Annotated in this window: 51 protein-coding genes, 6 pseudogenes and 1 other annotated feature; of the genes and pseudogenes, 15 read left to right on the forward strand and 42 right to left on the reverse strand. The window is 65.7% G+C overall.

The genetic code is table 11. The annotated features are described in order from the left end of the window. The first annotated feature begins 81 nt into the window (after nucleotides 1-81). Entirely contained in the window at nucleotides 82-972 is an 891-nt protein-coding gene (locus tag EV691_RS17570; RefSeq protein WP_131298701.1) for a GGDEF domain-containing protein, read from the forward strand. Nucleotides 973-1,085: 113 nt separating this feature from the next. On the opposite strand, the gene EV691_RS17575 is transcribed toward EV691_RS17570, so the two are convergent. Next, complete coding sequence (locus EV691_RS17575; RefSeq protein WP_131298702.1) at nucleotides 1,086-1,292, reverse strand: hypothetical protein; 207 nt, start codon at nucleotides 1,290-1,292, stop codon at nucleotides 1,086-1,088. A gap of 205 nt (nucleotides 1,293-1,497) precedes the next feature. Here EV691_RS17575 and cbpA point away from each other — a divergent pair, with 205 nt between their 5' ends. Next, nucleotides 1,498-2,439, forward strand: a complete 942-nt coding sequence (gene cbpA, locus EV691_RS17580) for a curved DNA-binding protein (RefSeq protein WP_131298703.1) — start codon at nucleotides 1,498-1,500, stop codon at nucleotides 2,437-2,439. Further along, nucleotides 2,436-2,741, forward strand: a complete 306-nt coding sequence (locus tag EV691_RS17585) for a chaperone modulator CbpM (RefSeq protein WP_207390203.1) — start codon at nucleotides 2,436-2,438, stop codon at nucleotides 2,739-2,741. The genes cbpA and EV691_RS17585 overlap by 4 nt, the downstream gene beginning before the upstream one ends. A gap of 112 nt (nucleotides 2,742-2,853) precedes the next feature. Here the strand turns inward: EV691_RS17585 and EV691_RS17590 are convergent, their stop codons facing one another. Then, nucleotides 2,854-3,150, reverse strand: coding sequence for a type II toxin-antitoxin system RelE family toxin (locus tag EV691_RS17590; protein ID WP_242672547.1), 297 nt, complete (start codon nucleotides 3,148-3,150; stop codon nucleotides 2,854-2,856). Continuing rightward, complete coding sequence (locus EV691_RS17595) at nucleotides 3,143-3,424, reverse strand: type II toxin-antitoxin system Phd/YefM family antitoxin (RefSeq protein ID WP_131298706.1); 282 nt, start codon at nucleotides 3,422-3,424, stop codon at nucleotides 3,143-3,145. The genes EV691_RS17590 and EV691_RS17595 overlap by 8 nt, the downstream gene beginning before the upstream one ends. 292 nt (nucleotides 3,425-3,716) lie before the next feature. On the opposite strand from EV691_RS17595, the gene EV691_RS17600 reads away from it, so the two are divergent. Further along, the gene (locus tag EV691_RS17600; protein ID WP_131298707.1) at nucleotides 3,717-4,682 is read left to right on the forward strand and encodes a class I SAM-dependent methyltransferase; all 966 of its coding nucleotides are present in this window, start codon (nucleotides 3,717-3,719) and stop codon (nucleotides 4,680-4,682) included. Nucleotides 4,683-4,717: 35 nt separating this feature from the next. After that, nucleotides 4,718-5,674: a hypothetical protein gene (locus tag EV691_RS17605; protein ID WP_242672548.1), complete on the forward strand. Its 957-nt coding sequence runs from the start codon at nucleotides 4,718-4,720 to the stop codon at nucleotides 5,672-5,674. A 32-nt stretch (nucleotides 5,675-5,706) separates the two neighbouring features. On the opposite strand, the gene EV691_RS17610 is transcribed toward EV691_RS17605, so the two are convergent. Then, nucleotides 5,707-6,237 (reverse strand): CAP domain-containing protein, encoded by a 531-nt coding sequence (locus EV691_RS17610; RefSeq protein WP_131298708.1) that lies wholly within the window; start codon nucleotides 6,235-6,237, stop codon nucleotides 5,707-5,709. Between the two features lie 55 nt (nucleotides 6,238-6,292). Then, nucleotides 6,293-7,096 carry a hypothetical protein gene (locus tag EV691_RS17615; RefSeq protein WP_242672549.1) on the reverse strand — a complete coding sequence of 268 codons (804 nt, stop codon included), beginning with the start codon at nucleotides 7,094-7,096 and terminating at the stop codon, nucleotides 6,293-6,295. A gap of 263 nt (nucleotides 7,097-7,359) precedes the next feature. On the opposite strand from EV691_RS17615, the gene EV691_RS17620 reads away from it, so the two are divergent. Next, complete coding sequence (locus EV691_RS17620) at nucleotides 7,360-7,518, forward strand: hypothetical protein (protein WP_227028780.1); 159 nt, start codon at nucleotides 7,360-7,362, stop codon at nucleotides 7,516-7,518. A 52-nt stretch (nucleotides 7,519-7,570) separates the two neighbouring features. Here EV691_RS17620 and EV691_RS17625 read toward each other — a convergent pair whose 3' ends face one another. After that, complete coding sequence (locus EV691_RS17625) at nucleotides 7,571-8,122, reverse strand: ATP-dependent Clp protease proteolytic subunit (protein ID WP_039801007.1); 552 nt, start codon at nucleotides 8,120-8,122, stop codon at nucleotides 7,571-7,573. A 458-nt stretch (nucleotides 8,123-8,580) separates the two neighbouring features. After that, entirely contained in the window at nucleotides 8,581-9,378 is a 798-nt protein-coding gene (locus EV691_RS17630; protein WP_131298709.1) for an endonuclease, read from the reverse strand. 206 nt (nucleotides 9,379-9,584) lie between these two features. Between EV691_RS17630 and EV691_RS17635 the strand changes: the two genes are divergently transcribed. Together EV691_RS17635 and EV691_RS17640 are read left to right on the forward strand one after the other, a co-directional pair. Further along, nucleotides 9,585-9,878: a hypothetical protein gene (locus EV691_RS17635; protein ID WP_207390204.1), complete on the forward strand. Its 294-nt coding sequence runs from the start codon at nucleotides 9,585-9,587 to the stop codon at nucleotides 9,876-9,878. Nucleotides 9,879-9,977: 99 nt separating this feature from the next. After that, a complete protein-coding gene (locus EV691_RS17640) occupies nucleotides 9,978-10,169 on the forward strand; it encodes a CsbD family protein (RefSeq protein WP_039801012.1) in 192 nt (63 codons plus the stop codon). Between the two features lie 114 nt (nucleotides 10,170-10,283). Here the strand turns inward: EV691_RS17640 and EV691_RS17645 are convergent, their stop codons facing one another. Continuing rightward, nucleotides 10,284-11,108: an alpha/beta fold hydrolase gene (locus EV691_RS17645; RefSeq protein WP_131298710.1), complete on the reverse strand. Its 825-nt coding sequence runs from the start codon at nucleotides 11,106-11,108 to the stop codon at nucleotides 10,284-10,286. 204 nt (nucleotides 11,109-11,312) lie between these two features. On the opposite strand from EV691_RS17645, the gene EV691_RS17650 reads away from it, so the two are divergent. After that, nucleotides 11,313-13,355 carry an AsmA family protein gene (locus EV691_RS17650; protein WP_131298711.1) on the forward strand — a complete coding sequence of 681 codons (2,043 nt, stop codon included), beginning with the start codon at nucleotides 11,313-11,315 and terminating at the stop codon, nucleotides 13,353-13,355. 245 nt (nucleotides 13,356-13,600) lie between these two features. On the opposite strand, the gene EV691_RS17655 is transcribed toward EV691_RS17650, so the two are convergent. Genes EV691_RS17655 through EV691_RS17675 form a run of 5 tightly spaced genes read right to left on the reverse strand, consistent with a single transcriptional unit; the run spans nucleotide 13,601 to nucleotide 18,059 of the window. After that, on the reverse strand, nucleotides 13,601-14,731 hold the full coding sequence (locus tag EV691_RS17655; RefSeq protein ID WP_242672550.1) for a glutamate-cysteine ligase family protein: 1,131 nt from the start codon (nucleotides 14,729-14,731) through the stop codon (nucleotides 13,601-13,603). A gap of 4 nt (nucleotides 14,732-14,735) precedes the next feature. After that, nucleotides 14,736-15,320 carry a nitroreductase family protein gene (locus EV691_RS17660; RefSeq protein ID WP_242672551.1) on the reverse strand — a complete coding sequence of 195 codons (585 nt, stop codon included), beginning with the start codon at nucleotides 15,318-15,320 and terminating at the stop codon, nucleotides 14,736-14,738. Continuing rightward, nucleotides 15,308-16,315 (reverse strand): ATP-binding cassette domain-containing protein, encoded by a 1,008-nt coding sequence (locus tag EV691_RS17665; protein ID WP_131298713.1) that lies wholly within the window; start codon nucleotides 16,313-16,315, stop codon nucleotides 15,308-15,310. The genes EV691_RS17660 and EV691_RS17665 overlap by 13 nt, the downstream gene beginning before the upstream one ends. Continuing rightward, complete coding sequence (locus EV691_RS17670) at nucleotides 16,312-17,016, reverse strand: GTP-binding protein (RefSeq protein ID WP_131298714.1); 705 nt, start codon at nucleotides 17,014-17,016, stop codon at nucleotides 16,312-16,314. Before EV691_RS17670 ends, EV691_RS17665 begins: the two co-directional genes overlap by 4 nt. Beyond that, the gene (locus EV691_RS17675; protein WP_131298715.1) at nucleotides 17,007-18,059 is read right to left on the reverse strand and encodes an ABC transporter substrate-binding protein; all 1,053 of its coding nucleotides are present in this window, start codon (nucleotides 18,057-18,059) and stop codon (nucleotides 17,007-17,009) included. Before EV691_RS17675 ends, EV691_RS17670 begins: the two co-directional genes overlap by 10 nt. 281 nt (nucleotides 18,060-18,340) lie before the next feature. On the opposite strand from EV691_RS17675, the gene EV691_RS23940 reads away from it, so the two are divergent. Continuing rightward, complete coding sequence (locus EV691_RS23940) at nucleotides 18,341-18,733, forward strand: hypothetical protein (RefSeq protein ID WP_242672552.1); 393 nt, start codon at nucleotides 18,341-18,343, stop codon at nucleotides 18,731-18,733. Between the two features lie 147 nt (nucleotides 18,734-18,880). On the opposite strand, the gene EV691_RS17690 is transcribed toward EV691_RS23940, so the two are convergent. Further along, entirely contained in the window at nucleotides 18,881-20,098 is a 1,218-nt protein-coding gene (locus tag EV691_RS17690) for an aldose 1-epimerase family protein (protein ID WP_131298716.1), read from the reverse strand. Between the two features lie 55 nt (nucleotides 20,099-20,153). Further along, on the reverse strand, nucleotides 20,154-21,884 hold the full coding sequence (locus EV691_RS17695) for a glycoside hydrolase family 13 protein (protein ID WP_131298717.1): 1,731 nt from the start codon (nucleotides 21,882-21,884) through the stop codon (nucleotides 20,154-20,156). A gap of 634 nt (nucleotides 21,885-22,518) precedes the next feature. On the opposite strand from EV691_RS17695, the pseudogene EV691_RS17700 reads away from it, so the two are divergent. Further along, a pseudogene (locus tag EV691_RS17700) lies at nucleotides 22,519-22,992 on the forward strand (cation transporting ATPase C-terminal domain-containing protein); the annotation flags it as partial. 220 nt (nucleotides 22,993-23,212) lie between these two features. Here EV691_RS17700 and EV691_RS17705 read toward each other — a convergent pair. The 20 genes and pseudogenes from EV691_RS17705 to EV691_RS17795 all read right to left on the reverse strand — a co-directional run bounded on the left by EV691_RS17705 (nucleotide 23,213) and on the right by EV691_RS17795 (nucleotide 40,043). Beyond that, complete coding sequence (locus EV691_RS17705) at nucleotides 23,213-23,968, reverse strand: hypothetical protein (RefSeq protein WP_131298718.1); 756 nt, start codon at nucleotides 23,966-23,968, stop codon at nucleotides 23,213-23,215. A gap of 99 nt (nucleotides 23,969-24,067) precedes the next feature. After that, nucleotides 24,068-24,835: a hypothetical protein gene (locus tag EV691_RS17710; protein ID WP_131298719.1), complete on the reverse strand. Its 768-nt coding sequence runs from the start codon at nucleotides 24,833-24,835 to the stop codon at nucleotides 24,068-24,070. A gap of 319 nt (nucleotides 24,836-25,154) precedes the next feature. After that, nucleotides 25,155-25,205 (reverse strand): annotated as a pseudogene (locus tag EV691_RS24200) (hypothetical protein); the annotation flags it as partial. A gap of 51 nt (nucleotides 25,206-25,256) precedes the next feature. Continuing rightward, nucleotides 25,257-25,679, reverse strand: a pseudogene (locus EV691_RS24295) (nucleotidyltransferase substrate binding protein). A 122-nt stretch (nucleotides 25,680-25,801) separates the two neighbouring features. Further along, a complete protein-coding gene (locus EV691_RS17725; protein ID WP_131298720.1) occupies nucleotides 25,802-26,371 on the reverse strand; it encodes an AAA family ATPase in 570 nt (189 codons plus the stop codon). A gap of 200 nt (nucleotides 26,372-26,571) precedes the next feature. Continuing rightward, nucleotides 26,572-26,769, reverse strand: coding sequence for a Nif11-like leader peptide family natural product precursor (locus EV691_RS17730; RefSeq protein WP_131298721.1), 198 nt, complete (start codon nucleotides 26,767-26,769; stop codon nucleotides 26,572-26,574). 13 nt (nucleotides 26,770-26,782) lie between these two features. Next, complete coding sequence (phnE, locus tag EV691_RS17735) at nucleotides 26,783-27,601, reverse strand: phosphonate ABC transporter, permease protein PhnE (RefSeq protein WP_131298722.1); 819 nt, start codon at nucleotides 27,599-27,601, stop codon at nucleotides 26,783-26,785. Further along, nucleotides 27,598-28,485, reverse strand: a complete 888-nt coding sequence (phnD, locus tag EV691_RS17740; protein ID WP_131298723.1) for a phosphate/phosphite/phosphonate ABC transporter substrate-binding protein — start codon at nucleotides 28,483-28,485, stop codon at nucleotides 27,598-27,600. Before phnD ends, phnE begins: the two co-directional genes overlap by 4 nt. Before the next feature lie 13 nt (nucleotides 28,486-28,498). Further along, the gene (locus tag EV691_RS17745) at nucleotides 28,499-29,350 is read right to left on the reverse strand and encodes a phosphonate ABC transporter ATP-binding protein (RefSeq protein WP_242672554.1); all 852 of its coding nucleotides are present in this window, start codon (nucleotides 29,348-29,350) and stop codon (nucleotides 28,499-28,501) included. Continuing rightward, nucleotides 29,347-29,829 (reverse strand): NifB/NifX family molybdenum-iron cluster-binding protein, encoded by a 483-nt coding sequence (locus tag EV691_RS17750; protein WP_131298724.1) that lies wholly within the window; start codon nucleotides 29,827-29,829, stop codon nucleotides 29,347-29,349. The genes EV691_RS17745 and EV691_RS17750 overlap by 4 nt, the downstream gene beginning before the upstream one ends. A 60-nt stretch (nucleotides 29,830-29,889) precedes the next feature. Then, nucleotides 29,890-30,795: a hypothetical protein gene (locus EV691_RS17755; protein ID WP_131298725.1), complete on the reverse strand. Its 906-nt coding sequence runs from the start codon at nucleotides 30,793-30,795 to the stop codon at nucleotides 29,890-29,892. Nucleotides 30,796-31,045: 250 nt separating this feature from the next. After that, nucleotides 31,046-32,473 carry a V-containing nitrogenase subunit beta gene (vnfK, locus tag EV691_RS17760; protein WP_131298726.1) on the reverse strand — a complete coding sequence of 476 codons (1,428 nt, stop codon included), beginning with the start codon at nucleotides 32,471-32,473 and terminating at the stop codon, nucleotides 31,046-31,048. A gap of 55 nt (nucleotides 32,474-32,528) precedes the next feature. Continuing rightward, nucleotides 32,529-32,870 carry a V-containing nitrogenase subunit delta gene (gene vnfG / locus EV691_RS17765; protein ID WP_089166815.1) on the reverse strand — a complete coding sequence of 114 codons (342 nt, stop codon included), beginning with the start codon at nucleotides 32,868-32,870 and terminating at the stop codon, nucleotides 32,529-32,531. After that, nucleotides 32,870-34,294: a nitrogenase vanadium-iron protein, alpha chain gene (vnfD, locus tag EV691_RS17770; RefSeq protein ID WP_131298727.1), complete on the reverse strand. Its 1,425-nt coding sequence runs from the start codon at nucleotides 34,292-34,294 to the stop codon at nucleotides 32,870-32,872. The genes vnfG and vnfD overlap by 1 nt, the downstream gene beginning before the upstream one ends. A gap of 735 nt (nucleotides 34,295-35,029) precedes the next feature. Further along, nucleotides 35,030-35,227: a 4Fe-4S dicluster domain-containing protein gene (locus EV691_RS17775; protein ID WP_089166816.1), complete on the reverse strand. Its 198-nt coding sequence runs from the start codon at nucleotides 35,225-35,227 to the stop codon at nucleotides 35,030-35,032. A gap of 129 nt (nucleotides 35,228-35,356) precedes the next feature. Then, nucleotides 35,357-36,229 carry a nitrogenase iron protein gene (gene nifH / locus EV691_RS17780; RefSeq protein WP_039801084.1) on the reverse strand — a complete coding sequence of 291 codons (873 nt, stop codon included), beginning with the start codon at nucleotides 36,227-36,229 and terminating at the stop codon, nucleotides 35,357-35,359. A 593-nt stretch (nucleotides 36,230-36,822) separates the two neighbouring features. After that, nucleotides 36,823-37,920 (reverse strand): acyltransferase family protein, encoded by a 1,098-nt coding sequence (locus EV691_RS17785; RefSeq protein ID WP_131298728.1) that lies wholly within the window; start codon nucleotides 37,918-37,920, stop codon nucleotides 36,823-36,825. 212 nt (nucleotides 37,921-38,132) lie between these two features. Further along, nucleotides 38,133-38,261: pseudogene (locus EV691_RS24365) on the reverse strand (IS5/IS1182 family transposase); the annotation flags it as partial. Between the two features lie 311 nt (nucleotides 38,262-38,572). Continuing rightward, entirely contained in the window at nucleotides 38,573-38,977 is a 405-nt protein-coding gene (gene gloA2, locus EV691_RS17790) for an SMU1112c/YaeR family gloxylase I-like metalloprotein (protein ID WP_131298729.1), read from the reverse strand. Nucleotides 38,978-39,113: 136 nt separating this feature from the next. After that, nucleotides 39,114-40,043, reverse strand: a complete 930-nt coding sequence (locus tag EV691_RS17795) for a LysR family transcriptional regulator (protein ID WP_131298730.1) — start codon at nucleotides 40,041-40,043, stop codon at nucleotides 39,114-39,116. 111 nt (nucleotides 40,044-40,154) lie between these two features. On the opposite strand from EV691_RS17795, the gene EV691_RS17800 reads away from it, so the two are divergent. After that, entirely contained in the window at nucleotides 40,155-40,916 is a 762-nt protein-coding gene (locus tag EV691_RS17800) for an SDR family oxidoreductase (protein WP_131298731.1), read from the forward strand. A gap of 31 nt (nucleotides 40,917-40,947) precedes the next feature. Then, nucleotides 40,948-41,550 (forward strand): NADPH-dependent F420 reductase, encoded by a 603-nt coding sequence (locus EV691_RS17805; protein ID WP_131298732.1) that lies wholly within the window; start codon nucleotides 40,948-40,950, stop codon nucleotides 41,548-41,550. On the opposite strand, the gene EV691_RS17810 is transcribed toward EV691_RS17805, so the two are convergent. Beyond that, entirely contained in the window at nucleotides 41,537-41,941 is a 405-nt protein-coding gene (locus tag EV691_RS17810) for a hypothetical protein (RefSeq protein WP_165496556.1), read from the reverse strand. The genes EV691_RS17805 and EV691_RS17810 overlap by 14 nt on opposite strands. 18 nt (nucleotides 41,942-41,959) lie before the next feature. On the opposite strand from EV691_RS17810, the pseudogene EV691_RS17815 reads away from it, so the two are divergent. Continuing rightward, nucleotides 41,960-42,367: pseudogene (locus EV691_RS17815) on the forward strand (carbohydrate porin); the annotation flags it as partial. A 124-nt stretch (nucleotides 42,368-42,491) separates the two neighbouring features. Here EV691_RS17815 and EV691_RS17820 read toward each other — a convergent pair. The 6 genes from EV691_RS17820 to EV691_RS17845 form a co-directional block, all read right to left on the reverse strand. After that, on the reverse strand, nucleotides 42,492-42,863 hold the full coding sequence (locus tag EV691_RS17820; protein WP_131298734.1) for a helix-turn-helix domain-containing protein: 372 nt from the start codon (nucleotides 42,861-42,863) through the stop codon (nucleotides 42,492-42,494). A gap of 5 nt (nucleotides 42,864-42,868) precedes the next feature. Then, the gene (locus EV691_RS17825) at nucleotides 42,869-43,171 is read right to left on the reverse strand and encodes a type II toxin-antitoxin system HigB family toxin (protein WP_131298735.1); all 303 of its coding nucleotides are present in this window, start codon (nucleotides 43,169-43,171) and stop codon (nucleotides 42,869-42,871) included. Between the two features lie 554 nt (nucleotides 43,172-43,725). Then, complete coding sequence (locus tag EV691_RS17830) at nucleotides 43,726-44,832, reverse strand: PIN domain-containing protein (RefSeq protein ID WP_131298736.1); 1,107 nt, start codon at nucleotides 44,830-44,832, stop codon at nucleotides 43,726-43,728. Between the two features lie 41 nt (nucleotides 44,833-44,873). Further along, nucleotides 44,874-45,911, reverse strand: a complete 1,038-nt coding sequence (locus tag EV691_RS17835) for a nucleotide kinase domain-containing protein (RefSeq protein ID WP_165496558.1) — start codon at nucleotides 45,909-45,911, stop codon at nucleotides 44,874-44,876. A 2-nt stretch (nucleotides 45,912-45,913) separates the two neighbouring features. Then, nucleotides 45,914-46,459 (reverse strand): TIR domain-containing protein, encoded by a 546-nt coding sequence (locus EV691_RS17840; RefSeq protein WP_131298737.1) that lies wholly within the window; start codon nucleotides 46,457-46,459, stop codon nucleotides 45,914-45,916. Nucleotides 46,460-46,466: 7 nt separating this feature from the next. After that, complete coding sequence (locus EV691_RS17845; RefSeq protein ID WP_131298738.1) at nucleotides 46,467-47,588, reverse strand: pyrophosphatase; 1,122 nt, start codon at nucleotides 47,586-47,588, stop codon at nucleotides 46,467-46,469. Nucleotides 47,589-47,749: 161 nt separating this feature from the next. On the opposite strand from EV691_RS17845, the pseudogene EV691_RS17850 reads away from it, so the two are divergent. Further along, a pseudogene (locus tag EV691_RS17850) lies at nucleotides 47,750-48,108 on the forward strand (transposase); the annotation flags it as partial. Then, nucleotides 48,028-48,108 (forward strand) — a sequence feature (AL1L pseudoknot). This feature is flagged as partial in the annotation. It overlaps the preceding pseudogene by 81 nt.

Genomic DNA, 48,108 nt, shown 5'->3' on the forward strand with positions numbered 1-48,108 from the left:
TGCTTCTCGAACCGCGCCAGAACCGCATCCCACATCGTCTTGTTCTCCCGATCGATTATCGGGGGAGTTTACGCAAACACCTTGAAAGGGCTGGTACTCAGTGCGCCACGCCGCCTGAGCCTGGTGGGCCGGCGCCCGGTGCCGGCCGACGCCTGGCCGTTGCTGGGCCTGGCGCTGGCGTTGGTCGCCGTGCTGCTCGTTGGCGGTCCCGGTGCCATCGCCTTTCCGATGCTGGCGCTGCTCTGGTGCGCGCTGCGCTTCCGGCCGTTCAGCGTGGCCCTGCTCGGCCTGCTCAGCGGGGCGGTGGAGATCGTCATGGTGGCGGAGAATCTCGCCCACTTCGGCCCGCTGCATAACAGTGCCGGCGTCGACACCCTGGCCTCCGCCCGCCTGGGCATCGCCGTGCTGACCCTGGGTCCGCTCAGCGTGGCCGCTGTCGGCGCCCTCGACCGGCGCCTGCTGCGCCGCCTCGCCCGGCGCGCCAATCACGACTCCTTGACCGGCGCGCTGGTCCGCCGCGCGCTGACCCAGGGCGTCGAGAGGCTGCTCGAGCGGCGCCGGCACTGCGGCGATCTGCCCATCTCGCTGCTGATGATCGACCTCGACCACTTCAAGACGATCAACGACCGCCACGGTCATGCCGCCGGCGACCAGGTGCTGCGCCAGCTCGCCCGGCTGCTGGGCAGCCTGTTGCGCCGCGAAGATCTGTTCGGCCGGCTGGGTGGCGAGGAGTTCGTCATGGTGCTGCCCGGGGTTCGGACCGACGAGGCGATGCTGGTTGCCGAGCGGCTGCGGCAAGGGGTCGAGCGGATGGAGTGGCCGGAAGGGATGCGGGTCACCGTCAGCGTCGGGGTCGGCGCCCTGGATGACGGGACGGCCGGCCAGCCACTCGAGCAGCGCCTGGCGCGGGTCGACGAGGCGCTCTACCAGGCCAAGGCGCAGGGTCGCAACCGCGTGGTGCGCGCGGCTTGAGCCTGAATCCGGGCGTGCCCACGCTCCCTGTGCAGGGAAGGGGCCGACAGGGTGAACAACGCTCTGCTTGTCCAGCGCTCCCCTTCAGGCCCGCTGCCCGAAGCGGGCTGGCCTCAGATGCACAAACTCCGCTTGCCCCGATACAGCACCGGGAGCTTGGCGCACTCGTCCCGGCCGGGCGGGTTCGTTTCGACGAGCGGCATGTCGTTTTCGGGGATATCCGGGCCGGATGCGGGACGACGCGGCCCGGTGGCCAGGTATACGGAAAAGGCGAGAAGAACCACGACCAAGGCGCTGGAAACAATCGGATCGGCGATCATCGTTACCTCCGGAAGGCATGGGCTTTTCAATAGGTGCCTACATATGAGCTTGCGTCACTATGCCGCAGCAGGGGCATTGCAGGCAATCGACTTACGTCGGGTAGGGATATGGCGGTGCGCTTCATCCACCTGTAACCGTCTTCTGCTCGATCCTGTCCCTCAGTGGTGCGCCTAGACTGAGAGCGAGCGAATCAGGGGAGCCTCCATGGAGTTCAAGGACTATTACGCGATGCTCGGCGTGGAGCCCACGGCCGACGAGAAGACCATCAAGACGGCCTACCGCCGGCTGGCGCGCAAGTACCATCCGGACATGAACAAGGAGGCCGGCGCGGAGAACCGCTTCAAGGAGGTGGCCGAGGCCTACGAGGTGCTGGGCAACGCGGAGAAGCGCGCCGAATACGATCAGCTGCGCCAGTACGGCCGTGCCGGCGAGCAGTTCGAGGTGCCGCCCGGCTGGCAGCGGGCGCACGGTTTCGGCGGGGCGCACGAGCATTTCGGCGGCGATTTTTCCGACTTCTTCGAGTCGATCTTCGGCGGCCGGCCGGGTAGCCATCCGCACGCCCAGGCGCCCCGGCGGGGCCGGGACATCGAGCTGGAGCTGCCGGTGTTCCTCGAGGAAACCCTTGGCGAGCACAGCAAGCCGATCGACTACAGGGTGCCCAGCTTCGACGAACACGGCCAGCGAACCGATCGGCACAAGAGCCTCAACGTCAAGATTCCCGCCGGCGTCACCGATGGCGAGCGCATCCGCCTCAAGGGCCAGGGCGCGCCGGGCGTCAACGGCGGACCGAGCGGCGATCTGTACCTGTTCATCCGCCTGGTTCCCCACCCGCTCTTCGATGTCGATGGCCACGACCTCATCCTCACCGTGCCCCTGGCGCCCTGGGAGGCCGCACTGGGCGCGCGGATCGAAGTGCCGACGCTGTCCGGGCGCATCCACCTGAGCATCCCGCCGGGCAGCCAGAGCGGCCAGCGCCTGCGCATCAAGGGCAAGGGACTGAAGGACAAGCACGGCGTCGGCAATCTCTATGCCGTACTGAAGGTGGTGATGCCGCCGCACAGCGACGAACACGTCCACAAGCTCTGGACCCAGCTGCGCGACGCGGCGGGCTTCGACCCGCGCAGTCAATGGAGCAACCCCGAATGAGCACAACCCTGACCGTGCAACTGACCCTGGAAGAGTGCTGCCAGCTGGTCGAGGTGCCCGCCGAGAGCCTGATCGAGATCGTCGAACACGGCATCGTCGAAGCGGGCGGTGGCAGCCCCCGGGACTGGCGCTTCGAGCCCGCCGCCCTGGACCGGCTGCGTCAGGCGCTGCGCCTGCAACGCCAACTGGAGCTCGACTGGCCGGCGGTGGCCGTGGCGCTGGACCTGCTCGACGAAGTGGCGCGCCTGCGCGCCGAGAACGAGAGCCTGCGACGGCGGCTGTTGCGCTTCATGGAGCCGTAGCCTGCTTTGCGCCCGAGAAAGCTGCTGCTTCGGAAAGAGGGGCGGCTTCCGGGGGGCAGTCCGGGTCGGGGTGACTGGCATGAACGCCTATCGAAGCTGACGCCAAACCCTGTCAGTCCAGGCGTTTGCCAGCCTGGCCGTAGACTGCCTCATCGTCGCGCCTGCCGACGGAAATCACGTAGACCACAAGACGCTGGTCGATCACCTGGTAGACCAGCCGGTAGCCCACCGATCCGAGCTTGATCTTGTAGCAGTCCTTGAGCCCATGCAGCTTGTCGCCCGGCACCCGGGGATCGATCAGACGCTCGCGAAGCTTGCGAGTGAACTGCTTGCGGACATCTTCGCCGAGCTTCTGCCATTCCTTCCTGGCGGCCTTGTCGAACTCGAGGCTGTAGTGAGACTCAGACATCCTCGTCCTCGAACAGGATGTCATCGCCGACGATCCGGGCACGGACCGGAGGCTCGCCGGTGTCGAGGCGCTCCCTGACCTCCCTGGCCAGCTTGAGGTCGTCGATGTAGTCCAGCAGCGCTTCGTAACGCCCGGCCGGAATGCAATAGAAGGCCGGCTCGTTGCGGTTCAGGATGGCGACGGCTTCGCCACCCCCAGCCTCCACGGTACCCATCGGATTTTTCTTCAGGTCCGTGATGGAGGCGACAACGCTGGCGAGCATGGGATGTGGCACGGTGATCTCTCCTGGGTGAGTCTCGCTGGAGCGACTTATGGTAGCACTCTGAAAGGTGCTCTACAGGGTATTGTTCATTGACCTGCATGTCGTCCGGTGCGCTTGCCATGCAGGGTCTGAGCCGCTTTGGGGCGCCGATGATCGTGCCCGGGCTCCTGCGTGGGCACGCCACAAGGGAGGTTCCCGCATCCCCTGGACACGGAGTGTCCACTGGCCCGACTCCCGGCCTTTTGCCGCAGGGGAAACCCCGTCTGCGTTTAAAATGCGGGCAACGCACAACCGACGATGCCCCATGAACTCAGAAGCCCTCGATACCCTGCACCAGCATCTGCTCGCCGCCTTGAGCCCCGCCCCCGAAGAGGCCCGTCGTCTGTTCCACGGGCGGGGGCGCCGCTGGGTGGGGCTCGAGCATGTCACCGTCGACTGGTTGCAGGGCGTGCTGCTGGTGTCGCTGTTCCGGGAACCGGCAGAGCCTGAGGGGGAGGCGTTGCGGCGGATGCTCGTGGCGCTTGCCGGGTCGCCCGCCTGGCGGCACAGCGACGCGCATTCGCTGCTGCTGCACCACCGCTACCGGCCGGACAGCGCGACGGAGGTGCTGCTGGGCGAGGCCGTGGAGGAATGGCCGATCACCGAGAATGGCCTGCGCTACCGGCTGGAGCTGGGCAGGAAGCAGAACAGTGGCCTGTTCCTGGACATGCGCTACGGGCGCCGCTGGGTGCAGGCCCAGGCCCGCGGCAAGCGCGTGCTGAATCTGTTCGCCTACACCTGCGGGTTTTCCGTCGCCGCGATTGCCGGTGGCGCCGAGCATGTGGTGAACCTGGACATGGCCAGGGCGGCCCTGAGCCGCGGACGGGACAATCACCGCCTGAACGGCCATGACCTGGCGCGGGTGACCTTTCTGGGCCATGAGTTGTTCAAGTCGTGGGGCAAGGTGAAGAAGTACGGCCCCTACGATCTGGTCATCGTCGACCCGCCTTCCTTCCAGAAGGGCAGCTTCGCCCTCGCCACGGACTATCAGAAGATCCTGCGCCGCCTGCCCGAGTTGCTCAGCGGGCAAAGCTGCGTCCTGGCCTGCATCAACGACCCGGGCATCGGCCCGGACTTCCTCATCGAACAGGCGGCCCGCGAGGCGCCGGGCCTGCGCTTCGAGCAGCGCCTGGAAAATCCGCCGGAGTTCGCCGACATCCAGTCCGACGGCGGCCTGAAGGCCCTGGTGTTCAGCCAGGCCGGCGCCGCCCCGGCAAGCCGGACGGCATAGTCGACTTCGGCTGGGGAGTGGCTGCCGGCTGCCGGTTGATCGACCCGGACGCCACGCGGCATCATCATCCGGGCGCCGCGGCGCCCGTGCCCATGACCGGAGGTTTTTCAGTGCGTTTGAATCCAGCGGGAAAAGCGACAAGAAAGCGCAACAAGCTCGTCAAGAAGATCGAAAGGACCTGGCTCGCCTTCAGGTATTTCCTGAGAAACCGGTTTTCTTCGGACCCCGTCTGTGCGCCCGGGGGCGTGACCGTCTCGCTCACCAGCCATTCGACGCGAACCGAACGGGTCTACCTGGCAATCGAGTCGATCGCGGCGGGGCTCGAAAAGCCCGGGCGGCTGATTCTCTGGCTCGACGATGCCGGGATCTTCGACCACCTGCCGGCGTCGCTGCAAAGGCTGCAGAACAGGGGGCTGGAGATTCGCCTGTGCCGCAACTATGGCCCGCACACCAAGTACTATCCGTTCCTCGAGCATGAGGAGATAGAGGGTGTCCTGGTGACGGCCGACGACGACAGCTTCTATCCGCCGACCTGGCTGAAAAGGCTGCACGAGTCGCACCGGGCCACGCCGGAAACCGTCGTCGCCTACAAGGCCCTGCGCGTGCGGATCGCCGACGGGCGGATCGAGCCCTATCTGAACTGGCGTTTCTGCCTGGAGGAAGAGGCCAGTTTCCGGAACTTCGCCCTCGGCGTCGGCGGGGTCATCTATCCCGCCGATTTGCTGCGGCGCCTGAAGGCGGCGGGGACGGCCTTCACCGCCTGCTGTCCCAGGCACGATGACGTCTGGCTGCACGCCACTGCCGTGCGGCAGGGCTACCGGGTCCGGCAGATCTCCAACGATGTGAACCACTTTCCGCTGGTGCCCGGCACGCAGAGGATCGGCCTGAAGAATGTCAACAAGATCGGCGGCAACGACCTGGCCATCTCCCAGACCTACCGCACGGCGGACATCCTGAAGATGCAGGGCGGCGACGCGCCCGCCCGGGCCTGAGTGTCCGGGCCGGCCCCTTCCCGTGCACGGCCTCAGTACGGCGCCTTGCCCAGGTAGTTGCCCGCCGGCTCGTAGTTGCACACCACGATGACCCGGTTGCTGCACTGGCTGCGGGCGCAGCCGAGGCGGCGGGTGTCGCGCCAGACCATCTGCGTGTAGTGGCCGATGCCTTGGGTCTTGCCCACCTTCAGCACGCCGCCCCTGTAGAGCCTTTTCTCCTGTTCCCAGGCGAGGGCGGCGTCTTTCACGCCGTAATGGCCGGCCGTGCCGATGAACAGGTTTTCACCGTAGCCCGAGCCCCGGCTGTGCTGCATGCGGCAACTGCTGGAGGCGAGGTGGTCGGCCCAGCGCTGGGCGGTTTTGGCCACCGGCGCCGACCATTGCAGGGGCGCGACGCCGACCGCCGACCGCGCCCGGTTGTGCTCGCGCAGCAGGGTCTGTATCTCGGCCGTGGCGAGGCGCGAGCCGGGCGCCTTGGCTTGCGGGGTTTGCTGGGCGGATGCGCTGGCGCAGGCGGACAGCAGCAGGACGGCAAGGCAGTGCGGGAGGGAGCGGGTAGGCATGGGGGCGGTTTCGTGCTGGAGGATCGTGCCGGATTGGCGGGTGGCAATTCTGCCATTATCCGGCCGTCGCGCCTTCCCGCAGGTATCCCCCCGCATAGCCGCGCAGCGGACTGCCATAGACATCCGCCAGATCGAGCACGTCGCGGGCGAACGCCATCCAGGCTTCCAGCATCTCCGGGCTGCCGTTCAGCGCGCCGACCTTGGTCCGCCCGGAGCGCGGCTCGGCCAGGCTGTACATCACGGCCACGCCGAGAATCGCGGAGGCCTCCGCGACCTCCGGGATCTGCCGGTCCAGCGCATCGGCGAATTCGAAGCCGCCGATACGCAGCCGCCCGAGCGTCCGCAGCTGCGCGATGCCGGCCTCGATCCGCTCGGCCAGCACCTCGGGGCTGATCTTCTGCCAGGCGGCGCGGGATGCCAGGCGCCAGGCGCGCATCTGCTGCGCCGTGATGCCGGGGCAGCGGCCGAGATAGGCCGCGTTCAGGCAATGGTCGGCCGCCGCCGCCAGGCGCAGCTCCTGGGTGGGCTCGATGCCGAGCAGCGTGCAGACCTGGCCGAGCGAGGCGCCTTCCCAGAAACGCTCGGCGGGCATGCTGAAACCGGGATCGCCCGCGTGATGATGATCCACGACGAGGTCCCGCGGGACGGCGCGGTCGGCCAGGGCGCATTCGACCCAGACGACCGGGCCGCGCTGCTGGCCCGGCCGCGCCGAGGTCCGCTCGGCGGCATAGGCGTTGCCGGCGTATACCCGCCGCTCTCCGGCCATGGCATAGGCCACCTTGTGTCCGGCGTTGCGGACCAGCCCCTCGATGATCACCATCTCGGGGTCGCGAGCCCCGAGGACGAACAGGTACTGCACGATCGACCTCCCGGACGTCGCCGAAAGGGGCGACGGATGCGTTCATGGGCGCCCGGTGGCAGACGCGCCCCTGTGCCGATGCCCGGGCATGATGCCGCAGATGCCCGCCCGGCGTCTTGACGGACGGTCGTGCCGCCGCCCGAACGCTTCGATCCCGCGGCCGCTCCAATGGATCAGGGCCCCGCGTGTGGCGGGCCTGCCGGGAGGTAGTCATGAGTCATGGTCGAGGCAGAGAAACGTCGTATCCGGGACCGTGCGATCCGGTGAGCAGGGGACGCGACCTGAATCCGGACGACGATGAGGCGAGTGTCGACGAGGGCGAGATTCCGCCGGGCTTCTACGACGAGGCGGTGGTGGTGGAGCAGGACAGGAAGGACATGGAGCCGGAGCACGAGGAGGGGGACAATCTGAACCCCTGCTGATTGTCGGCGGCCGCTGCGCGCACGGCGCCGCGAATCGCTTCGCGGCGCCGTGTCAGGAGTGGATGCACCAGCTGGTCGTGTCGGCGGGCATGCCGAGGTCTTCCACGGCGTGGATCAACCCCGCGGAAATGGCTTCGTCGGGCGTGATGATCCGCGAGTCGGCGGTCAGGTACTGGGAGACGTCGAGGCGCTCCTTGGCTCCCTGGGTGCGCTCCTCGACGATCCGTGCGTACAGGACGCGGTCGAAATCCAGGCTCATGGCGTATTCGGACATCCTGGCGTGGTCGACCGAACCGTGGATGGTCCAGTGGAAGGGATGAAAGAGAAACTTGCTGTGCTGGCAGGCGGTGCGCCTTTGCCCGGCCAGGAAGATGATATTGCCCATGGACTCGACGGTGCCGAGGTTGTGGGTATTGACCGGGATGGGCAGCGACAGCAGGAAGTTGTAGAGGGAAAAGCCATAGCTGCATTCGCCGCCCATGGTGGCGATCTTGAGGGTGATTTCGGACGCATCCTGCTTCAGCGCCTGCGAGCATTTGTTGATGAGCTGCCCGCAGGTCGAAGAGTTGATCGGCCCCGTGAAGTGAATGACATGATTCGTCATGGATTACTGCCCTTGTGATGTTTGGCTTCACCATGGCTCTTCATGACCTCCGCCATGTTCCCGTCTTCCTGCTCCGGTATCCCTTGCGGCATGTTCAATACCTCGCTGTCGGCACCGTTCCGGGTTGTTCCGCTCGCCGGGAGCCGCCTTTGCCTGGGCCGGGGCTTCCGCTCTGCCTGGAGCGGGCACGGCGGTCGGCGACACTCCCTGTTATGGAGTCGCAGGGGAGCAGGCAGTTCCAGCGTTTCCAGATCGCATCGCGCCCGGCGGGTCTTCTTTCGCTGGCAATGTCCGGCGCAGCGGCCGATGGCCAGGCGCCGAAGGGGCGGTTGCATTTCTCTCGCAGAATAGCTGCCCGCCATGGGCTCTTCCAATGTCCGCCCATGGGCGTGTCGCCGCTCGCCGCGATGGCGGCCGCCCCGGGGCCGATCCGGCAGGCGCCGCGGACTCTCTTGCGTTCAGCGCTGCTGCAGGGCCTTCAGGGCATCGCGCAGGCCGTCCTGCATCACCCCCCCGGCGCCGTCGAGGAGGCTGGTCATGACCCCGCCGAAGCCGCAGCGCCACAGCCCGACCTCGCCGACGTAGGGGTTGCCCCAGCCCATCTGGCAGGCGACTTCCTGGTTGCGCCGGCGCTCCCGTTCGCTGACCGGGTACTGGCGGTTCCAGGCCTCGTAGAGCTTGCGGTCCTGCGGGGACATGCGCAGCCTGTAGCGGTCGTGCATGTACAGGTAGATGCGCGCCACGGCGCCGCGCACCTCCTCGCGCGGCATCGCCTTGCGCGCCTGGAAGTCGACGACCATCCGGCAGCGGCCGTACTGATCGGGCTTTCGGTTCAGCATGGCGAAGCCGAAGTTGCTGCGGTCGCCGTTGACCTCGCCGATCGCCGGCACCAGGTTGTGCAGGTCGGCTTCGGCCGCGGCGAAGGCCGGGTCGTTGGCCGTGCAGTGCTCGCGTCCGCCCTTCTTCCAGCACTGGCGCTGATGGCCGATGACCCAGGCGGGAACCACGTGCTCCCACTCCAGCCGGCTGGCGCGCTGCGGGCTCTTGCGCGGCTGGTAGCCGCAGCTGGCGAGGTCGACGCGATTGTCCCGGTAGCGGCACCCGCAGTAGAAGGTCAGCGGGTCGTCGGCATGGATCTCGCGGGCGATCTTCTTCGCGGCGCCGAAGGTTTCGGGCGGCTCGATATCGGTGAACAGGCTGCCGGCAACGGCCAGTGCGATGCCGGAAAGCAGTGACACTATCTTCTTTGCAACCATCGACACGGTTCCATCAGTCGAGCGAAAGGAGGGCGATTCTACTGACGCCCCGGCGGCCGCTTCCATCGGCCGGGTCGCAGGCCGGGAGAGGCCTCTGAGCGTCCGCGGCAGGCGCCGAACGGGGGCGCACTTTCGGCGGGGCGGGCTGTCACAGCCACAATCTCGTAACAACCTGTTACGAATCGCCAGGCCAGGGAGGGCTGCCGATGATTCTCGCCATCGTTCTTTTCGTTGGGTTCGCCTGTCTGGGCCTGTTCGTGGCCGGCGTGTGCCTGGGACGCTGGATGCGTTCGCCTTCGCCTCCGCAGGCGGATCTGCAGGCGGCGGACGACGCCAGTCTGTTTCTCGGTTGGGACGGGCTGGCTCCCGAGGAGCGCAAGCGCCGGCTGGCGCTGTATCGGGAGCGGGTGCTGGTGCGCAGCGCCGAGCAGGACCGGGCCTGGCTGAAGCAGTGCCTGGAGGGCAAGGGCGAAGTGCCCCGCACTACCCGGGACTTTTAGGCGCTGCCGCCCCTGTACCGTTCGTCCGGCCTCGGCAAACTATCGCTGCGTTCTGCCAGTCTATTCAGGTGTCACTTACGGAAATTAAGGAGACGACAGATGGGCAGTACTTCCGACAAGATCAAGGGCACCGCCAACGAGGCCGCCGGCAAGATCAAGAAGGGGATCGGCGGAGCCACCGACAACCGGACCCTGGAGGGTGAGGGGCGCGCTCAGGAGTCCCGCGGCAAGGCCCAGAAGGCCAAGGGCGAGGTGAAGGACGCAGTCAAGCGCGGTATCGACCGGGCCTGAGCCTCGGGGCGGCGAAACCGACCGCAACCATCCCCTGCAACGGCGCCCCGACGCCGCCCAGCCTGCCAATGCCCGCTTTCGCGGGCATTGCCTTGTCTGGGGACTCCGTATCCCTCAGCCCTCGATGACGAAGCGCAGCAGATCATGGTTGAAGCGTTCCACCTCGATCTGCGCCAGGCCGTGCGAGCCGCCCGGATAGACGAGCAGGGTGGCGTTCGGCACCAGCTGCACGGCGCGCCGGGCCGAGGCGTCGATCGGCACGATCTGGTCGTCGTCGCCGTGCACGATCAGGGTCGGCACGTCGAACTTCTTCAGGTCCTCGCTGAAGTCGGTTTCGGAGAACTGCGCGATGCAGTCGTAGGCCGGCTTGATGCCGGCGCTCATGCCCTGCAGCCAGAAGGCGTCGCGCAGGCCCTCGGAGACCTGCGCCCCGGGCCGGTTGAAGCCGTAGAAGGTGGTCGGCAGGTCCTTGAAGAACTGCGCGCGGTTCTCCAGCACGCCCTGGCGGATGCCGTCGAACACCTCCTTCGGCAGGCCGCCGGGATTGTTCGGGGTCTTCAGCATCAAGGGCGGCACCGCGCCCAGCAGCACCACCTTGGCCACCCGCGCCGTGCCGTGGCGGCCGACGTAGCGGGCCACCTCGCCGCCGCCGGTGGAGTGGCCGACCAGCACGGCATCCTGCACGTCGAGCACGTCCAGCAGCTGCGCCAGGTCGTCGGCGTACTGGTCCATGTGGTTGCCGTCCCAGGTCTGTTGCGAACGGCCATGGCCGCGGCGGTCGTGGGCGATCACCCGGTAGCCGCGCTGGCCGAGAAACAGCATCTGGGCGTCCCAGGCGTCGGCGCAGAGCGGCCAGCCGTGGGAGAAGACGATCGGCTGGCCCGATCCCCAGTCCTTGTAGAAGAGGGTGGTGCCGTCTTGGAGCGTCAGGATGGACATGCCGGGTTTCCTCGTGTGGGATGCGGCGTCCGCAGGCGTGGCGCCGCAGGGGTTCCCGATTACGACCCTGCCGCCGGGCGATAGTGCTGGCCGCCCGGCGGCCGGGGACCGCTCATCACTGCAGCAGGAGTCATCGCCGCCTTTCGCCAGTCGATACAAAAAAGCTGCTGCCCGCGCAGCGGGTCGGGACAGGCGGAGACAGGCATGGCGCGTAGCGGAAAGATCCTCGTCGGGGTGCTGGGCGGTCTGGCGGTGCTGATCGTCGTCCTGGTTGTGCTCGTCGCGACCTTCGACTGGAATCGGCTCAAGCCACGGATCAACGCGCAGGTTTCCGAAGCCCTGAACCGTCCCTTCGCCATCGAGGGCGACCTGGCGGTGCGCTGGCGGCGCCCGGCGGAGGAGTCCGGCTGGCGCGCCTGGGTGCCCTGGCCGCAGATCAGCGCCGAGGCGTTGCGCCTGGGCAATCCGGACTGGGCCAGGGGCGAGCGCTTCGTCAGCCTCGAGCGGGTCGAGCTGGAACTGGCACCGCTGGCCCTCCTCGGCAAGACCGTGCGCATCCCGCAGGTCCGGCTGACCGGCGCGGACGCCAGTCTCGAGCGCCGGGCCGACGGTCGCGCCAACTGGACCTTCGACCAAGGCGACAAAACCGAGGACGAGGCGCCGTCGCCCTGGACCCTGGACATCGGCACCGTGCAGTTCGACCGGGCGCGCATACGGGTCGACGACCAGGTGCTCAAGGCCGATCTGCAGGCGGACGTCGCGCCCCTCGGTGCGCCGATCCCTTTCGAGCAGGTGGTCGGCAAGGCGCAGGCCGAGCGTGCCATCCGCGAGGGCGCCCGGCCCCAGGACTACGCCTTCGCCTGGACGGCGCAGGGGCGCTACCGCGGCCAGCCGCTGGCCGGCGAGGGCAAGGTCGGCGGGCTGCTGGCCCTGCAGGACACTCGGCTGCCGTTTCCCGTGCAGGTCGACCTGCGCGCCGGGAAAACCCGCCTGCGCGCCGAAGGCGTGCTGGTCGCGCCGCGCCAGCTCAGCGCGCTGGACCTGCGCCTGCGCCTGTCCGGCGACAGCCTGGCCAGCCTGCATTCCTTGATCGGCGTGACCCTGCCGGACACCGCCGCCTATTCCACCCGCGGGCGGCTGACCGCCGACCTGCGCGACCCGGAGGGCGCCGAGTACCGCTATCGGGAGTTCAGCGGCAAGATCGGCGACAGCGACATCCACGGCGACCTGACCTATGTGGCGCGCAAGCCGCGGCCCAAGCTGTCCGGCGCGCTGACCTCCAACCAGCTGCTGTTCCGCGACCTCGGCCCGCTGATCGGCGCCGACACCGAGGCCGAGCGCGAGAAATCCAGACAGCCGCCGAACAAGGCTCTGCCGGTGGAGGAGTTCCGCACCGAACGCTGGCGCGACATGGACGCCGACGTGCGCTTCGAGGGCAAGCGCATCGTCCGGCGCAAGCAGCTGCCGATCACCGACCTGTCCACCCATGTCCTGCTCGAGGACGGCAGGCTGCGCCTCGACCCGCTGCGCCTGGGCGTCGCCGGCGGACGCCTGGACACCAGGGTGTCCCTCGACGGCCGGAAGACGCCGCTGAACGGCCGGGTGCGGATGAGCATCCGCGGCCTCGAACTCAAGCGCCTGTTCCCCACCGTCGAGACCATGCGCGACAGCCTCGGCGAGCTGAACGGCGACGCCAGCCTGCGCGGCACCGGCAACTCGGTGGCCGCCCTGCTCGGCTCGGCCGACGGCGAACTGAAGCTGCTGGTCAACGACGGCACCATCAGCCGGGCGCTGATGGAGCTCGCCGGGCTGAACGTCGGCAGCTACGTCGTCGAGCGCCTGTTCGGCGATGAGGAGGTCCCGATCAACTGCGCGGCGGCGGACATCGGCTTCAAGAACGGCCTGGCGACTCCGCGGCTGTTCGTCTTCGACACGGAAAACGCGGTGGTCACCATCGACGGCTCGGTCAACTTCAAGAGCGAGGCGCTGGACATCGACATCGTGCCCAAGTCCAAGGGCGTGCGGATCATCTCGCTGCGCTCGCCGCTCTACGTGCGCGGCACCTTCAAGAACCCCGATCCGGGCGTGCATGCCGAAGGCCTGATCGCGCGCGGCGCCGGCATGGTGGCGCTCGGCGCCGCCGTCGCCCCGGTGGCCGGCCTGCTCGCGCTCATCGCGCCCAGCGCCGAACAGCCGAACCGCTGCAGACCCATGCTGGAGCAGATAAGGACCAGCCGGGCCGACTGATGCCCACCCCTTTCAAGGTCTTCGGCCGGCTGCTTGCCGGCAAGAAGTGCAACGTGCCCACGCAGGAGCGTGGGCACGATCATCCTCGTCGCTTAGGCTCCCACGCTCCTGCGTGGGAGCCTAGGGCCGGGCGCTCCGGCGCCTCAGGCGCCTCAGGCGCCCCTGCGGCGCGCCCACGCGGAAGCGCGGGCACGATCAAATGCCCGAGCAGATGAGGACCAGCCAGGCCGACTGATGTCCGCTCCTCAGCAGGCCGCCGCCCGCGGCAGACGGTCGGCCAGCCCGCCCGCATGGAACAGCCGGCCGCTGGCGCGCAGGCCGTGGGCCGGCGTGCTGCGGCTCGACAGCAGCCGGGCCAGCGGCGCCAGGCCTTCGATGGCGGCGGAATTGCCGGCGCGGTCGAGGGCTTCGGCGGCGGCGTACAGGGCGGCACGGGCGCCGTTGCGGATCTCGGGATCGTCGAAGGCGTGCAGCGCGGCGCGGCGGTACAGCGCCACGTCCGGGGTCTCGCTGCGCCCGCGCAGGTTGCTCGCCAGGCAGATGCCGGTCAGCAGGTGGCAGCAGGCGGCCAGCAGCTCCACCGAGGGCATCGCATCGAAGGCCTTGAACTCGATGCGCCCGGCTTCCCGCGCCAGCCGCGCCGGGCGCAGCAGCGGCGAGCGCCCGGCCTGCTCGGCGTATTCCTCGAGGCCGAGGAACAGCTTGACCGCCGGGCGCCGGTCGCAGCGCAGCCAGGTGCGTCGCGACCAGCCGTGCCAGGGTCGCCCGGCGCAGTACGGCGAGCTGAAGCTGAAGGGCACGATGTAGGGCGCGTAGTGGTTGAGCTTGCGCGCGGCGTCGAGGTTGCGCTTGGTGCTCCACTCGGGCAGCGAGAGGTTGAGATCCGGGCCGTAGGTCAGCATCGACAGCTCCATGCCCTCGTACTCGCGGTCCTCGGCGCGCAAGCGCTGCTCGAAGGCGTTGAGCGGCGGGTTGTAGCCATACTGGGTGCGCAGCGGGTCGAAGCCGGCGATGGCCAGGCCCAGGCCGTCGCGCTCGAGGCGCGCGGCGAGCTGGCGCTCGATGTCGAGCAGGCTGTCGATGGCGGGCGCGACGCCGGGCAACGGCGGGGTGCGGATCTCCACGCCCTTGGCGACGAAGCCGCAGAAGCGCCCGTCCGGGTCGAAGCGTTCGTCGCCTTCCAGATACCAATAGCCGCTGCGGATGCCCTGGTCGCCCTCGGCCAGCGCCGGATCGCCGAGGCCGGGCTTGTCGGCCAGCAGGTCGGCGAGCCGGGCGACGTCCAGGCTGTGGATGTCGCGCAGGCGGCCGGCCTGCGGGCCGCGGGTGTCGACCAGCAGGTATTCGAATTCGATGCCGTAGTCCACGGCCGGCATCGGCCTAGATCCAGTGGAGGACGTCGTAGGGGTCTGGCACAGCCTCATGGGTTGTCTCCTCGGCGCGTTGCGGCGTTCCCAGGTAGAGAAAGCCGACGATCTGCTCGTCTTCGTCCAGTCCCAGCTCGCGGTGGAAGCCGCGGTCGTACATCAGCCAGCCCGAGCGCCACAGGCCGCCGTAGCCCAGGGCGCGGGCGGCCAGCTGCAGGGTCAGCACGCTGCAGGCGGCGCACAGCTGCTGGTCGAACAGCGGCACCACCTCGCTCGGCCGCGGGCTGGCCACCACGGTGATCACCAGCGGCGCGCGGTGCGGCATGCGCGGGGCGCGGGCGATCTCCGCCTCGCTGCGCCCGGCGGCCACGGCGGCGCGCTGCATGGCCCGGCCCAGGCGGTCCAGGCCCGCGTCGCGGGCGGCGAGAAATCGGTAGGGGCGCAGGTGTTGAAAGTCTGGCACGCGCAGCGCGGCGCGCAGGATCAATGCCAGCTCCGCGTCGTTCGGCCCGGGCGCGCGCAGGCTGTGGCAGGAGCGGCGGTTGAGCAGCAGGCCGAGGGCGGAATCTGCCGCGGGGATCGGGGTCATTCCGCCCATGGCAGCTCCTCCTCAATGCGCAGACCGGCGCGCAGCCGTTCGCGGATGCCCATCAGGCCGGCGTCCAGGCGCTCGATGCGCTGCAGGTTGCGGCGCTCGGCCGGGCTGGTGTCGAGCACCTCGGCGATGCCGCCGTTGCGGATCACCAGCCGCCGCGCGCCGCGCAGCGCGAGCAGCGGGTCGTGGGTGGAGATCAGCACGATCTTGGCGCCGCCGACCAGCAGGTCCAGGGCGCGCTTGCGATCGACCCCGGCGTTCTCGATCTCGTCGATCAGCACCACCGGCGAGGCCGACAGCAGCGCCGCGTCGGCGATCATCAGCGCCCGCGTCTGGCCGCCGGAGAGCTGGGTGACGGCGCTGTCGGCGGCGAACTTCTCGCCGGTCAGGGCGTTGGCGCAGGCGATCACGGTGCGCGCCATGCCTTGCGGGTCGGCGACCATCCGGCAGCGGGCGTGCATCTCGATCAACTCGCGCGCGCTGAGGTCGACGACGAAGTTCATGTTCTGCGAGAGCTGCGCGACCAGCTTGCGGTCCGGCGCGTAGCGGCGCTCGGCCGGCGGCTCGGCGCCGTTGATCAGCACCCGCCGTCCGGTCGGCGTGTCGCCCTGGGCCAGGCACTCGATGTCGGCGAGCAGGCGACTCTTGCCCGAGCCGGTCGGTCCGATGATGCAGACGATCTCCCCGGCGCGAAAGACCAGCTCCAGGTCTTCGGCGCGGCCGCTCTTGTCGCGCCCGCCGAGCAGGGTGAGGCTGTCGACCCGCGCGTCCGGCGCCTCGGCCAGGGCGCGCACCTCGGCGACCAGCCGCTCCAGGTGGTCGAGTAGCTGGCCGCGCTGCATGCCGGCGTCGAACAGCGCCTCGTCGGGCAGTCCGGCCAGCCACTGGGCGAGGCTGGCGCCGGGCGCGGCAGAGGGCAGGGCGAGGGCGGCGACGAATTCGGCCACTTGCGGATGGCGCTCCAACAGCAGGGCGAAGGGCAGCTCGGCGAGGCTCATCGGGACTCCTCCCGGTCGGCGAAGCGCATCTTCTTCACGTTGCCGCGCTGATGGGTCTCGCCGATGGCGGTTTCGCCGACGCAGTAGGGGCAGACCGCCGAAGGCATCGAGAAGCGCAGGCGGCTGCCTTCCAGGCTTGGCGTCGGCGCGGCGGCGCGGATGTGCCGGGCGAGGTCGGCGGCGCCCTGGCCGGTGAGGCCGTTGCAGAACAGCGCCGGCGCGCCGGGGTTGGCCAGACGCACGTGGAAGGCGAATACCTCGCGCTCGACCTGGGAGACGATGTCGCCCTTGGTGATCGCCACCAGGTCGGCCAGGCGCAGCATCGGGCCGATCTTCTTCGGCGTGTGCACGCCGGCCAGGGCGTCGACCACGCAGATCGCCAGCACGCCGCCGATGTGCGGCGAGCAGCGGTTGCACAGCCCGGCGCTCTCGCTGAGCAGCACGTCGAGCCCCTGGCGCTGGCCCCAGGCCAGGCAGTCCTCGATGTTGGAGACGAAATAGTGGTCCGGGCAGAGGGCGCCGGCCAGGCCGACCGCCACCGGGATCTCGTGCTGGGCATAGAGGCGCCCGTCGTCGCTGGACAGGGCGTCGAACTTGGCCACGCCGACGGCGAAGCCGTCCTGTTTCAGCAGCTTGGCGACCTGGAGAATGACCGAGGTCTTGCCGACCGACGGCGAGCCGGCCACGGTGATCAGTTGCATAGGCGCAGGCCCCCTTGGGCGGCGAAGAACAGCTCGGCGGCGCGGCGCTGTTCGGCGGCAAAATCATGGGTGTGGAAGAACGCCCAGCCCGGCCACTTGAGCCGCGCCCCCGGCGGAAAGGCTTGGGGCTGCGCGGCGCCGGTCGGCGGGTAGCAGTTGCGGGCGAGCACCGCGCCGAGCGCCGGGCCGTGCAGGTAGTCGACCAGCGGGGCGAGGCGCTCCTCCGTGCCGGGTTTAAGCAGGTAGCCGATCGGCATGGCCAGCGCGCCGTCCTCCGGCCAGAGCACTGCGGTACGGTCGCGGCGCGGGCAGAGTTCGGCCTGCAGCCAGGGCAGCACGGCGATGGCGCCGACGTCCGGGCTGTTCGAGCCGGCCTGGGTCGCGGTGCGCACGTTGTGCTGCAGGTGGCGCACGTTGCCGGCGAAGGCGGCGAGCCCGCTCTGGCCGAACTCCAGGTACAGCGCCAGCAGCAGGTAGGCGTTGTAGTCCTGGTAGGCCACCTGCGGATTCGGCCGCCAGCCGCCGAAGACGATCTCCCCGGCCCATTGCGGATCGAGCAGGTCGCTCCACACCCGCGGCGGCCGGCGGCCCTTGAGCCGGCGCCGGTCGATCAGCCAGACGAAGGGGATCACCGAGAACACCCGGAAGGCGCCCAGCGGATCGGCCAGACCGGCCGCCGCGCAGGCCGGATGCAGTTCGGGCAGCGGGCGGGCAGCGCGGCCGGGGGCGTAGTGGGCGAGCAGATCGGGCGCCAGGATGTCCTGGTAGACGGTCGACACCAGCAGGCCCGGCAGGCGCGCCGGGTCGCGCTCGCTGGCCAGGCTGTCGAACGGGCTGTACCACTCGCCGCCGCCCAGGCAGCAGCAGTTCAGGGCCGGGCCTCCGGCCGCGCGCTGCGCCGCCAGGGTCTGGTCGAGGCCGGCCTTGAAGGCCCGGCGCAGCGGAATCGGCATGCGCCCGAGCAGGTCCAGAGCGCCGAGGGCGCCGGGCGCCGGCAGCGCGGGGTGGCCGGCGTCGGCGCTGGTGTGCTGTGGTGTCGTCACGCTGACCTCCTCGCTCCGGCGGGTCGTCTGGTCCGTAGGTGCTCCGGCCGGTGGAAAATCGCGATGCGAGTTTTCCACCCTACGGAAGGGTTTGGTCCGTAGGGTGGGAAACGGCCGCAGGCCTTTCCCACCATTGGCGCTGGCCGGTGGAGAATCGCCGCACGGGTTTTCCATCCCACGGACTGGCTTTAGCGAGATTCGGGCCAGCCGGCGCGGACGCGGCCGAGGCCGCGCCGGGCCGGGGTTGCGGGCGTTCCGGCAGGGGAACGGCGAGGGATGAGGTGTTCGCCGCCGAACATTCCGCCGCGGCAGACGTACCGGAGCGAACCCTCGATGCGTTGCTGTCGGCGTTCGCGGCCCGGCCGGCGGCGGCTGCGGGCTTCTGGCACGCCGCTGGCATCGTCCCCGGCGTATTCATTCGCCACGAGGAACACGCCATGAAGTCACGCGGCATCGTCAATGCCACCCGCCGCCTGATCGGCGCACGCAAGCTGGGCAGCGTCACCCTGCTCGGCAAGGCCGAGGAGGAGGCCCGCCACGCGCTGACCCAGGCGCGCGCCTGGATCGGTCGGGCCAATCCCATCGACGAGGAGGCGCAGCAGAACTTCCAGACCATCGTCGCGGCGACCGAGGATCTGGAGCGCGTGCTGCTGGAGGGGGCTGCCCCGGCCTGAGGGCAGCTTCGTAGGGGGATGCAACCCGCCCTTTTGATGGCTCCCACGCTCCTGCGTGGGAGCCCAGGGCCGGGTGCACCTGCAACGTGCCCACGCAGGAGCGTGGGCACGATCAATCACAGATAAATCCGCTCCTACAGCGGGGACTTACTGCTGCTTGGTCAGATCGACCAGCGGTTCTTCGCGCACCTCGGTCGGCCGGCCGGCCTGGACCTCGTTGACCCGCTGCACGGCCTGGTCCACCGCCGCCTTGTCGGCGAGCAGGGCGAAGCCGACCCGGAACTGGCGCTGCTCCTTCGGGCCGATGGTCGGCACCAGGCCGAGCGGGCGCTGGAAGCGACGGTTGTAGGAGAAGCTGGTGCCGGGCTCGAGGCCGGTGACGTAGCCCTGTTTCTCGGTGTCGGTGTTCTTCCACAGCGAGAACACCGGCAGCTGCTGGACGTTGTAGTCGACCCGCACGCCGCGGTCGCCGGCCCGGTTGTGCAGCACGGCCAGGGTGTCGCCCTTGTCGTCGCCGTAGGGAACCAGATTGTAGACGGTCTCGTCGTAGTCCTTGGTCGGGCCGCGGTAGGTCTGCCAGTTGGCGAGGTCGCCGCGGGCCTTGGCGTTGAACGGCGAGACCTGCTTGACCGGGGCGACGAAGCGCGCGCCCTGCTCGAGCAGCGGCGTGCCGAAGTTGTTGTGGTAGAGCGCCTGGTATTCCTTGGGGTAGTCGCCGTTGTTGGTCAGGGTGTCGTCGATGACGAAGCCCGTGGCGCCCGGCGTGGTGCTCAATTCGGTGGCGACGCTGAAGTCGACCTTCTTGAAGGCCTGCTCCTTCAGCTCGCCCCTGAGGCGGATGGCGTACGGCGGCTGCTCGTCGATGCTCAGCACCACCCGGGTGGCCGGAATGTTCGCCGCCCGGCCGTGCAGGGTGAGCAGCTCGCCGTTGTCCATGCCGGGATGGCCGACCCACTCGTAGCCGCAGCGGGTGACCAGCTCGTTGAAGCCCTCGAGCCAGCCGAGGCCGCCGCGGCCGTTCTGTTCGATGAACGCCGGGTTGACCACATCCTTGACCGGCGAGTCCCAGCCCATGCGGACGTCGCCGGCCACCGCGCGCAGCACGTTCATGCCGCGGGTCGGCACCACGGTGATGGTCATGGCGCCGGTGTCGATGTCGATCAGGCTGACGCCCTCCTGGAGGCCGCCGTGCAGGGTGCGCAGGCTGACCGAGAACGGCTTGTCGGTCTGGATGCCCAACTGCTGGCTGTCGATCTTCCAGTTCTGCGCCGGCTTGTCGGTATCGAGCAGGACATAGTCCCGGGCCAGGGCAGAGGTGGTGCCGACGACAGCGGCCAGGCCGATGAGGCAGGAAAGCTTGTTCATGATGACCCTTCTTTTCTTGTTGTGAGGCAGCCGCGCAGGCTGCCCCGGATGGCGATTACGTCCGCTTCAGCCAGACCGCGATGTTGGCCGGCAGCCGGTCCGGCGCGGCCAGCGGCTCGCTGGACAGCAGCACCTGGCTGCCTTCCGGCAGCGCTGCGGCCTGTGTTCCCATGTTGATCAGCACGCGCAGGTCGCCGTTGTCGAAGGCCAGCACGTCCTTGCCAGCGTCGACCCACTGCAGCTTGCCGTCGCCCAGCGCATGCTCATGACGCAACTCCAGGACCTTCCGGTACAGGTTCAGCGTGGAGTCGGAAGCGCTCTCCTGGCGGTCCACGGCGTAGCGCGCGTACGAGGCCGGCTGCGGCAGCCAGGTCTTGTCGCCCGGGCCGAAGCCGAAGGACGGGGCGTCCGCCTTCCAGGGCAGCGGCACGCGGCAGCCGTCGCGGCCGACTTCCTCGCCCTTGGTGCGCAGGAACATCGGGTCCTGGCGGTACTGGCCTTCCATGGTGGTGTGCTCGGGCAGGCCCAGCTCCTCGCCCTGGTAGATGTAGGACGAGCCGGGCAGGGCCAGGGTCAGCATGGCCAGGGCGCGGGCCCGGCGCAGGCCGAGCACCTCGTCCGGCTGCGTGGTGGCGGGACCGATGCCGTTGCCGGGCAGGGCATGCTTGCCCAGTTCCTTGAGGCCGTAGCGCGAAGGCGCGCGCACGGTGTCGTGGTTGGAGGTCACCCAGGTGGTCGGCGCGCCCACCGTGGCGGTCAGGGCCATCGAGCTGTTGATGATGTCCTTGAAGGCGCCCGCCTCCCATTGGGTCATCAGGTATTCGAAATTGAACGCTTGGTCCATCTCGTCGGAACGGATGTAGTGGGTCAGCCGCTCGCGCGGGGTGACCCAGGCCTCGGCCACCATGATGCGCTTGCCCGGGTACTCGTCGAGGACCTTGCGCCAGGAGCGGTAGATCTCGTGCACGCCGTCCTGATCCCACATGGGGCCGACCAGCGCGCCGGCGTTCTCCCGGCCTTCCTCGATCGGCAGATCGGCCAAGCCCTTCTCCTTGATCAGGCCGTGCGCCACGTCGACGCGGAAGCCGTCCACGCCGCGGTCCAGCCAGAAGCGCAGCACCTTCTCGAACTCGGCGCGCACCTGCGGGTTGTCCCAGTTCAGGTCGGGCTGCTTGCTGTCGAACAGGTGCAGGTACCACTGCTTTTCGCCCGGCACCCGGTCCCAGGCAGCCTTGCCGAACACGCTCGGCCAGTTGTTCGGCGGCAGCTCGCCGTTCTCGCCCTGGCCGTCGCGGAAGATGTAGCGGGCGCGCTCGGGGCTGCCGGGCTTGGCCTTCAGTGCGGCCTGGAACCAGGCATGCTCGTCGGAGGTATGGTTGGGCACCAGGTCGACGATCACCTTCATGCCCCGCGCGTGGGCCTCCTTCAGCAGGCGCTCGAACTCCTCGGTGCTGCCGAACATCGGATCGACCACCCGGTAGTCGGCCACATCGTAGCCGGCGTCGGCCTGGGGCGATTTGTAGAAGGGCGACAGCCAGAGCGCGTCCACGCCCAGCTTGTCCAGGTAGGGCAGCCGCGAGATGACGCCCGACATGTCGCCAATGCCGTTGCCATCGCCATCGGCGAAGGAGCGCGGATAGATCTGGTAGATCACCGAGTTGCGGGCCCAGTTCTCGTCGCTCTGGACGGCCGTGGCATCGGCGGCGTAGGCGCTGCCATAGAGGGAGGGCAGGGACAGGGCGACAGCAGTCGCAAGAGTGGTGGCTAGGAACTTACGACGAAACATACAAGCTTCCTGTTCTTGGGATTGTTGGTAGGCAAGGCGTGTTTCTTGGCGTAGTGCGTGGCTGTCTTCAGGGCCGCCGGCATCAGGGCCGCCGGCATCAGGGCCGGATGCGGTCCGGGCGATTCGGCCGGTCGCGGCGCATGAAGGCGCCGGGCAGCGCGTCGCCGCCTTCGCCGGCATGAGGGCACAGGAGATGCGGGGAGCGAGGGGCAGGGATATCGCCTGCGAGGGCGGGCGGCTGGATGACTGCAACCATGGGACACCTTGTTCCGGGGACAACGCTGTCTTGGGGCCGCAGGCCCGGGCGCGTCGACCCCCGTCTTGTTGTTCTTGTCGTCTGCCGGGGCGGGCCCGAAACGGGCGGGCCGCTCTACTCCGGCAAGGGTCCCCTGTCGGGGTATCGCTACCTTAGTAGGGGGTTTTGGGTTTGACAAGACGTTCATTGTTTTAAGGTTTTTCGCTGTATTTCCCCGTAGGTAAAACGATTCATCAAGATAAAAGCAGATATTGGCACGATCAGGCCGGCAGCCGTGCGGATCGCGCCGGTCGACGCTCGAAAGTCGCCTGAGAAAATCCTGCCGACAGTCGCGAAAAAGACGCCGGGCGTGCCATGCGCCGCCAGGGCCGGCGCCACGTCGACCGCGAATGGGAGCGCACCCCGCACCCCTGGAACCTCCGCGAGGTGCGCAATTTCATGGTGGTGTTCGGCCTGGTCAGCTCGGCCTTCGACCTGCTGACTTTCGGCGTGCTCTTCCACTTCGTCGGCGAACGGCCCGAACTGTTCCGCAGCGGCTGGTTCGTCGAGTCGCTGCTCACTGAACTGGCGATCATCTTCGTGGTGCGCACCTACAAACCCTTCTACCGCAGCCGCCCCGGCCGCCTGCTGCTCTTGAGCACCCTGGCGGTGATGCTGCTCACCGTGCTTTTGCCCTACACCCCGGCCGGTACCTGGTTCGACCTCGTCCCCCTGCCGCCCGCGCTGCTGGCGACCATCGTGCTGATCACCCTGCTCTATGCGGCGGCTTCGGAGGCGGTGAAGCGGCGGTTCTATGCGGCGGCGAGAAGGCCGAGGAGTGCGGCAAGGAGGTATCGGGGGGGCGTGGGGTAGGAGGGAGCTCGGGACAGCAACTGCCGGGCACAGGCGAAAATGAAAGTTTGTCCCTGAGTCTCCTCCGAAACGGCGCGGGTTGCACCCCCTACAGGGCTGACCACTCATTGCACCTGACTTTACCATCATTTCTCTGAGCCGCATAACATGTAAAGATCGACCCAAAGCAGGTGCTCTATGTCTTACCCAGTAATAAGTCGGGAGCGCAGCGAATAGTTTATTAGCGTGCGGCAATTGGTTGGAAAATTGGGCATTCACTTAATTTGCGTGCAAAATAATACTCTTTGGCTTGACCTATAGAGTAGTTGTTTATCTCTGCTAATTGCTGTCTATTTATTTTCTGATCGGTTTTTCCAGCCCAGAACGCTAGCTTTGGCGATATTGGTATAAAAGCAAAGTTTCCATAACCATCTGCTACGATGAATTCTCCTTCTGTAGACTCAATAAGCCCCCATTTAAAATGGCTGCATGTATGCCAATCACGATCAAGTGAAATTTGAATTTTCAGGCCAGAGCTAAACCTTACTGGAACCACTCCTCCATCTCTGACAAAGCTGCCGTTCTTGCTTTCAATGATCTCCTCTTGCTCTTTAGTTAAGCCAGAGCCAGAGATGCTGTCCAGAGTGGTATCATTATTTTCACTTAAATGAAAGCCGTGGCGGAGCCTCCATAGCAGACAGTATCTCGAAATTACCTCATGGTTTCTTTCATTAAATGGTTTGATTGAGTCAATCTCTTGATGAAAAGCTGTTTCAATTGGAACCATGTAGCCTCTCTCTGCTCTTTGGTCCCATGTGCGTTTGGTACAAAAGATTTTTGCCCTCTTATTGCGCCTTACAATCTCGCCGGTGCTAATGATTTTAATTTCAACCATATTGTTATCGTCATAAAACTTAGCTATCGCATGGGCTGTATGGTAATGCTGCTCAATAGTTAACTGTCTAGGGTTCTTTTTGGATGTTGGTTCATACGGCATTGCTATTCCTCCTTTTTTGATCTTGCCTGACTGGTAAAGTTTCTCAGAGCTCGACAGCCAGCTGCGCTGGCACCCGGAGCAGCATGTTTTTAGGTGAACTCATTCGACTGGTACCTTTAATTCTATAAAATACGGTATTTCAATAGATTCAGCGAGTGGTATAGAGCCAATGTTAATGGGGAGAAGTGTAATTTTACCATCATCTTCAAGCATATACTTTTCGCAGAATAAAAACATGATACCTCCAATAAATTCGTTAAACCACGCCATTAAGTCGGTGCTCTCAACTATTAACTTGTCGAAGGCCGCAGCAGGTTGACTTTGGTCGATCTTTTCTAATATGGCTGCTCCAATGACACTTTCAGAAAAGTAGTAGAGCGTATTGCCTATGCTGTTCGACATGTATGCAATCATCTCACTTGAGTCTGGTTCATCCTTGTTAAGATTTTTGTTTAGTGTGCCCTTGATGTGTTCAAGGGAGTAGTGAAATGCGAAATTATTTCGCAGCTCCCTGACTATGTTAGGTTTGCCGAAGTATTTTTTCAGCTTCGAGAGGCTTTCCTTGGCATCGGCAGGAAGGAGAGGTGTGTATTTTCTTCCTAGCATAGATTTAAAATAGCCCTGCTGAAGAGCTTCCCATGCTTCATAGAGCTTCCCAACAAAGAGTCTAGCGATAATAAGTGCTTGGGTTGTATGTGCATGTATGTGCCACTTTTCGTCCTTTCGATGCTGGGAACATATATAAAAGAGCTTGTTTAAAACATTCAACTCGTTTGCCACGTGAGCAAGCAAAACGAACAATGCGCGCTCATCCTCGGGCATCTGGCGAAGCTTTTCTGGCTTGAGGAGCCACTCATAAATTACCATGGGTTTAGTCCGCCTTGCTTATAGAGAGAAAAGGGGACAGCTTTATTTTTGACCTCGACCTGCCACAGGTTGAAAATTTGTGCCTCCCCGCCAATAGGGCAGGGAGTAATTTTAACCCTTCATATATAAAACGCTATCAACCCGCCCGATATGCTCGACCAGCGCCGGATTGTCGATCTGCGAATACAGCGACAGGTCGATCTTCCAAGGCAGCATCAGGTCGTCCAGCGCCAGTTCGATATCCAGCAGATCCCGATAGCTCAGGTCGCCCTTGAAGGGTCAGGTCGATATCCGAGCCAGGGCGGTAGTTGCCCTTGGCTCGGGAGCCGTAGAGCACGGCCTGCTCGATGTCCGGAAAACGGCCGAACACCTGGCGGATGGACTCGGCGACCTGCGGGGGGAAGGCCGATTTCCTCGGGCGTCATGCGTTCGGCTCCGCCCGGCTGGAAAGCACGCGCTCCAGCGCCTTGAGCAGCGGGTGATGCTGCTGCCGGATGTTGAGCAGGATCGCTTCGGCGGTTTCTTCGTTGCAGGTGTGCGAGGTGCGGTTGCGGTCGGTCAGCATCTGCATCCAGCCCTGTCCGTCGGCGATCAGCCCGGTGCCAAAGGCTTCGCGGATGGTGTCGCGCGGATCGACGATTCCTTCGATGCCCTGCCAGACGAGGAAATCCTTCAGCGTGTTCTAGCCCAGTTCGTAGCTGCATTCGAACTCATGGAGCGCGCCCTGCCTTTCCAGTTTCGACAGGGGCTGCTGGCTCATCAGTTCCATGGCTTCGTCGAGTTGCAGCAGGGCTTTGCCGAAGCTGTGCAGCCGCCGTTGCCAGTGAATATCGGGAGCGTTCATTCCAATCCCTTTCACGGTCCTGCACCTTTTAATTCAGGAGACCAAATGAGTAAGGGCTTCGGTAGGAGCGAATTCATTCGCGATGCTTCTGCCATTGCTGGCGGTCGCAGATAAATCTGCTCCTACAGCGGTACCGGCAGACCGCCAATCGCCTCGATCACTCGCCTTACCGCTTCTTCCTCATCCGCCCCCGTCACATCCACCTGCAGGTCGCATCGCGCCCCGAGTTCGGCCATGACCACGCCGCGGAACACCGGGTCCAGGCTCTGGATGTCGGCGACGCTCATTTCCCCGCGGGCGCCCAGGCGGCGGATGCGCTCGTTCTCGTCCAGGGTGAGCAGCACCGAGACGTCCGGGTGCGGCAGGGCCGGGAGCAGGGCGTCGAAGTCGGCGTCGACGCCGCGGGCCCGGGCATAGGCGATGGTGGAGGCTAGGAAGCGGTCCATCACCACGGTCCGGCCGGCGTCCGCCGCGGCCCGCGCCCTGGCGCCCTCGGCGGCGGCGATGGCGAGGTAGAACAGGGCATGGGCGATCCTGGCGTCGCCCAGCGCGGTGTGGATCTGCTCGCGAAGCGGCTTTATCGCCGGGCCGGGCATGCTCATGGCGATCCCGCCGAGCGCGGCGGTCAGGTTGCGGACCAGGGTCGTCTTGCCGACGCCGTCCAGGGATTCGATGACGATGAACCGGGCCATGGGGACTCCTGTCGGTGGTTCCTTCTCTCATCAGCATAAGCGGTCGGGCGCGAGCGGGGTCCGGCGGTCGCCTGTTCAGCGAACACAGCGAGCCGGGCCTGCGCATCAAGAACCTGGAGGCGCATATGGGGCACGAAAAAAACGCCGACCGGCAGGGAGTCCGGTCGGCGCAAAGCTGCAGTCGCAGGGGAGGGTGTTGCTCAGAGGGGGGTGATGCCGTGCTCGGCGTAGATCTCGTCCTGGGCCTGGCGGAATTCGTTCATGGTGAACTCGAAGCCGTGCTCCTTGAGCAGCGCCCAGCTCGCCTGTTCGTCTTCCGCGCCTTCGTTGACCCGGTTCTTGAACGCTTCGTCGCTGCGCATGCGGTTGATGTAGGCCTTGGCGGATTCGACACTCATCGGAAATGCCTCCTTAAGCGGTGGTGGAGTCGAGGAAACGGCGGCGGATCTGCGCGCCGAGCAGGTTGACGAGGCTGACCAGCGCCAGCAGGACGGCGATCAGGGCCAGGGCCTCGCGGTATTCGAAGAGGTGGAAGGCGGTGACGATCTCCAGCCCCAGGCCGCCGGCGCCGATCGCGCCAAGGGTGGTGGCGGCGCGGATGTTGTGTTCCCAGCGGTAGAGGGCGACGTCGACCAGCCGCGGCAGCACCTGCGGCAGCACGCCGAAGCGCAGCACGCCGAGCACCGGGACGCCCTGGCTGCGCAGCGCGTCCACCGGGGCGCGGTCGACGTGCTCGAAGATCTCGGCGAAGAACTTGCCGAGCATGCCGGTGGAGTGGGTGGCCAGCGCCAGCACCCCGGGCAGCGGGCCGAAGCCCACCGCGGCGACGAACAGGATGCCCCACACCAGGCTGGGGATCGAGCGGATGGCGTTGAGCAGCAGCAGGACCAGCTGGCGCAGCGGCGCGGGCGCCTGGCCGCTGGCCGCCAGGGCGCCGAGCGGCAGGGCGACGAGGATGCCGCCGACGGTGCCGGCGACGCTCATGGTCAGGGTGTCGAGCAGCGGCTTGCTCCAGTGCTCCCAGCGCTCGAACGCCGGCGGCCAGGCGTCGCCGGCCAGCGTCCAGAGGGTCGGCAGCAGCTCGCGGTAGCGCTCGGCATCGAGCGCGCCGGTGTACTGGGTGGCCAGCAGCACCACGCCGAGGCCGAGCAGCAGCGCGAGACGCGACAGCCAGGCGCGTTGCGCCGTTGCCTTCAGCAACGCCTGGCGCCGGGCGAGGGCGGTGCTCACGGCTTCACCGTCACGGCTTCGGGATGCTCGCGCTCGACCACCGAGATCCACTCGCGGACCCGGTCGACGTCGGCATCGACGCTGGGAATGAAGGCCTCGGCGCGGAACACGCCGAGCGCCGCCGGGTCGCTGGTGCTGACGAAGGCCTTGCGGATCTTCTCCTTCAGCTCCGGCGCCAGGCCCTCGCGGAAGGTCCACTGGTATTCGGGGATCGCCGGCGAATCGGCGAGCACGCGCACCTTCGCGGCATCGAGCTTGCCTTCCCTGATCAGGCGTTCGTAGATCGGTTTGGACAGGCCGCCGGCGGCGACCTTCTTGCTGGCGACGGCCAGCGCGACCGCATCGTGGGCGCCGAGCACGCGCAGGCTGTAGTCGCGCCCGGAGACCAGCCCGGCGTCGGCCAGCATCCAGCGCGGCACCCAGGTGCCCGAGGTGGAGGCCGGGTCGCCGAAGGCGACGTCCTGGCCGCGCAGGTCCTGGAAGCTGCGCGCCGGGCTGTCGGCCGGGACGATCAGCACCGCCTGGAAGGTCGGGCCGACCTGGGCGTGGGTCGGGCGGGCGAAGGGTTCGAGGTGCGCGCGCTTGCTCTGCAGGATGTAGGTCACAGGGCCGAGGTAGGCGATGTCGATGCGCCCGAAGCGCAGCGCCTCGCCGGTCGCCGCGTAGTTGGCGCCGACGGTCAGTTCGACGGGCATGCCGAGGGTCTTTTCCAGGTGCGCGCGCAGCGGCTCGTTGAGGCGCATCACGGTGGGCGCGGACTCGCCGGGCAGCAGGCCGATGGTCAGCTTCTTCGGCAGGGACGCATCGTCGGCGTGGGCGGCGAGGGCGGCCGGCAGGAGCAGCGCGGCGAACAGCGGGCGCAGGCGCTTGAGCAGTCGGGTCATGAGGCGTTTCCTTTCACGGGTGGCGGGTGGGTTCCGGGGCGGGATGCAGGGGGAACAGGCGCGCCTGGGCGGCGGCGTCGAAGCGCGACGGCGGGCCGTCGAAGGCGATCCGCCCGTCGGCCAGGCCGACGATGCGCTCGGCCAGCCGGCGGGCCAGGTCGAGCTGGTGCAGGACGATCACCAGGGTCAGCGCGTGGTCGCGCACCAGCCGGCGGAATTCGCCGGCCAGGCGTTCGGCGAGGGCCGGGTCGACCGAGGCGAAGGGTTCGTCGGCCAGCAGCAGGCGCGGCTCGCGCACCAGGGCGCGGGCGATGCCGACGCGCTGGCGTTCGCCGCCGCTGAGCCGGGCGACCGGGTCGAGGGCCTTGCCGAGCAGGCCGACCTCGGCGAGGGCGGCAAGGGCCTGCTCGCGCATCGCCCGCGGCCAGGGCAGCGGGGAGAGCGGATGGCGGCGGTCGGCGAGGCCGAGCAGCACGTTGTCGAGCGCCGACAGGCGGGCGATCAGCGCATGTTCCTGGAACACCGTGGCGCTGCTGCGCCGGTGGGCGAGCAGGCTGGCCGGAGTCTGCAGGCGGCCGATGCCGTCCACGCTGAGGGTGCCGGAAGCGGGCGGCAGCAGGCCGTTGAGGGTGGCCAGCAGGGTGCTCTTGCCGATCCCCGAGGGGCCGACGATGGCGGTGATGCTGCCGCGGCGGATGTCGAGGTCGAGGCCTTCGAGGATGCGCTTGCCGCTGCGCTCGATCGACACCCGGTCGAGCCGCAGCAGCACCGGCGAGCCGCCAGCGGCCGCCGTCGGCGTGCTGCGCCCGGCGTCGGAGGCCGGGGCCAGGGCGCGCTCGAGGGGCAGCTGGTAGATGCCGTTCATGCCTCGCGCTCGATCAGGTAGTCGGGGTTGCGCACGCCGTAGCCCAGCGCCTTGCGCAGCCACAGCGGCGGATTGTTCTGCATCATCCGCTGCAGGTGCTCGACCACCTCGTCGATCTCGCGGGGGTGCTGCATCTTCACCGGGAAGACCCCGGCGCTCTTCACCTTGACCGCGGCGAAGTCGCTGAGGGCGAGGGTGAAGAGCACGGCGCAGCCTTGCATCGCGTCGACGCGCAGCTGGATCTGGTCGACCGAGGCGCCGCCGGTCGGGTCGCCCATCGAGCAACCGCCGCCGCCGCCGGGGCCGCGTTTGCCGTCGCTGCCCTTGCCGCCGCCCTTGAACTGCACGACGTCGAGGAAGCTGGCCTCGTCGTAGGTGACGTCGTAGATGACGATCTGCCTGGCGGTGGCGAAGTTGGCATCGACCTGCAGCAGGTCGTTGCTGGTGATGGCGATCTTCAGGTGACCGATCTCGTTCATGTCCGTTTCCTCGCGTCGGGTGGGCTCAGCTGGCGCCGGGCGCGGCCCGGCGCGCGGGGTTCAGGTCATCGGCAGGCCGACGACGTTCTTCTCGTGGGCGAAACGCAGGCGAAAGGCGTCCGGCAGCCGCGCCTCGGCGTCCGTGCGGGCCTGCCAGCGGGGCAGCTCGGCGACGGCGATGCGCCCGGCCTTCAGGGCCTCGACCGGCACGATGTACAGGCGGTCGTCGAGGCTGATGTAGAAGTCGATCGGATGGCGGGCGGCGTTTTCGCCGTACTTGCCCAGGTCGATGCGGTAGTGGCCGTCCTCTTCGAGCTGCAGGCGGGGGTTGTCGCAGTCCAGGCGGACATGGCGGTTGAACCAGCACTTGTGGCGGAACTGGAACAGCACCCGGTCGTCGTCGGCGAAGGCGCGGATCTCGGCGACGATGTCGGCGTAGTACTGGCCGAGCAGCAGTTCCTGGTAGGCGTCGCTATAGGGCTGGTCGAAGGATTCGAGGTGGACGGCGACGCAGGCGGCGAGCAGTTCGAGGCCGGTCTGGCTGATCAGAAGGTTCAGCGCGCAGCGGTTGTAGGTGCAGCTGGCGCGGATCAGCCCGTCGTCGCGGATTTCGATGGTGCCGTTGTGCTGGATCGCCGCGGCGCGGAACACGCGCAGGATGCGGAAGACCTCGGCCATCAGCTTCTCCGCCGGGGTGCGGCGGGGCAGGGCGAGGTAGCGTTGCCAGCTGCCGAGGGCGGCCAGGGACGGGTCGCGGGACTCCTGCCAGTCGGCCAAGAGCGCGTAGGCGCTGGTCAAGGCCAGGATCAGGCGCGCCGGCACGCGGCGGGCGGCCACGGTTTCCGGTTCCGCGAAGCTCAGGCGCCGCGGGCGGGTGTAGGGTTCGATGGGGCGGTGTTCCGGTCGGGCGCACAGCTCGCCGAAGCACGCGCGATAGTGGGCGACCATTTCCTGTCGCTGTTTCATGGCACTCTCCCGAAGGCGGCATGGCGGCCGGATTGGCACAGGGGGCGGAGGCCCCTGCCGGAGCAGGGGGCCGCCGCGGGACTAGTGGCCTGTTTGGTTAGTTCAGTTAGTCAATTTCGGCGCCCATGGCCCCGATACTGCGTTGCCACTCCTCGCCATAGCCCTGCTATGACTCGTCGCGGCGCCTTGTCTCGGAACCATGGTCATCCGAACTTGAGTTAACAAACTAACCGCACAGGCCACTAGCAACTCACCACGTGTTGAGGATCCATTCCTTGTTACGGGTGTATTCCATGTGGGCGAACATGGCGTTGGCGATCATCTCGCCCAGTTCCATGGCGCCCTGGTAGCCGATGGTGGGCTTGCGGTAGAGGCCGGCGCGGTCGAAGGTCGGGAAGCCGACGCGGACCATCGGGATGTTGGCTTCGATGGCGACGTAGCGGCCCTTCGAGTGACCCATGATCAGGTCCAGCTGCAGGCCGTCGTTGATGCGCTTCTCCAGCTCCCAGAGGTCGGCGTTGTGGACGATCTCCATGTCGAAGTGCGCGGCGTCCTTGAGCTCCTGGAGGCGCGGGTCCTTCTTGTACTTGCTGCCCTGGTCGTCGCCGATCAGCAGCAGCACCGGTTCCAGTTCCACTTCCAGGCAGAACTGCGCCAGGCCGAGCACCAGGTCCGGGTGACCGAAGATCGCCACCTTCTTGTTGGCGAAGAACATGTGCGCCAGGTCGGCCAGCGCATCCAGCGCGATGCCGCGCTCGCGGACCAGCGACTCGGGGATCTCCTTGCCGGTGATCTCGGCGATCTTGCGCAGCATGTCGTCGGTGTTCTTGATGCCGTAGGGGGTGTTGACCAGGCTGTTCGGCACCGCGAAGGTCTTCTCCAGGTACTCGCCGGTGGTCGCCCCCTCGTAGCGGGCCAGGGCCAGGGTGCCCAGGGCGTTGGCGCTGTCGGCAATGTCCTCGACCGTGGTGCGGCCGTGGGTCTCGATGCTCTTGTTCGGCAGCATCGGCGAGTCGAAGTCCTCGGTGTCCATGAACACCGTGGCGTCGACGCCCATTTCCTTGAAGTAGCGCTTGAGCAGCACCACGTCGCCGGGGTTGACCCAGCCCGGGAAGACGTTGAGCTTGCCGCTCGGCTGGCCCTTGCCGTGCACCTCGGTGATGGTCTTGAACATCGACTTCACGCACTCGGCGTAGCCGGTGACGTGGCTGCCCTTGAAGCTCGGGGTGTGCACCGGGGCCAGGTAGATCTTGCGCTCCGGGAACTCGGCGGCGAGCGCCCGGTTGCAGACGTTGATGGTGCCTTCGATGTCGTCGCCGATGACCTCGGTGGAGCAGGTGGTGATGATCGGGATCAGCCGCAGTTCCGGGTAGCGGCGGGCCAGCACCAGCACGCCTTCCTCGACGCGCTTGGCGCCGCCGAACACCGCCGACTCCTCGTGCAGCGAGGTCGAGGCGACGTCGAAGTTTTCCTTGAAGTGCTGGGCGAACAGCAGGCGGACGAACATCGTGCAGCCCTGGCCGCCGTGGACCAGCGGGATGCAGTCCTTGACGCCGATGCCGGCGTACTGGGCGCCCGCGGGCTGGCAGTCGTACATCGGGTTGATGATGCCTTCGCGCTCCCGCTTGACCAGCTTGACTTCAGCCGGCTTCAGCACGGTTAGCTCGCAATTGCTCATGAAATGGCTCCTTCGCACAGGGGAGCGGCCCTCGGGCCGCTCCCGCAGCGGTGACTCAGTAGAGGTGGTGGTTGAGTTCGCGGTTGGTCGAGCGGGTGATCACGGTGTCGACCAGGCGGGACTTGAGGCCGTCGATCAGGAAATGGATTTCCTCGTGATTGATCTGCGATGCCCAGGGGAAGCGCTCGCGAACGTCGTTGGCCATGGCCAGGGCGTCGGCGTAGAACAGGCGCTCCTGCGGGGTGCCGCGCAGCGGCTCCTGGCCGGTCAGCAGGCGGGCGACCTGGCCGAGCACGCCCTCGATGTTTTCCTCGCGGTCCCAGGTGCGCGAGAAGAACTGCCACAGGCAGCGCTCCTCGGTGTAGTCGAACAGGTCGTCGAGTCTGGACTGGCTCATCAGGCGGCCCCCCGCACGATGACCGGCGTGGTCTGCGAGCTGTCGCGGATGTCCACGGCGGCCAGGTGGCGCAGCGGGTTGTGCACGGCGTTGTAGGTGTCGCGGGCGAGGTTGACGAAGCCCTCGAAGCCCATATACGGGCCGTTGTGGTAGCCGTGGCCGTTGACGTAGGGGATATGCAGCTTCTTGACCAGCTCGCCGACGCGGGGACCTGTGAAGATCACGTCCGGCTTGACCAGGTCGATGATCTCGAAGAATTCCAGCTCGTTGCCGTCGTCGATGTAGTAGGTGCCTTCCTTGCCGCGGGCGATGACCTTCTCGAAGTCTTCCTCATGGCCGAACTTGGAGGACATGGCCACCACCTGGATGCCCAGGTCGTCCTCGACCGACTTGGTCCAGTGCCACAGGCGCGGGCCGCCGGTCCAGATCGCCATCTTCTTGCCCTGCAGGCGTTCCTTGTACCAGTCGAGCTTCGGCTTCCACTTGGCATATTCCTCGGCGATCAGCGCCTCGCCCTTCTCCTCGATGCCGAAGAAGGCGCAGATCTTGCGGATGCCCTCGGCCATGTAGCTGAAGCCCCAGGAGTCGATGTCCAGGCGCGGGATGCCGTAGCGCTTCTTCAGTTCGTTGGCGATGTAGCCGGAGGAACGCGCGCAGTTCACCACGTTGAGCTGGGCCTGGTGCATGCAGCGCAGGTCGTCGTAGGTGCCGTTGCCGGTGAAGTGGGCGACGACCTGGATGCCCAGGCGGTCCCAGTAGGTCTGCAGCAGCTGGGTATCGCCCTGGATGTTGAAGTCACCGATGAAGTTCATCGTGTATTCGCTGGTGATCTCCTTCTCCATCGTCTCGACTTTCTCGTTGATCCAGCCGATGTTCAGGACGTGGTGGCCCTTGGACTGGGAGACGCCGGAGAAGCCGGGGCATTCGACGGTGAAGACGTCGACGTCGGGACGGTCCTTCATCACCTTCTTGGCCACGGCCTTGATGTCGTCGCCGATCAGCGCGGTCGGGCAGGTCGTGTAGACGATCATCCGCTTGATGTCCGGCATCTCGTCGAAGGCCTCGTGCATGCTCTGCTCGAGGCGCTTCTCGCCGCCGAACACCACGTGGCTTTCCTTCATGTCGGTCGACCAGACGTACTTCATGTTGAAGTGGCCGTTGTCGGTCGGGTAGCGCTTGGTGTGCCAGGTGTCGTAGGCACAGCCGAGCGGGCCGTGAATCATCTGGATGGTGTCTTTCAGCACGCCGCCGATCACCAGCTTGGCGCCGCAGAAGGCGCAGCCGCGTTCGGACAGGGTGCCGGGGATGGTCGCCGCGTTGGCGATCGGCAGGAACTCGCGGGTGTCCTCGTTGGGCGCCTTCAGATAGATGTGTTTCTGGCGCTCGGGTATGTCCTTGTCACATTCCAGCAATACCATTGGCATGGTTGAAGTCTCCTCGGCTCTATGCGTTGATCGAACCCCGTGACCGGCACTCGATCGGGGACCGGAAAAACCGGTTGGCGAAGAGGAGATGGCAGGATGCGTGCCAGATGCCCTTGCGGCGCTTGCGGGAATTTTCCGCTCGCCCGCCGATCGACCTGATTAGTCATTTTGAATCAATGACTTGTTGATCGCTTTCGCTGCTGCCGAAAGGCGTCGCGCGGGGGGCTTTTCGGGTGTTTTTTCCAGGTGTGCGGCGCTTGCGCGGGCAGCGGGCGGAATACGCAAAAGGTTTTTCGTTCGGCCAAGTACGGAGCGTTCGGGGTCTGTACGTCGAGGTGCGTGGCTGTCGGTTGGAGGGGAAATCTCCCTTTGATGGCTCCCACGCTCCTGCGTGGGAGCCCTGGGCGGGGCGCTCCTGCGCCGAAGCGGCCCCTACGGCGTGCCCACGCAGGAGCGTGGGCACGATCATGAATCGGAGGAAATCCGCTCCTGCAGGTTCGTCTGGTGAGGGGCTCGGAGGCGGGCGGGAAGCTTTTGTCGCCTGCTCCCTGCGCGGGCGAGGAAAGGGGGCGGGCACATGAAGCCCTGACGTGTCGGCCGTTTTCAGGCGTTATCGGCGGGAGAAAAACGAAAACGGCGATCGCCCCTGAGGAAAGCGATCGCCGTTTGGAGTCCGGTGGCAGAGCGGCGCGGGATGCTCTGTCGCCGGCAAGCGGGTGCGGGCTCGTTCAGTCTTCAGTCATCGAGCGGCTGGATGCAGAAATCCACGGGGCAGACGCCGAGACAGCGCGGCTCGCCCAGGTCGGCGCACTCGTTGCAGCTGTCGGCGTCGATCACGTAGATGCCGCCCTGGAGGGCGATCGAGCCGGTCGGGCAGACCGGCTTGCAGTCGCCGCAGACGGTGCATTCGTAGCCGTCGATGGCCATGGCCATAGGGTCAGCTCCTGAGGTGGGGGAACTCGGTGTGGTTCAAAAGGGAGGGCGGCGTGCGCCGCCGGCCGCGAGAAGCCATTCCGGACAGCCCGCGGCACACGCTCCTCCGCAAACACTGCGCCGGCGGGATCAGCCTTCGGCGGCGGCCTTGCCGACGATGGACTCGTCTTCGGCTTCCATGATGCCGAACTCCATCAGCAGCTCTTCGAGGTCCTCCATGCTCGCCGGGTTCGGGATGACCAGCAGCTTGTTGTTGAGGATCTTCTGGGCCAGGGCGCGGTACTCGTCGGCCTGCTTGGCTTTCGGATCGTATTCGATCACGGTCATGCGGCGGATTTCGGCGTGCTGCACGACGTTGTCGCGCGGCACGAAGTGGATCATCTGGGTGCCGATCTTCGCGGCCAGGGCCATGATCAGCTCGTCTTCGCGGTCGGTCTTGCGGCTGTTGCAGATCAGCCCGCCCAGACGCACGCTGCCGGAGTGGGCGTACTTCACGATGCCCTTGGCGATGTTGTTGGCGGCATACATGGCCATCATCTCGCCGGAGCAGACGATGTAGATTTCCTGGGCCTTGTTCTCGCGGATCGGCATGGCGAAGCCGCCGCACACCACGTCGCCCAGCACGTCGTAGAACACGAAGTCCAGGTCGTCGCTGTAGGCGCCTTCCTCTTCCAGGAAGTTGATCGCGGTGATCACGCCGCGGCCGGCGCAGCCGACGCCCGGCTCCGGACCGCCGGACTCGACGCACTTGACGCCGCCGTAGCCGATCTGCAGCACGTCTTCCAGTTCGAGGTCTTCCACCGAGCCGGCGGATGCGGCCATCTCCATGACGGTGTTCTGGGCCTTGGAATGCAGGATCAGGCGGGTGGAGTCGGCTTTCGGGTCGCAACCGACGATCATCACCTTCTTGCCGGCCTCGGCGAGGGCGGCGACCAGGTTCTGGGTGGTGGTGGACTTGCCGATGCCACCCTTGCCGTAAATTGCACACTGACGCAATGCCATCTTGGAACCTCCGTTGATTCGTGGCGTTTGACTGGTGTCGCAGGGGATTGAGCAAGGGTGGTGCCATCAAGATGGGAAATTCACATATGGCTTATTTTTTGGATTAAAAAACCAGAAATAATGTTTTTGGCGAGATTTTATGCTGCGTAACAGGCGTGTGACAGGAGTCGGTTGGCAGCGATTTTGCGTCGCCCGGGCTGGCGGCGTACCGGCAGGTACAGCCGGGCGGCGATCCGTTCCATGTGGTACCGGGTTCCATACCGGCTGAAGCGGGAAGTGTCGATCGCTGATCGAACGCTAAGGCGGTTGTCGGCTTGCTCTGGCGGGCGGGGTAGCCGTAGCTTCTGAAGCCGTGCTGCGATCCAACAAAAACCAACGGGCGCGCCCCATGAGCACAGCCCTCGTGATTCCGGGCGGCGCCGCCGCGCCCAGGCAGGCCCCCGCCACGCAGATCCTCGACCTGTCGTCAGCCTCGGAGTCCGGGTGGCGCCGCCCCGGGCCTCCGGCCGCGCGAGGGCTGCGGCGCGTCAGCAGGGCATGCCGACTCCGTACAGCGCGGCGATCGATGCAACACGCTCCAGGGCAATGGCATATCACCGGGTCTGGCGGTGGCTGCCCCCGCTTTCCTCGTCTGCACTGCCGGGGAGATGCCGGGGGGCGGCTTCGGTGTTCGCCGGCGCCGGGCGGGAGAGCCCGAAGCGGTGTTTGAGTCGGCGGGAGAGGCCCATCTCGATGTAGGTGAAGCTGAGCCAGGAGCCGAGCGTGATCACCGGCACGCAGAGCGTCAGGATCAGGTAGGGGGCGAGGTGCTGGTCGAGCAGGTAGGCGCCGCACCACAGCACGATGATGTGCACCAGGTAGACCGAATAGGACCAGTCGCCGAGGTTCCTCAGCACCTGACTGCCGTTGAACAGTCGTTCCATGCTGATCATGGCGGCGACCAGCGCCGCGCCGGGGACACCCCAGGTGAGCCAGCGGTAGGGATGCTGATCGTCGAACCAGAGAATCATTGCGGTCGCGCTCGCTGCGATCAGCGCGGGGGCCAGCAGCATCCGGCCCGACAGCGCCGGCAGCCAGCCGCGGCGGTAAATCACCGCCAGGCCGATGCCGAGGAGGAACTCGTAGATCACCGGATTGGTGTAGAAGCTCGACACGAACGATTGATGGGCCAGCCAGCCGCTCAGTGTGAGCACCAGCAGGGCGGTGACCCAGGCCCGATGACGTCGACCGGCGCACAGCGCCAGCGCGAACAGGATGTAGAACATCATCTCGAAGTTCAGGGTCCAGCCCACCGGCAGGACCGGGTAGAAGCCGAAGCCGCCGGGATTTTGGGCCGGAATGAACAATAGCGACTTGAGCAGCGTGATCGGATCGACCGCATAGACCGGCATGACTCGCGCGTCGAAATAGATGATCGAGGCGGTGAGCAGAGTGAATATCCAGTAGGCAGGCACGATGCGGATCAGGCGATCGAGTATGAAGCGTTTCGAGGCGATCGGCTTGCCGGCGCTGGCGAGGTGGATGACGAAGCCGCTGATGACGAAGAAGATGTCGACGCCGACCTGGCCGCGGGTGGAAAGCAGGTGTCCGGCAAGGGTGTCGGCCTTGAAGTCGAAAAACACCTGCATGAAGTGGTGGAAGACCACGAGCCACGCGGCAAAGGCGCGCAGTGCCTGGATCGATACCAGCATAGGCAAAAGGGTCCTTGTCGTGCTGACCCCGAACGGCCATGCCAAATGGGCCGCCTTGGGGATCTGTTTGGAAACCAAGGTTTTGTACTGGTTTCCACGTCTTATGGAGGCACTTGGTTGTCTGCTCGCTATCCACGGGTTCGACAAAGGCGAACGGCGTGAGCTGCCGAGCCGTGTTTTCGCCTGCCCACGGAAAGTGCCTTCATGCAGCCCAACACCCGGAGCGGAAGCTCCACCCAGGCGCGTACCTGTGCCTTGGCTTTCTCGATTTCGCGTCTGGCCTTGTACGGGGCGCTGCGCCTGTCCTGTTTCCTGGAGGCACTGCAGCGGACGGCGATCTGCTAAGCGGCAATGACCCTGTGTTTCCGATGTTGTTCCCGCCGCATCTCCACAGCAGCCCAATACCGGCCAGAGGGGATGAATACTGGCCAGGATCAAAATGCCTTGGCTGGGCAGCATACGCGGTGCCTAACGGCGGAATGTCGGGGTGTCGTGATGCATCCTTTGGCGCGCGATGAACAGGGCGAGCGCTGCCCCTTCGGCGCTCGCCGGCCTGGCGGACTTCGGCGGGTGCATCGTGATCGGAGACCGGCCGCCGCACTCGCCACATGCGGCTGATCCGACGGGCGCATGATTCGGCGGGCCTTTTTCGTCAGCCGTCCGCCCGCGGCGGCGCCTCGTACAGCTCCAGCGGCAGCCCGTCCGGATCGGCGAAGAAGGTGAAGCGCCGGCCGGTGTACTCGTCGGTGCGAATCGCCTCGACGGCGATGCCCTGGGCCTCGAGTTCCGCCTTGCAGGCCGCCACGTCGTCGACCTCGAAGGCCAGATGGCGCAGCCCCTGGGCCTCCGGCCGGGAAGGGCGCGGCGGCGGCGCGGGAAACGAGAACAGCTCGACCTGCGAGCCGTCGGGCAGCGCCAGATCGAGCTTGTAGGAGCGGCGCTCGGCCCGGTAGTGCTCGGCCACGACGCGAAGGCCCAGCGACTCGGTGTAGAAGCGCTTCGAGACTTGGTAGTCCGAACAGATGATGGCGGCGTGGTGGATGCGGCGCAGGTGCATGGCTGGGTGGTCCCTTTCATTGAATGGCTGACGGATGGCCGGCAACGGGGTTTGCCGACGCCTCACGGGAGATTGTCAGAGCACTGCACGGGAAGTCACCCGCTGCGGAGCCTTGCCCGCAGGGCCGGGGGCCGGTTCAGCCCAGGCTGCCGGCGAAGCGCGCGGCGAGGCGCTCGCGCTGGAACGCCTCGACGAGGAAGTCGATGAAGGCGCGGGTCTTGGCCGGCATGAGGGTGCGGTTCGCGTAGTAGATCGAGATCGCGCCGGCGTCGGCGTACCAGCGGGGCAGCAGCCTCACCAGTTCGCCCCGCTCGATCCACGGCAGCACGTCCGGCACGGCGAGCAGCGTGACGCCGAGGCCGAGCAGCGCCGCCTCGCGCATGGCGGCGGGGTCGTTGAGGGTGAGCGTCTCGGCGAGCCTGGCCGGCATCTCGGCCCCGGCGGCGTCGCGCAGCGTCCACTGGCGCACCCGGCCGGTACGGCTGGAGCGCATGACGATGCCGGCGAACTCGGCCAGGCCGGCAGGGTCCGCCGGCGGCGTGCGTCCGGCCAGGTAGGCCGGCGAGGCGACCGCGACGATATGGGCGGGGGCGAGCGTGCGCGACACCACGCCCGGGGCGAGTTCGAAACCGCCGCCGATCGCCGCGTCGTAGCCTTCGGCGATCAGGTCCACCGGGCGGTTCTCGAAATGCCAGTCCGGGCGGATCAGCGGATGGCGGGCGAGAAAGGCCGGCAGCAGCGGCAGGACATGGGTGATGCCGAAGGTTGGCGGCATGCTGACCTTGAGCACGCCGGCCGGCTCGTCCCGTTCCGTCGCCAGCGTGGCGATCGCCGCCTGCAGCGCGTCGAGATTGCCGCCGATGGCTTCCAGGAAGCGCTCGCCGGCCTCGGTCAGGGTGAGCTTGCGCGTCGAGCGCTGGAACAGCCGCACGCCGAGGTTCCGCTCCAGCATGCCGACGTTGCGGCTGACCGCCGCCGGCGTCAGGGCGAGGCGGCGCGCGGCGGCGGAGAAGCTGCCGGTCTCGGCGCTGCGGACGAAGGATTCGAGGTTGGCGAGGGTTTCCATGGGCGAACTTTATACTGATGCTTGAAAATGATTCAAGCCATTACCGGCTAATCAAGAGGTAATGACTGGGCCACCATTCACTCCATCGACAACGACCCCGGAGTGAATCCCATGACCACCTCTCCCACCGGCACTACTCCCCTGTCCGGCAAGACCGCCCTCGTCACCGGCGGCTCGCGCTCGATCGGCGCGGCCATCGCCAGGCGCCTGGCCGCCGACGGCGCGGCGGTCGCCCTCACCTACAGCGCCTCGCCGGAGAAGGCCGCCGAGGTCGTCCGGGCCATCGAGGCTGCCGGCGGCCGGGCGCTCGCCATCGCCGCCGACGCGGGCGATCCGGCTGCCGTGCGCGCTGCCGTCGCCGCGACCGTCGAAGCCTTCGGCGGCCTCGACATCCTAGTCAACAACGCCGGCCTGGGCTTGGGCGGGGCGATCGAGGAGATCGCCTTCGAGACCTACGAGCGGATGATCGCAGTCAACGTCACCGGCGTGTTCGTCGCCACCCAGGAGGCCGTGCGCCACATGCAGGCCGGCGGGCGCATCGTCCATATCGGCTCGTCGATGACGCGCTACGCGGCCTTCCCGACCGCCTCGCTGTACACCCTGACCAAGGGTGCGGTCGCCGGCTTCAACCGCAGCCTGGTGCGCGACCTGGGGCCGCGCGGCATCACGGTCAACACCGTGCATCCCGGCCCGACCGACACCGACATGAACCCGGACGGCGGCCCGGTCAGCCAGATCGTCGGCCCCGGCATCGCCCTCGGCCGCTACGGCCAGCCGGACGAGATCGCCAGCGTCGTCGCCTTCCTCGCCGGCCCGCAAGCGGCCTTCGTCACCGGCGCCGAAATCGTCGCCGACGGCGGCTTCACCGCCTGATCCAGCCCATCCCGACTACAGGAGCAGCAGCATGAACACCATCGGTATCCTCGGCGCCGGCGCCATCGGTTCGGCATTCGCCCGGGCGCTCGCCCGGCAGGGCATCCCCGCCGTCATCGCCAACAGCCGCGGCCCGGAGTCGCTGCAGGATCTGGTCCGCGAGATCGGCCCCTCGATCAGGGCCGGAACCCGCGAAGAGGCGGCGGCGCAGGACATCGTCCTGGTCGCGGTCAACTGGTCGAAGCTGCCGGCGGCGCTCGCCGGCCTGGCGGACTTCGGCGGACGCATCGTGATCGACGCCAACAACCCGATCGAGGCGCCGCTGTTCAGGCCGGTCGAACTGCACGGCCGCGCCTCCAGCGAGGTCTTCGCCGAACTCGTGCCGGGCGCCCGCGTGGTGAAGGCCTTCAACCACCTTCAACCGCAGCTGGTCTCCGGCGCGCCGGGAGCGGAGGGCGGCCGGCGGGTGCTGTTCCTCTCCGGCGACGACGCCCGCGCCAGGGCGGCGGTGGGCGCGCTGATCGAGCGACTGGGCTTCTTCGCCATCGATCTCGGCCCGCTCGCCATCGGCGCCCGCCTGGTGCAGTTCCCCGGCGGCCCGCTGCCGGCGCTCAATCTGGTCAGGTTCGACTGACGGCCCGGCGGCGCCCATGCAGTGACAGCCCGATGCAGGCCAGCGCACCCAGCGAAACCGCCGCATGGAACTCCGGCGAGCCAAACCCCAGCAGCGCCGCGAACGCACCGCCGACCGCGAGGGCGCACCAGGCAACGGCCCGCTTTCGGGCCGGCGCCATGGCCACCGCGGCGCCGATGACCGCGACGGCGGACAGCCCGGCGAAGACCGTGATCAGCAGGTCAAGGCGGCCCTGGACTGCCTTGTTCATGCAATAGCCGGAAACGAAGTCCTCCGCCGGACACCAGGCGCGCTCGGCATGGGCATGCAGCGCCATGCCCGTGAACGCCGTGGTGACCCAGGCAAGGCAAGCGGAGGGGACGGTGAGCAGCCATCGGAGCCAGGTGGGCATGGTGATCTCCAGCGCTGGGAGCTGCGAAAAGAAAGCTGGCGCCTGGTCGAGTACTTCGACTGGCAGACCACGGAGCGCTTCGGCGGCCAGTTCCAGGTGATCTACCAGAAGGACGTCTGACCCGACGGCGAAAACTCGCGCTGGCTGTCGGTCGGCGTGCGGCCGGTGTACGCCTTCACCGAGACGTTCAAGCTGAGCGCCGAGATCGGCCACGACCAGATCAAGGCGACCGACGGCACCCGCAAGCTGACCAAGTTCACCGTCGCACCGACCTGGTCGCTGTCCGGCCCGGGCTTCTGGGCGCGGCCGGAACTGCGCGTCTTCTACACCTACGCCACCTGGAACGAGGCGGCGCAGCGCGCGGCCAGCGAAATGGACCCCGAGTCCGCACGGTCCGAGACCGGCGCCTTAATCGATCGTGCCCACGCTCCTGCGTGGGCACGTTGCAGGGGACACTTCGGCTCGGCGCCTCTGGGGCGCAGGAGCGCCCGGCCCTGGGCTCCCACGCAGGAGCGTGGGAGCCATCAAACCGCGTTGAAAGGGTTGGGATTCAGGCCCGAGAGGCCGGCTTGATCAGACTTTCCGCTGGAATGCCGAACATGCTGTGCAGCCGCCAGACCATCGGCAGAGTGAGCGCGCGCTTGCCATTCAGGACTTCATACACGCGATTGGTCCGCCCGATGGCCGGCTCCAGATCCTTCGCCGTCAGGCCGGATTGCTCCATGCGGAACTTGATGGCGTCAATCGGGTTCGGCAGGTCCACGGGGAAGTGCTTCGACTCGTAGGCCTCGATCAGCGTGACCATGACGTCGAAACGATCGCCTTCCGGCGTGCCGGGCTCCGGCTCATGATCGAACAGGGCCGACACTTCCTTGAGCGCTGCGCGATAGTCTTGATCAGTGCGAATCGGACGAATGTCCATGGCGGTCACTCCATCTCTATGGTGTCGGCATCAATGGCGTCATATTGCGCATGGGTGCCGACAAACTTGATGTAAATGGCGCCGAAGCGGTAGGCAACAGCAACAACCAGTCGGTAGCTATTGCCTTTGATGTTGAAGACAACCCGCCGGCTTTTGAGAATGCTCGCATTGCGAAACTGAGCCTTGATTTCGGCCGGGCTCGACCAGTTGGCTTTCCTGGCTTCATCGATCCAGGCAAGAAGCGGCTGTTCGGCATCCGGGTATTTATCCCAGAAGGCTGTCAGGTGGCTGATGGCGATAATTCTCATGGGGTCATGTTAGTCCCAATATGGGACTTGGGCAATGCCGACGGGTGGCCGTCCTTGGCCGGCGGGTCAGACGGATACACCTTTCGAGGCAAGCGACGCCCTCGGCAGCCGCATCGTCTCCTCGGCAACGCTCAGCTCGAAATGGGCATCACTTCCTCAGCCCGGCTCGCGGATGACATCCCTGCACTTCCTCAGGAAAACCGAGAGGGTGACTGGACTTGTGTATAACGGCGAGCGCTCCTGCGTGGGCACGTTGCAGGGGACGCTTCGGCGCCCCCGGGGCGCAGGAGCGCCTGGCCTTGGGCTTCCCACGCCGGAGCGTGGGAGCCATCAAAACAGCGACACTGTCGGAACAGGCGAGTCCTGCAGCGGAGCAAGGCCGATAACAATGCTGATTCTGGTGATCGATTGAGCGCTTGGCCCCCGCTGCGCGAACTACAGAATGGCCCGGGCGGCAACGCCCATGGAAGGCCGGATATACGAATGCAACCGCACTGACGACAGGGTTGAAACAGCATTACTCACCACTTGTGGGGAGAGTCCATATACATTTGTTAGCTCTCGCTTCGACTTCTTCTATTGAAAATAGAATCTACTGACAAATTACTGGCGGTTTCATTCTTGGTGTCGTACTCAAAGCTTCCATCAATACAAGTTCTAAGTATAAATGATAGCTTGGCGTGGTCGTCTTCGATGTTGATGTTGTACAGGGATTTAGTCGACTCTATCTCGCTTGCGTATTGCTTGTATTCTATGGCGTCAATCGTGATGGCTAAGTCGACACTTCGCATTTCAAAGTAGGCTTCGATATAGACGTTGTCACCGGAAAGACGTTTAACAGATTTTACTTCTGGGTCTTCCAAACCCTCAAAAACATCTGATTCTATATCTATAACTGGAGTCAGTTTGTCGGAGAATACTTTATTATCCAATAGCTGGCTAATATCGCCATTGCTCATTGAGTTCAAATAGTCCTCTGTTTCGGAGATTAAGAAGTGCTCTAGATTGTCCAGTATTTCGTGGCGATCAAATGAGTGAGATATTTTATCAACATTCTCGTTGACGAAATCATAAATGTTTAAGTATGGCCTAATGTTGGCTTTTATTTTATATTCTTCGATGTCTCTCAATAGGTCATTATTGAAAGATAGATTGTTTCCGTTTGATTGGAAGAAGTCGTGCTTGTTGTTTGTTATAAAGGCGACGTTTCCTTCTATTTTGTTTGAGGATAAATAATTTAAGAATGACAGCCAGATCAATGTGTCTCTATATCCTTTTTCTTGATTGGAAAAAGGTTTTACTAGCTTAATGGCTCTTTCTACTACCTTGCTTTGAGGTATGCAGTCATATTCGATGCTATCAATCCAATCGACTTTCTCCTTCAGTATTTTGACAAGGTCATAAGGCTGAAACCCAAGATCATCGATTGTGAATTTTAAATTTCTCGAATTTAACTGCTCGCCCTTCTTTATAAGCCTGCTTAATTCCGATTTAATTTCATTGAGCTCGCGCTCTCTGATGTTATTTGTTTCTTGCGCAACTAAGTCGGAGAGTAGCAGTTCGTGCTGTTCATTGTTCAAAAAGTAAAATAAGAGTTTGAAATTTGCATTGCTTGCAAACCAATTTTTGTAAAAAGCATTAGTATCTAAAAATACTTTCATTAAAGATTGTTCTCAAGTTGCTTGCGTTCTATGGGCGTGAGCTAACGCCCAGCATCAGCGGCGGAGCGAAGCACCGTCCGCTGCATGCTGTTGTTGGGCAACTGAAGCTGGATGCCCCACTTCGGTGGGTACCACTGAGGGATCGGGGCCGGGCGCGGCGTGTACTTTTGCTTAATGCGGGTTCGCCCGGACTCGCCCTTGATCTCGGGGTGCGCAACGCGCGCGTACTTGCTTACCTCGCAGAACACGTTCTGGCAGTCGATGAGCTGAAGACTGCGGCCCCAGAGGCTCTGGAACCTCACGCCCAGCCGCTCGAACTCGTCGTCCGCACGTGCTGCCATGACGTGAATAATCTCGGCCTCACTCAGGCCCGCCGTGTCACTGAAGCACTTGCTGATGCCATCCCGAGCTCCGGGGCCCGCCACGACGAACTCCATCTCGGAGAAGTCGGTCAGCTCGCTGTAGTTGATGTCGATGGCGAACTGGAACGCGAGAAAATCCCCCAGCGACGGATAGCCGCGCAGCAGCTCGAATGCTCCTCGAAGCGAGCCTGCCTTCGCAATCTTCTTCGGGGCTCCATCGGTCATCATGTGCTCGATAAGCCGCAGGTGGTTGCGGTGCTTGCGCGGGCTACCGAATGCTGGTGACGGCATGATGTACGCGGCCGAGTAAACGCGCTCGCCTTCCTCCAGCAGGCCGTCCAACACTTTCGCATATGCGTCGAACGAAAAGTCTCCCCAGCTCAGCGCGCCGAGCCTCGAGCACAGGCTCTCCCACGTTTCGATCTTGTTGAAGAGCTTGAACAACATCGTGCGGAAGAAGACCTCCTCGGCCTTCTGCGAGCCCTCATAGATCACGTGGCGAATGAGGTACTGACTCACACGATCCGATGCGCGGTACGCGTTCGTGAAGCGATGCCCGCTTAGGATCGGATCCTCCGTCCACGGCGGCATGGTGCCGAGCACGCGGCGCATGAACATTTCCTGACGCTGCGAGGCGAAGCGCCAGTATGTGTCGAACACGGGCGTCGTCTTGAGTACGCGCCCGCCCGGCAGCCGGATGTCGTAAGCAGCCCGCATCCTCAATCCGTCCACGCTGCTCCTGTCCGATTCCTTCCGAAAGAGTCTCGCGAATTGTCGGGGTTCACGCGGCTCCGCCGCTCATAGGCCGCGTGAATCCAACCCTGGACGGTTGCCGCATCATCCGACCACGGATGGATGCTCGCGAATCCGCACTCGATATTGTCGTGAAGACGTGGAGGAATCGTGTACGAGTTGTACATGGAGAACGCTGGGCGCGGGTAGGAGGGGAGGATAATGCCGAGCAGCCCCGACCGGGAGTTGAACTGCGTGTGCCGAATCGATGACCCGATTTCCCAATCGACGTGCTTGCGCTGCCACGTCTCCGCACCGATCAAGACTACGGTCACCGAGGTGTCCCGAAGATACTCGTCTCGGATCTTCTGCCGGATGGTATCCGTCGACAGGTACGGGTTGATGTCACCAACCTGCACCGAACCCGGCACGATAGCGCCGAAGGTGTTCCCGAAGCGCTGCTCAAAGAGCCTCTTGTAGCCCTCATCGAGCGCATGGTGGTAGCTGACAAAAACCCTATGTCTGGTGCTCATATCGTTCCTAAAGAAGTTGGTGCCTCTGCTTGGCGTGATCGCCGCTCACGGAGTGGGGCTCGTAGATAAGTTGGCGGCGCCCCATGTCGAGCGTCACGCGTCCGCCAGGGCCAGTACATAGCGCGCGGAATATGCGATAGCCGTCAAGGATTGCGGTCTCCCATTGCCACAGGGGGACGATCTCGACCTCGAAGCCCTCGACGAACTCCTTGACCGTCTTCAGTAGATCCAAGTCGACGTGATCGAGCCCCTCGAAGAACTTGAGCTGCTTGGCACGGCTGAAGACAATCGCGGAAACCGCCTCCTCTATGATGCCTGCACGCGCGCCATCCTGCGCCTCGTCGACCGTCGAGTCGCTCTTGCGCTTGGTCCGCATGAGCGCACGCACAACCGGCGACCACCCGAGATGCACCGCGTAGGCGAAGTGGAATATGTCGTGGAAGCGGTAACCATCCGGGTCTTCAATATTGTCGGTGAGTCGGTCACCGAAGTTGATGTCATTACACCGCAGGATGACGGCCCGGTGGTTGCCACGCGCGCGTTCGAGGAAGTCGACCTGCAACCGTCGAGGAAGCTGCTCCTCTACCGGGAAGGCATCGTCGAAGAGGGGCACGTAGCGCTTCTCGTCGGGCCAGCGGCTCCTAGTCTTCTCCGTGTTCCGCACGGCAGCATTGCATAGGCAGACGTCGGCATCATTGGCGATCGCCGCCAGGAGCACCCACACACGCCTCAGGGGCGTCCTTATGTCGTCGTGCCTCGATGCGCTGACCGCCGCGAGCACCTCGCCCACGGCCGCTCCGAAGTCAAGATGCTCCGGAAGCTGAGTGCTATCCGCAGCCGGGAGCGCGATCTTGTCGGGCTCGGGCAACTCCTCGAGCAGGCCGGGTACGGTGACCGCAGTGAGGCGCACGAAGTACCAGAGGAAGTCGCCAATCTCCTCAACCACCTTCTCGCGGTAGACCGGGTAGGCATCACGCTCACGACACTTTTTCTTCAGCTCCGCGACGACGCTACCAGCTTCGCCTATCAGGCCCATTGCGAGCAGCGCGGCGTGGTCTGGCTTGTCGTTAAACTTGTCGGTCTTAGCTGCGCGCGCAGCGAATTCGAGCAGCCAGTGATTGTCCGTCATAGCGCACTCCTGCGTGTAGCTCACTTCGCCGCAGGAGCCGCTGCTCGCTCGTGCTTTGCAAACTCCAGGGGATCACCCTGTACGCCCCATTTGCCCTCGCTCTCAAGCCAGTGAACCGCCCCGGGTTTCTCGGAGGCTCCAACCTTTGAGAGGATGGAGCCATGAAGACAGCAACGAAGTATTCCCCTGAAGTCCGGCAACGGGCGGTTCGCATGGTGCTCGAGCATCAGGACGAGCACGAGTCGCAGTGGGCGGCGATCCACTCCATCGCGGCGAAGATCGGTTGCACGGCCGAAACGCTGCGCCGCTGGGTAAGGCAGGCCGAACGCGATACCGGACTTCGTGAGGGGCAGACGACGCCCGAGCGTGAACGGATCAAGGCGCTCGAGCGGGAAGTGCGTGAGCTGCGACAGGCCAACGAGATCCTGCGCAAGGCCTCGGCGTATTTTGCCCAGGCGGAGCTCGACCGCCGCTTCAAGCGATGAAGGCCTTCATCGACGATCACCGCCAGGTCTACGGG

It is taken from the genome of Azotobacter chroococcum, assembly GCF_004339665.1.
In the GTDB taxonomy this organism is placed as follows: domain Bacteria; phylum Pseudomonadota; class Gammaproteobacteria; order Pseudomonadales; family Pseudomonadaceae; genus Azotobacter; species Azotobacter chroococcum.

What these genes read in the sequence shown, in the direction of transcription:
- EV691_RS17665 (WP_131298713.1), bottom strand. Translation starts at nt 16,315, where the DNA reads ATGAGCCTCGCCGAGCTGCCCTTCGCCCTGCTGTTGGAGCGCCATCCG.
- EV691_RS17840 (WP_131298737.1), bottom strand. Translation starts at nt 46,459, where the DNA reads ATGAGCACCAGACATAGGGTTTTTGTCAGCTACCACCATGCGCTCGAT.
- EV691_RS17630 (WP_131298709.1), bottom strand. Translation starts at nt 9,378, where the DNA reads ATGGTTGCAAAGAAGATAGTGTCACTGCTTTCCGGCATCGCACTGGCC.
- EV691_RS17755 (WP_131298725.1), bottom strand. Translation starts at nt 30,795, where the DNA reads ATGAAACAGCGACAGGAAATGGTCGCCCACTATCGCGCGTGCTTCGGC.
- vnfK (WP_131298726.1), bottom strand. Translation starts at nt 32,473, where the DNA reads ATGAGCAATTGCGAGCTAACCGTGCTGAAGCCGGCTGAAGTCAAGCTG.
- EV691_RS17730 (WP_131298721.1), bottom strand. Translation starts at nt 26,769, where the DNA reads ATGAGTGTCGAATCCGCCAAGGCCTACATCAACCGCATGCGCAGCGAC.
- EV691_RS17835 (WP_165496558.1), bottom strand. Translation starts at nt 45,911, where the DNA reads ATGCGGGCTGCTTACGACATCCGGCTGCCGGGCGGGCGCGTACTCAAG.
- EV691_RS17750 (WP_131298724.1), bottom strand. Translation starts at nt 29,829, where the DNA reads ATGAACGAGATCGGTCACCTGAAGATCGCCATCACCAGCAACGACCTG.
- EV691_RS17635 (WP_207390204.1), top strand. Translation starts at nt 9,585, where the DNA reads ATGATTCTCGCCATCGTTCTTTTCGTTGGGTTCGCCTGTCTGGGCCTG.
- EV691_RS17830 (WP_131298736.1), bottom strand. Translation starts at nt 44,832, where the DNA reads ATGAAAGTATTTTTAGATACTAATGCTTTTTACAAAAATTGGTTTGCA.
- EV691_RS17585 (WP_207390203.1), top strand. Translation starts at nt 2,436, where the DNA reads ATGAGCACAACCCTGACCGTGCAACTGACCCTGGAAGAGTGCTGCCAG.
- EV691_RS17610 (WP_131298708.1), bottom strand. Translation starts at nt 6,237, where the DNA reads ATGCCTACCCGCTCCCTCCCGCACTGCCTTGCCGTCCTGCTGCTGTCC.
- EV691_RS17640 (WP_039801012.1), top strand. Translation starts at nt 9,978, where the DNA reads ATGGGCAGTACTTCCGACAAGATCAAGGGCACCGCCAACGAGGCCGCC.
- EV691_RS17825 (WP_131298735.1), bottom strand. Translation starts at nt 43,171, where the DNA reads ATGAGAATTATCGCCATCAGCCACCTGACAGCCTTCTGGGATAAATAC.
- EV691_RS17775 (WP_089166816.1), bottom strand. Translation starts at nt 35,227, where the DNA reads ATGGCCATGGCCATCGACGGCTACGAATGCACCGTCTGCGGCGACTGC.
- EV691_RS17670 (WP_131298714.1), bottom strand. Translation starts at nt 17,016, where the DNA reads ATGCAACTGATCACCGTGGCCGGCTCGCCGTCGGTCGGCAAGACCTCG.
- EV691_RS17655 (WP_242672550.1), bottom strand. Translation starts at nt 14,731, where the DNA reads ATGCCGGCCGTGGACTACGGCATCGAATTCGAATACCTGCTGGTCGAC.
- EV691_RS17695 (WP_131298717.1), bottom strand. Translation starts at nt 21,884, where the DNA reads ATGTTTCGTCGTAAGTTCCTAGCCACCACTCTTGCGACTGCTGTCGCC.
- EV691_RS17690 (WP_131298716.1), bottom strand. Translation starts at nt 20,098, where the DNA reads ATGAACAAGCTTTCCTGCCTCATCGGCCTGGCCGCTGTCGTCGGCACC.
- EV691_RS17710 (WP_131298719.1), bottom strand. Translation starts at nt 24,835, where the DNA reads ATGGTAATTTATGAGTGGCTCCTCAAGCCAGAAAAGCTTCGCCAGATG.
- EV691_RS17575 (WP_131298702.1), bottom strand. Translation starts at nt 1,292, where the DNA reads ATGATCGCCGATCCGATTGTTTCCAGCGCCTTGGTCGTGGTTCTTCTC.
- gloA2 (WP_131298729.1), bottom strand. Translation starts at nt 38,977, where the DNA reads ATGCACCTGCGCCGCATCCACCACGCCGCCATCATCTGTTCGGACTAC.
- EV691_RS17625 (WP_039801007.1), bottom strand. Translation starts at nt 8,122, where the DNA reads ATGACGAATCATGTCATTCACTTCACGGGGCCGATCAACTCTTCGACC.
- EV691_RS17845 (WP_131298738.1), bottom strand. Translation starts at nt 47,588, where the DNA reads ATGACGGACAATCACTGGCTGCTCGAATTCGCTGCGCGCGCAGCTAAG.
- cbpA (WP_131298703.1), top strand. Translation starts at nt 1,498, where the DNA reads ATGGAGTTCAAGGACTATTACGCGATGCTCGGCGTGGAGCCCACGGCC.
- vnfD (WP_131298727.1), bottom strand. Translation starts at nt 34,294, where the DNA reads ATGCCAATGGTATTGCTGGAATGTGACAAGGACATACCCGAGCGCCAG.
- EV691_RS17590 (WP_242672547.1), bottom strand. Translation starts at nt 3,150, where the DNA reads ATGTCTGAGTCTCACTACAGCCTCGAGTTCGACAAGGCCGCCAGGAAG.
- EV691_RS17725 (WP_131298720.1), bottom strand. Translation starts at nt 26,371, where the DNA reads ATGGCCCGGTTCATCGTCATCGAATCCCTGGACGGCGTCGGCAAGACG.
- vnfG (WP_089166815.1), bottom strand. Translation starts at nt 32,870, where the DNA reads ATGAGCCAGTCCAGACTCGACGACCTGTTCGACTACACCGAGGAGCGC.
- EV691_RS17820 (WP_131298734.1), bottom strand. Translation starts at nt 42,863, where the DNA reads ATGGACATTCGTCCGATTCGCACTGATCAAGACTATCGCGCAGCGCTC.
- EV691_RS17785 (WP_131298728.1), bottom strand. Translation starts at nt 37,920, where the DNA reads ATGCTGGTATCGATCCAGGCACTGCGCGCCTTTGCCGCGTGGCTCGTG.
- EV691_RS17645 (WP_131298710.1), bottom strand. Translation starts at nt 11,108, where the DNA reads ATGTCCATCCTGACGCTCCAAGACGGCACCACCCTCTTCTACAAGGAC.
- EV691_RS17745 (WP_242672554.1), bottom strand. Translation starts at nt 29,350, where the DNA reads ATGAACGGCATCTACCAGCTGCCCCTCGAGCGCGCCCTGGCCCCGGCC.
- EV691_RS17810 (WP_165496556.1), bottom strand. Translation starts at nt 41,941, where the DNA reads ATGCCCACCTGGCTCCGATGGCTGCTCACCGTCCCCTCCGCTTGCCTT.
- EV691_RS17805 (WP_131298732.1), top strand. Translation starts at nt 40,948, where the DNA reads ATGAACACCATCGGTATCCTCGGCGCCGGCGCCATCGGTTCGGCATTC.
- EV691_RS17600 (WP_131298707.1), top strand. Translation starts at nt 3,717, where the DNA reads ATGAACTCAGAAGCCCTCGATACCCTGCACCAGCATCTGCTCGCCGCC.
- EV691_RS17650 (WP_131298711.1), top strand. Translation starts at nt 11,313, where the DNA reads ATGGCGCGTAGCGGAAAGATCCTCGTCGGGGTGCTGGGCGGTCTGGCG.
- phnD (WP_131298723.1), bottom strand. Translation starts at nt 28,485, where the DNA reads ATGACCCGACTGCTCAAGCGCCTGCGCCCGCTGTTCGCCGCGCTGCTC.
- nifH (WP_039801084.1), bottom strand. Translation starts at nt 36,229, where the DNA reads ATGGCATTGCGTCAGTGTGCAATTTACGGCAAGGGTGGCATCGGCAAG.
- EV691_RS17795 (WP_131298730.1), bottom strand. Translation starts at nt 40,043, where the DNA reads ATGGAAACCCTCGCCAACCTCGAATCCTTCGTCCGCAGCGCCGAGACC.
- EV691_RS17800 (WP_131298731.1), top strand. Translation starts at nt 40,155, where the DNA reads ATGACCACCTCTCCCACCGGCACTACTCCCCTGTCCGGCAAGACCGCC.
- EV691_RS17660 (WP_242672551.1), bottom strand. Translation starts at nt 15,320, where the DNA reads ATGGGCGGAATGACCCCGATCCCCGCGGCAGATTCCGCCCTCGGCCTG.
- EV691_RS17705 (WP_131298718.1), bottom strand. Translation starts at nt 23,968, where the DNA reads ATGCCGTATGAACCAACATCCAAAAAGAACCCTAGACAGTTAACTATT.